General features: G+C 61.4%; 55 protein-coding genes and 1 tRNA gene (2 of these 56 cut by a window edge). 41 read left to right on the top strand and 15 right to left on the bottom strand.

Annotation, left to right across the window (positions count from 1 at the left end; genetic code table 11):
- Nucleotides 1-37, top strand: the 3' portion of a protein-coding gene (locus tag ACT54B_RS12100; RefSeq protein ID WP_476045179.1) for an LpxI family protein. 842 nt of this gene lie to the left of the window's left edge; 37 of the gene's 879 nt are visible here — the last part of the coding sequence; the start codon falls outside the window, past its left edge; its stop codon occupies nt 35-37.
- Complete coding sequence (lpxB, locus tag ACT54B_RS12095; RefSeq protein WP_476045178.1) at nt 34-1,206, top strand: lipid-A-disaccharide synthase; 1,173 nt, start codon at nt 34-36, stop codon at nt 1,204-1,206. Before ACT54B_RS12100 ends, lpxB begins: the two co-directional genes overlap by 4 nt.
- A 31-nt stretch (nt 1,207-1,237) precedes the next feature.
- On the opposite strand, the gene gltA is transcribed toward lpxB, so the two are convergent.
- A complete protein-coding gene (gene gltA, locus ACT54B_RS12090) occupies nt 1,238-2,527 on the bottom strand; it encodes a citrate synthase (RefSeq protein ID WP_476045176.1) in 1,290 nt (429 codons plus the stop codon).
- Nucleotides 2,528-2,884: 357 nt separating this feature from the next.
- Between gltA and ACT54B_RS12085 the strand changes: the two genes are divergently transcribed.
- Nucleotides 2,885-5,443 carry a ComEC/Rec2 family competence protein gene (locus ACT54B_RS12085; protein WP_476045174.1) on the top strand — a complete coding sequence of 853 codons (2,559 nt, stop codon included), beginning with the start codon at nt 2,885-2,887 and terminating at the stop codon, nt 5,441-5,443.
- Here the strand turns inward: ACT54B_RS12085 and lexA are convergent.
- The 7 genes from lexA to ACT54B_RS12050 form a co-directional block, all read right to left on the bottom strand.
- Complete coding sequence (lexA, locus tag ACT54B_RS12080) at nt 5,397-6,119, bottom strand: transcriptional repressor LexA (protein WP_476045172.1); 723 nt, start codon at nt 6,117-6,119, stop codon at nt 5,397-5,399. The genes ACT54B_RS12085 and lexA overlap by 47 nt on opposite strands.
- 211 nt (nt 6,120-6,330) lie before the next feature.
- Nucleotides 6,331-8,346 (bottom strand): beta-galactosidase, encoded by a 2,016-nt coding sequence (locus tag ACT54B_RS12075; RefSeq protein WP_476045171.1) that lies wholly within the window; start codon nt 8,344-8,346, stop codon nt 6,331-6,333.
- A gap of 78 nt (nt 8,347-8,424) precedes the next feature.
- On the bottom strand, nt 8,425-10,122 hold the full coding sequence (locus ACT54B_RS12070) for an amylo-alpha-1,6-glucosidase (protein WP_476045170.1): 1,698 nt from the start codon (nt 10,120-10,122) through the stop codon (nt 8,425-8,427).
- A 3-nt stretch (nt 10,123-10,125) separates the two neighbouring features.
- Entirely contained in the window at nt 10,126-10,938 is an 813-nt protein-coding gene (locus tag ACT54B_RS12065; RefSeq protein WP_476045169.1) for a carbohydrate ABC transporter permease, read from the bottom strand.
- Nucleotides 10,931-11,857, bottom strand: a complete 927-nt coding sequence (locus ACT54B_RS12060; protein ID WP_476045167.1) for a carbohydrate ABC transporter permease — start codon at nt 11,855-11,857, stop codon at nt 10,931-10,933. The genes ACT54B_RS12065 and ACT54B_RS12060 overlap by 8 nt, the downstream gene beginning before the upstream one ends.
- Before the next feature lie 37 nt (nt 11,858-11,894).
- The gene (locus ACT54B_RS12055) at nt 11,895-13,127 is read right to left on the bottom strand and encodes an ABC transporter substrate-binding protein (protein ID WP_476045166.1); all 1,233 of its coding nucleotides are present in this window, start codon (nt 13,125-13,127) and stop codon (nt 11,895-11,897) included.
- Nucleotides 13,120-14,298 (bottom strand): ABC transporter ATP-binding protein, encoded by a 1,179-nt coding sequence (locus ACT54B_RS12050; protein WP_476045164.1) that lies wholly within the window; start codon nt 14,296-14,298, stop codon nt 13,120-13,122. The genes ACT54B_RS12055 and ACT54B_RS12050 overlap by 8 nt, the downstream gene beginning before the upstream one ends.
- A 259-nt stretch (nt 14,299-14,557) precedes the next feature.
- Here ACT54B_RS12050 and kdsA point away from each other — a divergent pair, with 259 nt between their 5' ends.
- Both kdsA and eno read left to right on the top strand, forming a co-directional pair.
- A complete protein-coding gene (kdsA, locus tag ACT54B_RS12045) occupies nt 14,558-15,415 on the top strand; it encodes a 3-deoxy-8-phosphooctulonate synthase (RefSeq protein WP_476045163.1) in 858 nt (285 codons plus the stop codon).
- A gap of 101 nt (nt 15,416-15,516) precedes the next feature.
- Nucleotides 15,517-16,791: a phosphopyruvate hydratase gene (gene eno, locus ACT54B_RS12040; RefSeq protein WP_476045162.1), complete on the top strand. Its 1,275-nt coding sequence runs from the start codon at nt 15,517-15,519 to the stop codon at nt 16,789-16,791.
- A gap of 74 nt (nt 16,792-16,865) precedes the next feature.
- Here eno and ACT54B_RS12035 read toward each other — a convergent pair whose 3' ends face one another.
- Nucleotides 16,866-17,780, bottom strand: a complete 915-nt coding sequence (locus ACT54B_RS12035) for a LysR family transcriptional regulator (RefSeq protein ID WP_476045160.1) — start codon at nt 17,778-17,780, stop codon at nt 16,866-16,868.
- 194 nt (nt 17,781-17,974) lie between these two features.
- Between ACT54B_RS12035 and ACT54B_RS12030 the strand changes: the two genes are divergently transcribed.
- From ACT54B_RS12030 to ACT54B_RS11980, 11 genes are all read left to right on the top strand, one after another.
- Entirely contained in the window at nt 17,975-18,427 is a 453-nt protein-coding gene (locus ACT54B_RS12030) for a cupin domain-containing protein (protein ID WP_476045159.1), read from the top strand.
- Between the two features lie 341 nt (nt 18,428-18,768).
- Nucleotides 18,769-19,089 (top strand): FtsB family cell division protein, encoded by a 321-nt coding sequence (locus ACT54B_RS12025; protein WP_476045158.1) that lies wholly within the window; start codon nt 18,769-18,771, stop codon nt 19,087-19,089.
- Between the two features lie 145 nt (nt 19,090-19,234).
- The gene (gene pdhA, locus ACT54B_RS12020; protein WP_476045157.1) at nt 19,235-20,281 is read left to right on the top strand and encodes a pyruvate dehydrogenase (acetyl-transferring) E1 component subunit alpha; all 1,047 of its coding nucleotides are present in this window, start codon (nt 19,235-19,237) and stop codon (nt 20,279-20,281) included.
- Between the two features lie 21 nt (nt 20,282-20,302).
- Nucleotides 20,303-21,685 carry a pyruvate dehydrogenase complex E1 component subunit beta gene (locus ACT54B_RS12015; RefSeq protein WP_476045156.1) on the top strand — a complete coding sequence of 461 codons (1,383 nt, stop codon included), beginning with the start codon at nt 20,303-20,305 and terminating at the stop codon, nt 21,683-21,685.
- 15 nt (nt 21,686-21,700) lie between these two features.
- Entirely contained in the window at nt 21,701-23,020 is a 1,320-nt protein-coding gene (locus tag ACT54B_RS12010; RefSeq protein ID WP_476045155.1) for a pyruvate dehydrogenase complex dihydrolipoamide acetyltransferase, read from the top strand.
- Nucleotides 23,021-23,023: 3 nt separating this feature from the next.
- Nucleotides 23,024-23,668: an SGNH/GDSL hydrolase family protein gene (locus ACT54B_RS12005; protein ID WP_476045154.1), complete on the top strand. Its 645-nt coding sequence runs from the start codon at nt 23,024-23,026 to the stop codon at nt 23,666-23,668.
- A gap of 92 nt (nt 23,669-23,760) precedes the next feature.
- Nucleotides 23,761-24,003 carry an HP1242/YdcH family protein gene (locus tag ACT54B_RS12000; protein WP_476045153.1) on the top strand — a complete coding sequence of 81 codons (243 nt, stop codon included), beginning with the start codon at nt 23,761-23,763 and terminating at the stop codon, nt 24,001-24,003.
- A gap of 78 nt (nt 24,004-24,081) precedes the next feature.
- A complete protein-coding gene (gene lpdA / locus ACT54B_RS11995; protein WP_476045152.1) occupies nt 24,082-25,527 on the top strand; it encodes a dihydrolipoyl dehydrogenase in 1,446 nt (481 codons plus the stop codon).
- Between the two features lie 97 nt (nt 25,528-25,624).
- A complete protein-coding gene (locus ACT54B_RS11990; RefSeq protein ID WP_476045151.1) occupies nt 25,625-25,870 on the top strand; it encodes a GlsB/YeaQ/YmgE family stress response membrane protein in 246 nt (81 codons plus the stop codon).
- 15 nt (nt 25,871-25,885) lie between these two features.
- The gene (gene lipA / locus ACT54B_RS11985) at nt 25,886-26,860 is read left to right on the top strand and encodes a lipoyl synthase (protein WP_476045150.1); all 975 of its coding nucleotides are present in this window, start codon (nt 25,886-25,888) and stop codon (nt 26,858-26,860) included.
- Between the two features lie 21 nt (nt 26,861-26,881).
- Nucleotides 26,882-27,331, top strand: coding sequence for a type II toxin-antitoxin system RatA family toxin (locus ACT54B_RS11980; RefSeq protein ID WP_476045148.1), 450 nt, complete (start codon nt 26,882-26,884; stop codon nt 27,329-27,331).
- Nucleotides 27,332-27,374: 43 nt separating this feature from the next.
- Here the strand turns inward: ACT54B_RS11980 and ACT54B_RS11975 are convergent, their stop codons facing one another.
- Together ACT54B_RS11975 and ACT54B_RS11970 are read right to left on the bottom strand one after the other, a co-directional pair.
- Nucleotides 27,375-27,872, bottom strand: a complete 498-nt coding sequence (locus ACT54B_RS11975; protein WP_476045147.1) for a CinA family protein — start codon at nt 27,870-27,872, stop codon at nt 27,375-27,377.
- Nucleotides 27,869-29,074 carry a bifunctional 2-C-methyl-D-erythritol 4-phosphate cytidylyltransferase/2-C-methyl-D-erythritol 2,4-cyclodiphosphate synthase gene (locus ACT54B_RS11970; RefSeq protein ID WP_476045146.1) on the bottom strand — a complete coding sequence of 402 codons (1,206 nt, stop codon included), beginning with the start codon at nt 29,072-29,074 and terminating at the stop codon, nt 27,869-27,871. The genes ACT54B_RS11975 and ACT54B_RS11970 overlap by 4 nt, the downstream gene beginning before the upstream one ends.
- A gap of 165 nt (nt 29,075-29,239) precedes the next feature.
- Between ACT54B_RS11970 and dusB the strand changes: the two genes are divergently transcribed.
- The 10 genes from dusB (at nt 29,240) to ACT54B_RS11920 (ending at nt 40,038) form a co-directional block, all read left to right on the top strand.
- Nucleotides 29,240-30,253, top strand: a complete 1,014-nt coding sequence (dusB, locus tag ACT54B_RS11965; RefSeq protein ID WP_476045145.1) for a tRNA dihydrouridine synthase DusB — start codon at nt 29,240-29,242, stop codon at nt 30,251-30,253.
- Nucleotides 30,250-31,413 carry a two-component system sensor histidine kinase NtrB gene (locus ACT54B_RS11960; protein ID WP_476045144.1) on the top strand — a complete coding sequence of 388 codons (1,164 nt, stop codon included), beginning with the start codon at nt 30,250-30,252 and terminating at the stop codon, nt 31,411-31,413. The genes dusB and ACT54B_RS11960 overlap by 4 nt, the downstream gene beginning before the upstream one ends.
- Nucleotides 31,410-32,864, top strand: a complete 1,455-nt coding sequence (gene ntrC, locus ACT54B_RS11955) for a nitrogen regulation protein NR(I) (RefSeq protein ID WP_476045142.1) — start codon at nt 31,410-31,412, stop codon at nt 32,862-32,864. The genes ACT54B_RS11960 and ntrC overlap by 4 nt, the downstream gene beginning before the upstream one ends.
- Nucleotides 32,865-33,031: 167 nt before the next feature.
- Nucleotides 33,032-35,290, top strand: coding sequence for a sensor histidine kinase NtrY-like (locus ACT54B_RS11950; RefSeq protein WP_476045141.1), 2,259 nt, complete (start codon nt 33,032-33,034; stop codon nt 35,288-35,290).
- On the top strand, nt 35,280-36,644 hold the full coding sequence (gene ntrX, locus ACT54B_RS11945) for a nitrogen assimilation response regulator NtrX (protein WP_476045139.1): 1,365 nt from the start codon (nt 35,280-35,282) through the stop codon (nt 36,642-36,644). The genes ACT54B_RS11950 and ntrX overlap by 11 nt, the downstream gene beginning before the upstream one ends.
- Before the next feature lie 47 nt (nt 36,645-36,691).
- Nucleotides 36,692-37,555 (top strand): D-amino-acid transaminase, encoded by an 864-nt coding sequence (locus tag ACT54B_RS11940; RefSeq protein ID WP_476045137.1) that lies wholly within the window; start codon nt 36,692-36,694, stop codon nt 37,553-37,555.
- A gap of 108 nt (nt 37,556-37,663) precedes the next feature.
- The gene (gene hfq, locus ACT54B_RS11935; protein WP_183365959.1) at nt 37,664-37,906 is read left to right on the top strand and encodes an RNA chaperone Hfq; all 243 of its coding nucleotides are present in this window, start codon (nt 37,664-37,666) and stop codon (nt 37,904-37,906) included.
- A 212-nt stretch (nt 37,907-38,118) separates the two neighbouring features.
- The gene (hflX, locus tag ACT54B_RS11930; protein ID WP_476045136.1) at nt 38,119-39,453 is read left to right on the top strand and encodes a GTPase HflX; all 1,335 of its coding nucleotides are present in this window, start codon (nt 38,119-38,121) and stop codon (nt 39,451-39,453) included.
- 52 nt (nt 39,454-39,505) lie between these two features.
- Complete coding sequence (locus tag ACT54B_RS11925; protein WP_476045135.1) at nt 39,506-39,718, top strand: antitoxin PaaA2 family protein; 213 nt, start codon at nt 39,506-39,508, stop codon at nt 39,716-39,718.
- Complete coding sequence (locus tag ACT54B_RS11920; RefSeq protein WP_476045134.1) at nt 39,718-40,038, top strand: type II toxin-antitoxin system RelE/ParE family toxin; 321 nt, start codon at nt 39,718-39,720, stop codon at nt 40,036-40,038. The genes ACT54B_RS11925 and ACT54B_RS11920 overlap by 1 nt, the downstream gene beginning before the upstream one ends.
- Nucleotides 40,039-40,063: 25 nt before the next feature.
- On the opposite strand, the gene mazG is transcribed toward ACT54B_RS11920, so the two are convergent.
- Both mazG and ACT54B_RS11910 read right to left on the bottom strand, forming a co-directional pair.
- Nucleotides 40,064-40,891 carry a nucleoside triphosphate pyrophosphohydrolase gene (mazG, locus tag ACT54B_RS11915; protein ID WP_476045133.1) on the bottom strand — a complete coding sequence of 276 codons (828 nt, stop codon included), beginning with the start codon at nt 40,889-40,891 and terminating at the stop codon, nt 40,064-40,066.
- Nucleotides 40,892-40,904: 13 nt separating this feature from the next.
- Entirely contained in the window at nt 40,905-41,492 is a 588-nt protein-coding gene (locus tag ACT54B_RS11910; RefSeq protein ID WP_476045131.1) for a deaminase, read from the bottom strand.
- Between the two features lie 251 nt (nt 41,493-41,743).
- Here ACT54B_RS11910 and cysG point away from each other — a divergent pair, with 251 nt between their 5' ends.
- The 5 genes from cysG (at nt 41,744) to ACT54B_RS11885 (ending at nt 46,753) form a co-directional block, all read left to right on the top strand.
- Nucleotides 41,744-43,192 (top strand): siroheme synthase CysG, encoded by a 1,449-nt coding sequence (cysG, locus tag ACT54B_RS11905; protein WP_476045130.1) that lies wholly within the window; start codon nt 41,744-41,746, stop codon nt 43,190-43,192.
- Nucleotides 43,185-43,499, top strand: coding sequence for a DUF2849 domain-containing protein (locus tag ACT54B_RS11900; protein ID WP_476045129.1), 315 nt, complete (start codon nt 43,185-43,187; stop codon nt 43,497-43,499). Before cysG ends, ACT54B_RS11900 begins: the two co-directional genes overlap by 8 nt.
- A gap of 8 nt (nt 43,500-43,507) precedes the next feature.
- Nucleotides 43,508-45,181, top strand: coding sequence for a nitrite/sulfite reductase (locus ACT54B_RS11895; protein WP_476045127.1), 1,674 nt, complete (start codon nt 43,508-43,510; stop codon nt 45,179-45,181).
- A 10-nt stretch (nt 45,182-45,191) separates the two neighbouring features.
- The gene (locus ACT54B_RS11890) at nt 45,192-45,704 is read left to right on the top strand and encodes a DUF934 domain-containing protein (RefSeq protein WP_476045126.1); all 513 of its coding nucleotides are present in this window, start codon (nt 45,192-45,194) and stop codon (nt 45,702-45,704) included.
- A gap of 236 nt (nt 45,705-45,940) precedes the next feature.
- Nucleotides 45,941-46,753 (top strand): ferredoxin--NADP reductase, encoded by an 813-nt coding sequence (locus ACT54B_RS11885; protein ID WP_476045125.1) that lies wholly within the window; start codon nt 45,941-45,943, stop codon nt 46,751-46,753.
- 74 nt (nt 46,754-46,827) lie between these two features.
- On the opposite strand, the gene ACT54B_RS11880 is transcribed toward ACT54B_RS11885, so the two are convergent.
- Together ACT54B_RS11880 and ACT54B_RS11875 are read right to left on the bottom strand one after the other, a co-directional pair.
- A complete protein-coding gene (locus ACT54B_RS11880; protein WP_476045124.1) occupies nt 46,828-47,070 on the bottom strand; it encodes a hypothetical protein in 243 nt (80 codons plus the stop codon).
- Nucleotides 47,071-47,372: 302 nt separating this feature from the next.
- Nucleotides 47,373-47,996, bottom strand: a complete 624-nt coding sequence (locus ACT54B_RS11875) for a GntR family transcriptional regulator (protein WP_476045122.1) — start codon at nt 47,994-47,996, stop codon at nt 47,373-47,375.
- Between the two features lie 281 nt (nt 47,997-48,277).
- On the opposite strand from ACT54B_RS11875, the gene bioB reads away from it, so the two are divergent.
- From bioB to ACT54B_RS11825, 10 genes are all read left to right on the top strand, one after another.
- Complete coding sequence (gene bioB, locus ACT54B_RS11870) at nt 48,278-49,285, top strand: biotin synthase BioB (RefSeq protein ID WP_476045120.1); 1,008 nt, start codon at nt 48,278-48,280, stop codon at nt 49,283-49,285.
- A complete protein-coding gene (locus ACT54B_RS11865; RefSeq protein ID WP_476045119.1) occupies nt 49,282-50,430 on the top strand; it encodes an 8-amino-7-oxononanoate synthase in 1,149 nt (382 codons plus the stop codon). Before bioB ends, ACT54B_RS11865 begins: the two co-directional genes overlap by 4 nt.
- Before the next feature lie 2 nt (nt 50,431-50,432).
- A complete protein-coding gene (bioD, locus tag ACT54B_RS11860; RefSeq protein WP_476045117.1) occupies nt 50,433-51,071 on the top strand; it encodes a dethiobiotin synthase in 639 nt (212 codons plus the stop codon).
- Nucleotides 51,068-52,348, top strand: a complete 1,281-nt coding sequence (locus ACT54B_RS11855) for an adenosylmethionine--8-amino-7-oxononanoate transaminase (protein ID WP_476045116.1) — start codon at nt 51,068-51,070, stop codon at nt 52,346-52,348. The genes bioD and ACT54B_RS11855 overlap by 4 nt, the downstream gene beginning before the upstream one ends.
- Nucleotides 52,345-53,334, top strand: a complete 990-nt coding sequence (locus ACT54B_RS11850) for a beta-ketoacyl-ACP synthase III (protein ID WP_476045115.1) — start codon at nt 52,345-52,347, stop codon at nt 53,332-53,334. The genes ACT54B_RS11855 and ACT54B_RS11850 overlap by 4 nt, the downstream gene beginning before the upstream one ends.
- A gap of 164 nt (nt 53,335-53,498) precedes the next feature.
- On the top strand, nt 53,499-53,930 hold the full coding sequence (locus ACT54B_RS11845) for a hypothetical protein (protein WP_476045113.1): 432 nt from the start codon (nt 53,499-53,501) through the stop codon (nt 53,928-53,930).
- A gap of 210 nt (nt 53,931-54,140) precedes the next feature.
- Nucleotides 54,141-54,230, top strand: a tRNA-Ser gene (locus tag ACT54B_RS11840).
- A gap of 224 nt (nt 54,231-54,454) precedes the next feature.
- Entirely contained in the window at nt 54,455-55,201 is a 747-nt protein-coding gene (locus tag ACT54B_RS11835) for an FkbM family methyltransferase (protein WP_476045112.1), read from the top strand.
- A gap of 191 nt (nt 55,202-55,392) precedes the next feature.
- A complete protein-coding gene (locus ACT54B_RS11830; RefSeq protein ID WP_476045110.1) occupies nt 55,393-56,448 on the top strand; it encodes a septal ring lytic transglycosylase RlpA family protein in 1,056 nt (351 codons plus the stop codon).
- Nucleotides 56,449-56,657: 209 nt separating this feature from the next.
- Nucleotides 56,658-56,846 carry the beginning of a D-alanyl-D-alanine carboxypeptidase family protein gene (locus tag ACT54B_RS11825; protein ID WP_476045598.1) on the top strand. Its footprint extends 969 nt past the window's final position, so only the first 189 of its 1,158 coding nucleotides appear in the window; the start codon lies at nt 56,658-56,660; its stop codon lies off the right edge, out of view.

Raw genomic sequence — 56,846 nt, 5'->3', positions numbered from 1 at the left:
CGGGATCGACCGGGAGCAGGAGGGACTGGGATTATGAGCGCCCCCCTCAAGGTTGGCATCGTGGCAGGGGAGGTTTCCGGCGATCTGCTGGGCGCCGATCTGATTGCGGCCCTCAAATCCATCAGCGGGCGGCCCGTGACGCTCGTCGGTGTGGGCGGCGAAGCACTCGGACGCGAAGGTCTGACCTCCCTGTTCGATTATTCCGAATTGTCGATCATGGGCTTCACGCAGGTGCTGGTGCGCTTGCTGCAATTGATGCGTCGCATCCGCCAGACGGCGGATTACCTCGCCGCAGAAAAGCCGGACGTCGTGCTTGTCATCGACAGCCCGGATTTTACCCACCGTGTCGCCAGACGGTTCCGGGAGAAATGCCCGACGATCCCGGTCATCAAATATGTTTGCCCCAGTGTCTGGGCCTGGAAGGAGCATAGGGCGGCCGCCATGCGCCCTTATGTGGACCACGTTCTGGCCCTCCTGCCTTTCGAACCGGACGTGATGGCTCGCCTGGACGGACCCCAAACCAGTTTCGTGGGGCACCGTCTGACCGCCGACGCGGATGTTCTGAGCGTCAGACAGGTTAGGGCGGACAGGACCGTGGCCTCCGCCCTGCCGAAGACCATCGTGCTGCTACCGGGATCCCGCGGGTCGGAAGTACGACGGTTGCTTCCCGTGTTTCGCGACGTAGCCGAGCAGTTTGTTGCCCGAAACGGCGCAACCCGCTTTCTGCTGCCGACGGTTCCGCGGATGGAAGCGCTGGTGAGGGACATGACGGCCGACTGGTCGGTCAAACCCGAAATCAGTGCGGACGGCGCATTCAAGTGGCAGGCCTTTTCCGAGGCGGATGCAGCAATCGCGGCGTCCGGCACCGTGATCCTGGAGCTGGGACTGTGCGGCGTGCCCATGGTTTCGGTGTACAAGACGGATTGGCTGATCAAACTAATCACGGATCGGATCAAGATCTGGAGCGGCGCGTTGCCGAACCTGATCGCTGACTATGTGATCGTCCCGGAATATTTCAATGCACAGATCCGTGCCGGAGCTTTGGTGCGCTGGCTGGAACGGCTCTCCGGTGACACGCCCGAACGGAACGCTATGCAACTCGGTTTCGACGCTGTCTGGCGAGCGATGGCCCGACCTGAGCCACCGGGCATGACCGGTGCAAAAATTCTTCTCGACTGCACATACAAAAAACCCGGCCAGATTTGACCGGGTTCTTTTTTTGCTGCGTCATCGCGTTTCAGCGCTTGGACACCGGCACATAGTCGCGCTGCGGGGCGCCGGTATAAAGCTGGCGCGGACGGCCGATGCGCTGCTGCGGGTCTTCGATCATCTCGTTCCACTGCGCGATCCAGCCGACGGTGCGGGCGAGCGCGAAGAGCACGGTGAACATGGTGGTCGGGAAACCAAGAGCGCGCAACGTGATGCCGGAATAGAAGTCCACGTTGGGGTAGAGCTTCTTGTCCTTGAAGTATTCATCGTTGAGGGCGATCTTTTCCAGCTCCAGGGCAACCTGCATCAGCGGGTCGTCGCCGTGGCCGGTGGCCTCCAGCACTTCATACATGGTCTTCTGCATGATGCGTGCGCGCGGATCGTAGTTCTTGTACACCCGGTGGCCAAAGCCCATCAGACGGAACGGGTCGTTCTTGTCCTTGGCACGGGCGATGTATTCGGGAATACGGTCGACCGTTCCAATCTCCTGAAGCATGTTCAGGGCTGCTTCGTTGGCGCCGCCATGAGCAGGCCCCCAAAGGCAGGCAATGCCCGCTGCAATGCAGGCGAACGGGTTCGCGCCGGAAGAGCCGGCCAGACGGACGGTGGAGGTCGATGCGTTCTGCTCGTGATCGGCGTGAAGAATGAAAATACGGTCCATGGCACGCGCCAGAACCGGGTTCACCACATAATCCTCGCACGGAACGGCAAAGCACATCCGCAGGAAGTTCGCGGCATAATCCAGATCGTTCTTCGGGTAAACGAACGGCTGCCCGACGTGATACTTGTAGGCCATCGCCGCGATCGTCGGCATCTTGGCGATCATGCGCAGCGAAGCGACCATGCGCTGGTGCGGATCGGTGATGTCGGTCGAGTCGTGGTAGAAGGCGGAGAGGGCGCCAACCGTACCGACCATGACGGCCATCGGATGGGCGTCGCGGCGGAAGCCGGTAAAGAAGCGGGACATCTGTTCGTGAACCATGGTGTGGCGGGTTACACGGGTATCGAAGTCCTTCTTCTGCGCAGCGGTCGGAAGGTCGCCGTAAAGCAGCAGGTAGCAGACTTCGAGAAAATCACCCTGCTCGGCCAGCTGGTCGATCGGATAACCGCGGTGAAGCAGGACACCCTCGTCGCCGTCGATATAGGTGATCTTCGACTCGCAGGAGGCGGTGGAGGTAAAGCCCGGGTCGTAAGTGAAAGCACCGGTGTGCTTGTAGAGCGTGCCGATGTCGATGACATCCGGTCCGATCGTTCCCTGCTTCACCGGCAGGTCTATCGACTTGCCACCTAGCGCCAAAGAAGCGTTCTTATCAGTCATGCTGGTCCTCCGAGTGCCCGGGCGCGAACCCGCGCCTTAAGGGTTAAACTGACAAACTTGCATCCAGATCTGCGCCAGGCTTATGGCCAGTCGCAGATCCTGCCTATCCTTTTTGCAGACCAAGCCCGCGGACATCCTGTCCGGGCCACCCACCCTTCATCCGGCGACGAAAGGGGCAAGGTCTCTGCATCGCGAATTGTGCAGCGCATGGTAGACCCTTTTGCGTCGCAAAATCCACTGAAAACATGGCCTTGATTGCTTGTTCATACGAATCTTAAGTCGAATTCTTTCCAATCCCGTTAACTCGATAAAATGCTGATCTGCCTTCATTAGAGAATTGAAGAACACTGAAATACCATGCGATACTCTGCCATGAATTTGAGCAGAGCCGTTCAGAAACTGGTCATTCCGCGCAATCGCCCGGTCAGGCGAGGGCAAGAGCCGGTGCCTGCCAACGAGAACGGGCAAACAGGCTCGCCAAACCCTCGCTGGAGCGCAACGGCGACCCCGCCGCGCAAGCAATCGGCTATTTTCCGGATTTCGGAGCTGGCCCACTTCTGTGTCGCCTGTTTTCGGGAAGAGGTTGCATTTCGGACCCCGTTTCTCTTCGCCCCGTTGGCCGCCGGGGCCGGCGCAAGCCTGTGGTTTCGATCCGACTCGGTTGCTGATTCGGACCTGTCTGCATTAGCAGCCGGCCTTGCCCTCCTTGCCGCATGGTGGCTCCGGCGGAGGCGGCCCGTCGTCGCTGCCATCGCACTGGGCTTCGCTCTGTTTGCTGCGGGTGCACTGCTGGCGGCTTTTGAAACGGCCCGATCCGCGACCATCCTCTTGGACCAGCCGGTGACGACTGTCGTAACAGCCCGCATCCTCGATCGGGAAGCGAGTGGCGAAAGGCAATGGCGTTATCGATTGGCGGTGATCTCGACCCGGTCGCCGCAGTTGCGGAGACCGCCACACGAAATCGCGCTGACCGCCCGTCAACCCGCTCCCTTCGAAGCGGGTGAAATTCTCGTCGGTCGGGCGCGTCTTTCGCCTCCCTCTGGGCCGGCCGCACCCGGTGCCATGGATTTCTCTTTCGCCGCCTATTTCTCGGGAACCGGCGCGAGCGGCTTTTTCTACGGAGCACCAGCGAGGATGCAGGGGCCGCCACCGGCGGCAGCGTCCCCGGCGGACAGGGTCTTCCTCCGCATCGCCCGGGCTCGTTCGTCCATTGGAGAACACATCCGCCGAACCATTGGCGGAGACGAGGGGGCCCTGGCGGCTGCCTTGATAACCAACGAGCAGCGGGCGATTTCCCGCGATACGGTCGAAACGCTCCGGAAATCCGGTCTGGCCCATATCATCGCCATTTCCGGGATGAATATGGTGCTGGCGGCCGCCGTGTTCTTTATCGGGCTCCGCTCGGTCTTCAGTCTTTCCCTCGGCTTCAGTCATGCCTATTCGGGCAAGAAACTGGCGGCGGTGGGCGCCGTGATCGGGACGGGCAGCTACTATCTTCTGTCCGGCTTTGCCGTTTCGGCGGAGCGTGCCTTTCTGATGATGCTGCTCTCTCTCGGCGCGGTCCTGGCGGATCGTCCGGCCATCAGCCAGCGCACCGTTGCCTTGACCGCCTGGATCATCCTGATCCAAAGCCCGTCCGCCGGGTTGTCGGCCAGTTTTCAGCTTTCCTTTTCCGGTACGATCGGATTGATAGCCGTGTACGAAGCCTGGGCGAGGTGGGGGAAGCCCCAGAGGCCGAAGTCCCGCCATCCTGTGCTCAGTGCCGTCGGCCGCGGGGCCCGGCTATTGACCGGGATCGCCGCGACGGCGCTTGTGGGCGGTCTGTCCACGGCCATTTTCTCCATGGCCCATTTCCAGCGTTTCCCGCTGCAAGGCTTCCTCGCCAACATGCTGGCGGCCCCCCTTCTCGATATGCTGGTCATGCCCATGGCGTTGGCAGCCATGCTGCTCATGCCTGTAGGACTGGATGTCGTGCCCCTGAAGCTTATGGGGCTTGGACTGGGCGCTGTAATTGCCGTCGGGAATAAGGTGGCGGCAATCGGCGGCGAACTTACGGTGCTCCCGATTCCCGCTTCGGCATTTTTATGTGCCGGCTCAGGATTTCTGATTTTATGCCTCCTGCGTACCCCGCTGAGGATCTCGGGACTTGTGATTCTGCTCGCAGCCGGATTTCTCTATGCTTTGGAGCCCCGTGAAAAACCGCCTGACCTTGTTCTGCACGAAGGGGGAGAGGTGGCCGCCTTTGTCTCGTCCGGACGCCTCTGGACTGCGGATCCCTCAGGCCAATCCTTTGTTACGGACCAGTGGCAAAGACTATATGGTCTGGGCGACGTCATGCCACCCCTGACGGTCGAACCCGACAGTGCAGGCCGGAAGGACCAACCGGATGACCGCTATCGGCCCTTGACGGATACGGAAGAGATCGTTGAACGCGGTCTGCTGGCAACCACAATCGACCTGCTCTCCGGGCAGCGCTTTGCCTGCAAGGATCGATCCTGGTGCATTGGAAAGGCGGCAGACCATACCGTCGCGCTTGTCGTCAACAGCATCTATACGGGCATTGCCTGTGATCTTGCGGATATCGTTGTGGCCAGAACCGGAAGAGGTTTCACGGAATGCCGCTCGGGCGCGCTGCTGATCAGCCGAGATACTCTCCGCATGACCGGTTCAGAGGAAATCCGCTTCGACGAGGCTACGGGGGCAGTCGTGATCAAACCGTCCTATACGCGTCTCGACCGACCCTGGCTCGCCAACAGAACCTATGACTGGCACACCGGAGGCCCAAGGAATCCCGTCCCCGAGACCCTGCAGCGGCTCCTCACAGGTGCGGAGCCTAACGCAGGCTCGAACCGACCCCTGGCAGTCCTGCCTAGTGATAGCGACGAATCAGGCCGACCAGTTTTCCCTGAACCTTGACCCGATCGGCCGCGAAAATGCGCGTTTCATAGGCGGGATTCGCCGCTTCGAGCGCGATGGACGCGCCTTTGCGCCGAAACCGCTTCAGAGTCGCTTCCTCGTCATCAACCAGCGCCACGACAATATCGCCGGGGGTCGCACTGGCGGTATTGCGAATGATCACCGTGTCTCCATCCAGGATACCGGCATCGATCATCGAGTCGCCCTTGACTTCCAGCGCATAATGGTCGCCGCTCGCCAGCATCTCCACTGGCACGGAAATCTCGTGCGTGTTGTTCTGGATCGCCGAGATCGGGACACCGGCGGCGATACGGCCCATGACCGGCACTGCAACCGTCGTCGCATCATTGGCAGGAGCGGGGGCGGGCTTTGCCGGAGCGGGAGCTGGCTGCGGTTTTCCGAGACTGCCTTCGATCACGCTCGGCGAAAAGCCGCGGCGCGGCTGCAAGCTGGGCGTATAGGCCTCCGGCAGTTTGATGACCTCGAGCGCCCGGGCCCGGTTGGGCAGGCGGCGAATGAAGCCGCGCTCTTCCAGGGCCGTGATCAGCCGATGAATCCCGGACTTCGATGCAAGGTCCAAGGCATCCTTCATCTCATCGAAAGAAGGCGGAATACCCGACTCCTTCATTCGCTCGTGAATGAAGAGCAGCAATTCCTGTTGTTTGCGCGTCAGCATCTCGCCAATCCCCAGAATCGTGAAACAAATCCAGAACGGACCCTATATGTTCCATTTGTGTTCCGCAAGTGGCAAATATTCGATTAAAGCCAGCAAAGGATCGATGAAATTTTTATATGTTTCCCCAAGGGTGAGAAAGCGCCACCGCCCGGGTCCCGATAAGGCCCCGGACGGGTGGAACGAGCGGCTCAAATCCGGCTCATGCGGCGTTTCAGCCTTGTCTCCATATGGTGACACCGCAGGGCGCAATTGCCTTTTCGCCCACGAGAATATCCGCCTTCGCCGGCAGCTCCAGATCCGTGGTCTCGCTCCCGAAATTGAACGCGAAGCTCAGCTCGCCCCGCCGGACAATCCGGATGTCGCCAAGATCCGGCATCCATGCGACACCCGCCCAGTCCAGTGAGTCGCGCATCAGAGCGTGAAGGAAATCGGGCGTGGGGATCGTCGCGAGATAGCGGGCCTTGTCATTTCCGACGATGGCGGGCGCTCCGGTACGATAGGGTCCCTGGAACGTAGCCAAGACCGGCTCGTCCGTTTCGATAGTTTCCCGCCAGGTACCGGCAGCGAACTGTCGATTGCCGAAAAGCACGGGTTCACCGAGAGCCGAGGGCAGGCTTTCCACACGAACCACCTTCAGGGAGAGAAGATCGCGGAGCGGCCCCGGGGGAAGTCCGTCCGGAATGTGCATGTCTCCTGTCTTGCTGCCGGAGCGGGGGCCGAACAGCACCTTCGCCCCGGAAGCCTGGAGGCGAGCGATGAAGCCGGGATCGGCGATCAGCAGATCCGGACACAGCACCAGCCGGTAATCCGAGACATCGCTGGACTGATTGATAATGTCCACATCCACGCCATGGCGGGAAAGGGCTGCATACCAGTCCAGGCAAAGCGCGGACGCGGAATAGGTTCTTCCTTGCGGAAGTGCCCGGCTCGCCCATCGCGATTCGTAATCCATGAGAAGGGCAACAGACGCCTTCGCCTTGGTCTGCGCGGCAGGCAGGCATTTTCGCTCGGCTGCCACGAGGGCGGTTTCATGAAAGGCCTGATCCGGGGTCGAATCCGGCAGCAGCAGGCCGGCATGAAACTGTTCCTGCGCAAAGGGGGCCTGACGCCAGCGGAAATACGCCACCATATCCACCCCATGCGCATAGGCGAGCCATGTCCACAAGCGCACCATTCCATCGTCGGGCGACTGGTTATGCGCGGCCCAGTTCACGGGGCCGGGCTGCTGTTCCATCACCCACACGCGGCCTTTTCCGGTGGCGCGATAAAGATCGTGGTTGAAGGCGACCTGGTCGGGATCGCCGGTGCGCAGCCTCCGTTCCTTTTCCGCATTGGAGAGGCGCCCATTGATCAACCCGCCCATCGGATAAACGTCCCACGAGGCGACATCGAGGTCCGCCGAGAGTTTGAAATGATCGAAGTCGATGTTGTGCGACATGAAATTATGCGTCACTGGCCGACCGGGCGATCCGGCGCGAATAATGTCGACCTGCTGGCGATTGAAGCGCACGACCTGATCGGACGAGAAGCGCACGAAATCCACCAGATGGGTCGGGCTTGGTTCCTCCACGACCTGAAGGGGCACGTCCACCTCCTCGAAGGATCGGTAGCGCATCGACCAGAAACGCGTACCCCAGGCGGTGTTCAGCGCGTCGATCGTGCCATACCGCGCCTCGAGCCACTGCCGGAAGGCGCGATGTGCGCTTTCGGAGTAGCTGTAAATGGTGTCGTGGTCGCCATATTCGTTATCCGTCTGCCAGGCCTTGACGAAAGGATGATGCCCATACCGGTCCACGAAAGCGCGGGTAATCCGGCCCGCCTCGCGGAAATAGGTTTCGCTCGAGAAGCAGTAGTGACGTCGTGCGCCGAAGCGCCGCTGCCGACCGTCCGGACCGACGGCAAGGATATCCGGGTACCGGTCCACCAGCCATTTCGGCGGCGCGGCCGTGGGCGTCCCGAGAATGACCTTCAGCCCGGCTTTGCCGAGGATGTCGATCGCCTCGTCCATCCATCCCCAATCGAACTGGCCGGGCTCGGGCTCGATCAGCGCCCAGCTGAACTCGCCGATCCGAACCCAATCGAGCCCGAGGTCAGCCATTCGGGCGGCATCCTCACCCCATTTTTCCTTGGGCCATTGTTCGGGATAGTAGCAGACCCCAAGCTCGAGCCGGTCGGGAGCGATATAGGGGGAGGGAGGAACGGATTTGCCGGGCTCGGTGACTGACACGGGCGCAAGCTCCTTGCATGGATGTGCACATTCGAAGGCAGGCGTTGCAGCCATGCCGGTTCAGATTTCGGGTGTGGTTCAGCGGTCCGCGCGAACCAGGCTGGCGGAGAGCACGAGATAGGCGGCAGAAGTCCATGCAAACGCGGGATCGCGCAAACCGCGACCCGACAGCGCATCGAAATTCTCTGCAAGACCGTTGAGCGAGGCCAGCCTGCAGAAACGCCGGGCGATCTCGTCGGCGAGCTCGCGTTCGCCCTGCCGGCGCAGGCCGTCCCAGACCAGAAGGGTGGTCGGAGCCCAGATCGGTCCGCGCCAATATCCATCCGCCTCGTAAAGAGGGCTTGTCGGGCATTCCGTCGCCAATCCCCACTCGGTGAGATATCCACCCTCGCGAAGCCGAGCGAGCATCCGGTCTCTCACGTTGTCAGGTAGTCGGCTACCGAGAAGCAGCGGCATGAATTGCACAAGGCTATCCCGCGGCAATGTCCGGTCGGGGTCGGACAGCAGCCGGGTACGGAACATCTCGCCATCCCAAAGCCATTCCTTCAAAAGGGTAAAGAGACGGTCGGCTTCCTGCCGGTAGCGGAGCGCCTCTCCCTTATTGTCAATCAGCACGTCAGCGAGCGTGTCGCACGCAAGAATGAGGAAGACCGGCAGATCCGGCGACATCACCGGGCCGCCTTCGGCAAAGAAGCTCGCATTGTCCCAGCCGCTGTCATTGCCATGGAAATAGGTGGGCAGGCTTTCCGCATCCGGCCGGGTATGGGTCAGCCAATAGTCCACCTGCGCGGCAAGGGCGCGAGAAAGGTAGGCCCGCCGCTCGGCTGTCAGAAAGCCCGGATTGTCCGCATGGATCAGTTGCACCGCCCAGCCATGCACCGGTGGCTTCGTAAAGGCGAACAGCATGTGCCTGTCATTGACGAAATCGGGCAGGCAGCCGCTTTCATGCTGGTGATCGAAAATGGCTGCGAACTGATCGAAGGCGAGCTGCGGGTCGGCCCGGTGTACGCCGAGCGCCGAAAAGGCATTGTCCCAGCTCCAGATATTGATCATCCAGTTCTTGGACATGAAGATGGATGGCCGGGTGAGCAACCCCCGCTCCGGCACGCGGTTCGCCCAAAGCAGATAGGAGGCAAGCCGATGAACCTCCTCCTCACCGGGTCGAGGCCCGTCCTGAAGGGCAAGCCAGCGTTCGAATTCCGCGCGGACGTCCGCCTCAGACTGTGAAAGCTCGGGTGGGGACACGGACGACGCGATCACCTCGAAGAGCTCGAGCGTGCCTTCCCAGTCGCTGGCCGGTTCAAAGGCGATACTGACATCGTCTGCATGATCGCGGCGCCACTGCCCGCTGACGACAAGCCGTGTGCCGGCTGCCAGCGGACGGATCTTGATATTCTCTCCGGAGGCGACGATGCAATCTTCGCCAGAGGGCAGGCGGAAAGCATAATCGTAGCGGGAACCCTTGAGCGCCAGCCGAAGGCCGAGGTCTTTCCCCTTCAGATGCAGTGTTTCGCCCGAACCGATCACGAAAGAAATCTGCCCGTTATCGGTTTCGGCGGTGAGGCGGTGGGGTTCGAGCGTGAAACGCGGTTCCACGGGATGACCGTCCGGCCCGAGGAAAGCAAGCCGGCAAAGCCTTCCGAGCGAGGCGCGTTCATCCCCGCCGGATACATGGCGCAACCAGGTATCCGTGCGGCCGTCCGCGTCTGCCATCCGCGATAGTGTGAGGAACCGGTCCGCGCGGCTGAAGGGAATGCGGTCGAAATCGAACAGCATGGCCTAGCCCTTCACCGCCGAGCCGACCGCGCCTTCCATGATGTAGCGCTGGGCGAAGAAGAACAGCACGAGCGGCGGCAGGCAAAGCAGGGTGGTAATGGCCGCAACAGCCGTGATGTCCACATCATGCGGGTTCTTGAACAGGGCAAGACCGAGCGTCAGCGTGTATTGGGACTGATCGTTCAGGAAGATCAACGGCCCGAGATAGTCATTCCAGGCATTCATGAAATGGATCGTGCCGACAAGGATCAGCGCCGGCAGCATCAGCGGCAGATGGATACGCCAGTAGATGTCGAAGCTCGACGCCCCATCCATACGCGCCGCCTCGTCGATCTCGAGCGGGATCGTCATGATGAACTGCCGAAGCATGAAGACGAAGAAGGCATCGGAAAAATAGGAGGGCACGATCAGCGGCTTCAGCGTGTTGATCCAGCCGAGATAGTTGAACTCCATGTAGAGCGGGATCATCTTCACGTCCCACGGGATCATCATGGTGGCGAGCAGCAGGATGAACAGCGCGTCGCGGCCGGGAAAACGGAACCGTGCGAAGCCGAAGGCGACAAGCGAGGACGAAATCAGCTGGCCGATGGTCGACAGCACGACGACGATCGTCGAGTTCCACAGGAAGGTGTTGAAGGGCAGCTTGTTCCAGGATTCGGCAAAGTTCTCGAAATGCCATTCGGATGGCCAGAAGACGGGCGGGAACTGATAGAGTTCGGCTGTGCTTTTTATCGCGGACAGGAAGGTCCAGTAGAAGGGCAGGATAAAAAGGACCGCGAAGAATGTCAGGGCGGAATGGATGAGGAGCTTACGCATCGTCGCCCTCCTTGGACTTCAGCTCGCCCTCGTAATAGGACCAGGCGGCCGACCAGCGCATGACGACAAGCGAGAGCGCCAGAACGATCAGGAACATGATCCACGAGCCGGCGGCGGCATAGCCCATGTCGTAGAACTTGAAGGCATTGTCATAGATGTACATGGCGAAGAAATAGGTCGCTTTCAGCGGCCCACCCTTGGTCAGCAGCAGCGCGATGGTCAGTTGCTGGAAGGCGGCGATGATCGAAGTGATGAAAGTGAAAACCAGCATCGGGCCGAGCATGGGAAGCGTGATGAAGATCATCTGCGCCCATCCCGGAACGCCGGAGACGGTCGCGGCCTCGTAGAGTTCGCGGGGGATGCCCTTGAGGCCCGTCAGCAGGATCAGCATCGTGCCGCCCAATCCCCAGAGCGAGGCGACGATGATGGCGATCACGGCCAGATTGCGGTCGCCGAGCCAGTTTACCGGGCCGATGCCGGCAAAGGACAGCATATAGTTCAACAGGCCGTATTCGCTGCTGTAGATCCAGTTCCAGATCATGACAAGCGCCACGCCCGAGATGACGCTCGGCAGGTAGAAGGCCGTGCGGAATATGCCGACGCCGAATTTTGCATGGTGGAGCAGAAGCGCCAGCAGAAACGACAGCACAATGTTGAAGGGCACATAGATCAGCGCGAAGCGGGTGGTGATGCCGAGGCTTTCCCAGAATAGGGGATCTTCCGTCAGCATGGATCGGTAGTTGCCAAGCCCGACAAAGGTTCGCTCCCCGACCACCGGCCAGTCATGCAGGCTCATCACCAGCGAGAAGACCAGCGGGCCGAGTGTGAAGAGCATGAAGCCCAGAATCCAGGGAGAAATGAAGAGATAAGGTGTGATCGGAAAACGGTTTCGCCGTCTTTCCGCGCGTGTCGCATCCATCTCGATCGTCCTCCCTGGATTGCTCAAGGCACTGGCTTTACTTCAGGAAGCGCTGCGAGCGCTGGACAGCTTCGTCCAGATGCGCTTGTGCATTGCCCTGCTCGGTGATCGCCGCTTCGATGGCGACTGCGAGGTTTTCCTGGATCTGTGCCCATTTCGGGTTCTTCAGGAAGGCGGGGCGCTCCTTGGTGGAGATGGCCAGCACGTCGAAGAAGGGCTTGTAGACGGGATCCTTCGTCATGCCCTGGTTTTCCGCCACGCTGGTGCGGACCGGCAGGTCGTTCTTGCGCATGGCGATGGCTTCGGGGGACGTGTAGAATTTCACGAATTCCCAGGCGAGATCCTTCTCTTTCGCGTCCTTGGCAATCGACATGGCCGAAATCGAAATAGCCGACTGGACCTCCTTGCCGGGGAAAGCGGGAAGGTGGGCCACGCCATATTTCACGCCCGACTCGTCGATGCCCGACTTGTTCCACATGGCGCCTTCCAGCATGGCGATCTTGCCGCCCTTGAAGAGGGCGCTGGCGCTCGTATTGTCGCCCACATTGACCGTGACGGCTTCCTGCTTCTTGGCCATATCGCCAAACATGTCGAGCACTTCGGCGGCTTCCTTGCTGTTCATGAAGCCATCGATCGTCTTGCCGTCTTCAGAAATGTAGCGGGTGCCGTTCGACCAGAGGAACTGCTCGAAATCATAGGGATCGGGCTTGGCATCCACGGCAAAACCGTAGGTCTTTTCGCCTTCGTTACGGAATTTCGCCGCCTTGGTGCGCAGATCGTCCCAGGTCCAGCCGTCTTTCGGCTCTTCCACGCCCGCCTTGGCGAACATATCCTTGTTGTAGAACACCACATGGGTGGTGAAACCTGCGGGCATGCCATAGATCTTGCCGTCGATCTTCGAGGCATTCAGCAGGCCTTCCGGAATGTCCTTGACGTCAAGGGCAGCCGCATCCTTGGCGATCAGCTCGTCCAGCGGCATCAGCGACGTGTGGTACTGGGGGAAGTTCCACATATACATTACGTCCGGCGGGTTGCCGGCGCCGAAACCGGCGGCGAGCTTCTGGTCGTAGCCGTCCCCGCCATAGGCTTCCACCTGAACCTTCACGCCCGGATGGGATTCCTCGAACTTCTTGGCGATAGCCTGCTCGATCGCCAGGCTTTCGTCGCTGTCCCAGGTGGCGAAGCGCAGCACCTGTTCCGCAAAGGCGGCGGAGCTGGCGAGCGACAGCGCGACAAGGGCGCCGGCGGTTCTCTTGATGGCCTTATGCATGGGTCTCCTCCTTGGTTGAGCTGTTGGACCTGACCTGTTTCTCCCGGTCGATCAGGCTGAGTGTTTCGGGGTCGAGCGCGCGGGGCAGGGCCAGCCCTGCCTCGTCGAAGAGATGGCATTGCGCTGGATCGAGGCGCAGGCCGACCTCCTGTCCGGCCTGAACCGGATGGTTGCCGCGCACGATGGCGGTCATGCGCTGCCCCAGTGCCGGCAACATAAGGTGGACGTGGCTCTCCGTGCCGAGCCGTTCCACCAGATCGACATGGGCGGACAGTTCACCCTCACCCATGGGGCGGATCTCGAGGGCGTCGGGACGGATGCCCAGTGTCAGCCGGGTGCCGGCGGGGCAGTCGATGCTGCGGGCGAGGTTGACCGTCAACGAACGGTCGAAGCCCTCGCCGGAGACAGAAATCTGCTGCCCTGCCGAGCCCCGGGAGGCCGTGGAAAAGAAATTCATCTTTGGAGAGCCGATGAATCCCGCGACGAAAAGGTTGGCGGGGCGGTAAAACAGCTCCAGCGGCGTGCCGAACTGGCTGACGGTTCCCTTGTCCAGCACCACCACTCGGGATGAAAGCGTCATCGCCTCCACCTGGTCGTGGGTGACGTAGATCATGGTGGTCTTCAGCCGCGCGTGCAGGGCCGCAAGCTCCACGCGCATACTGACGCGCAGACCGGCATCGAGGTTCGACAACGGTTCGTCCAGCAGGAAAAGGACGGGTTCCCGCACAATGGCGCGGCCGATGGCAACACGCTGCCGCTGGCCGCCGGAAAGCTGCTTCGGCCTGCGGTCGAGCAGATCGGTAATCTGCAGGATATGCGCAGCCGCAGCCACCCGGCGCTCGATTTCGGCGCGGGGCATGCCGTTCAGGGATAGCCCGAAGGCAATATTCTTGCGCACCGACATATGCGGATAGAGAGCGTAGGACTGGAACACCATCGCGATGTTGCGCTTCGCCGAAGGAACGTCGGTAACATCCTGACCCCCCAGCAGGATTTGCCCGTCAGTGGGTTCCTCCAGCCCGGCGATAAGGCGGAGCAGCGTGCTCTTGCCGCAGCCCGAGGGGCCGAGAAAGGAGACGAATTCCCCATCGTGAATATCGAGATCGATCCCTTTCAGGACCGGATGCGACCCGAAGGATTTCTTCAAGCCCTGAATCTGGATTGGAGCCAATTTGGAAGCGCCTCCCATGCACGCTCGACTCAAGTTCAACCTTTCGCAAATGCGATATGTTAAACGTTTATATCGCGCAATATAAACGTTTAACATGAATTGGCAAGCGGGCTTTTTGTGGGAATGGCGCCGGTGCTGTTGATAATCCTGCCCGGCACCCTTTCCCGCCTCTGCCTTGACAGAGCCAAACCTTTGTCGGACAGGCATTTCAACGGCGACGGATGACCACTTCCGCGCCCAGCCGAAGAAGGAGTGCAGCATGTCCGCCAGCCAGAGCGTCACGAACAATGAAGCGGTCACCATCGGCGAGGGCGCCGGCAAGGTCACCTTTTCCAACCGGGCGCCCATTTCCCTGATTGCCGGACCCTGCCAGATGGAAAGCCGCGACCACGCTTTTGCAGTGGCGGGCCGACTCGCGGAAATCTGCAAGGCCGCCGGGATCGGCCTTGTCTACAAGTCCTCCTTCGACAAGGCGAACCGCACCTCGCTTTCGGCCGAGCGTGGCATTGGACTTGAGAAGGCCATGGAGGTTTTCGCGGATCTGAAAAAGGAATTCGGCTTCCCCGTTATCACGGATATCCACACCGAAGAGCAGTGCGCGCTCGTGTCTCCGACCGTTGACATGCTGCAAATCCCGGCCTTTCTCTGCCGCCAGACCGATCTCCTGATCGCCGCCGCGAAGACCGGCCGTGCGATCAATGTCAAGAAGGGCCAGTTCTTGGCGCCCTGGGACATGAAGAACGTACTGGCCAAGATCAACGGCAGCGGCAATCCGAATGTCCTACTCTGCGAGCGCGGCGCCTCCTTCGGATACAACACGCTCGTCTCCGACATGCGCGCCCTGCCGATCATGGCGGCCATGGGCGCCCCTGTCATCTTCGATGCGACCCACTCCGTGCAGCAGCCAGGCGGGCAGGGCGGCTCCTCGGGCGGCCAGCGCGAGTTCGTGGAAACACTGGCACGGGCCGCCGTGGCTGTCGGCGTTGCCGGGCTGTTCATCGAAACCCATGAAAACCCCGATCACGCACCGTCGGATGGGCCGAACATGGTTCCCCTCGACCAGATGCCACGCCTCATCGAAAAGCTGATGGCCTTCGATGCCATCGCGAAAGCGTAACGGGGCTCTGGTAACCAGGTATTCCGCGACGCGGATTGTATTTTTCGCGTCATGCAGTATGAAAACCCATCTCCCTTCACCCGTGAAAACAGGAAGCTGAAATGACCGCCATTACCGACATTATCGCCCGCGAGATCCTCGATAGCCGCGGCAACCCGACCGTTGAAGTCGATGTCTACCTGGAAGACGGAAGCTTCGGCCGGGCCGCGGTTCCCTCGGGCGCATCGACCGGTGCGCATGAGGCGGTGGAACTGCGCGATGGAGGCAAGCGCTACCATGGCAAGGGCGTCGAAAAGGCGGTCGAAGCCGTCAACACCGAAATCTTCGATGCGGTCGGCGGGCTCGATGCCGAGAACCAGCGCCAGATCGACCGGGTCATGATCGAGCTCGACGGAACGCCGAACAAGTCGCGCCTCGGCGCCAATGCGATCCTCGGCGTCTCGCTCGCCGTCGCCAAGGCTGCGGCCGATTCGGCTGCCCTGCCGCTCTACCGCTATGTGGGCGGCTCGAATGCCCATCTTCTTCCGGTGCCGATGATGAACATCATCAACGGCGGCGCCCATGCCGACAACCCGATCGACTTCCAGGAATTCATGATCATGCCCGTCGGCGCGGAAAACATCCGTGACGCCGTGCGCATGGGCTCGGAAGTCTTCCACGTCCTCAAGAAGGAGCTCGCCGCCCAGGGCCACAACACCAACGTGGGCGACGAAGGCGGCTTTGCTCCCGGTCTCGCTTCGGCTCCCGACGCCCTCGACTTCATCATGAAATCCATCGAGAAGGCCGGCTATCGTCCGGGTGAGGACATGTATCTGGCGCTCGACTGCGCCTCGACCGAATTCTTCAAGGACGGCAAGTACCACCTCGAAGGCGAAGGCCGCGTGCTGGAGCCGGAAGCCATGGCCTCCTACTTGGCCGAACTCGCCGGCAAGTACCCGATCATCTCCATCGAAGACGGCATGGCCGAAGACGACTGGGATGGCTGGAAGGCGCTTACCGACAAGATCGGTTCCAAAGTCCAGCTCGTCGGCGACGACCTGTTCGTCACCAACACCGCCCGCCTGAAGGACGGCATCCGTATGGGCGTCGCCAATTCCATCCTGGTCAAGGTGAACCAGATCGGCTCGCTGACCGAGACGCTGGAAGCGGTCGAAACCGCCCACAAGGCCCGCTACACCTCGGTCATGTCGCACCGCTCCGGCGAAACGGAAGATTCGACGATCGCCGACCTCGCGGTTGCCCTGAACTGCGGCCAGATCAAGACTGGCTCGCTCGCCCGTTCCGACCGGACCGCCAAGTACAACCAGCTGATCCGTATCGAGGAAGGTCTTGGACCCCAGGCTTCCTTCGCCGGCCGGTCGATCCTGAAGGGCTGAAACGCAGCGCCTCCACGTGAATGAGAAAAGCCCCTCCCGCCTGCGCTGGAGGGGCTTTTTTGATCGGCATCCGATCAGCGGTCTTCTCTGTTCTCGATACTGTCTCGAATGACCGTTTCCGCCCATCCCAGGAACGAGCGAAGCTTTGCGGAAAGATGGCGTCGTGTCGGATAGATGGCATAGATCGGCCGCGTAACGCCTCTCCATTGCGGAAGCACCGGTTCCAGGCGTCTTTCTTTCACATGCGGGCGAGCGGCAAAATCCGGAGCCAGGACGATGCCACATCCATGCAGGGCTGCATCCAGTGCGGCCTTGTCATCATCGACTTCGAGGACACCTCGACCATCGATCCTTGTCGCCCCTGCCGGGCCCGTGAGATCCCATGCACGAACGCTGCCGTCCCGTTGGTCCACCATCTTGATGAGGCTTGCGCCCTGCAATGCGTCCGGGCTCTCGATGGGGTCGGCGTTGCGAAGCCAGGCCGGCGCGGCATAAAGGCCAAAAGTCACATCGCAGAGATGTTTGGAAATCAGCGAGGAACTCTGGAGGCTGCCGCCCCGGATGGCGCAATCCCATCCGGCTTCGTTCAGGTTCTCGATCCGGTCCGATAGGGAAAGTGTCAGCGAGACATTGGGGAAGGCCGAGCGGAACGCGGAAAGCTGTGGAAGCAGCAGGGTGCCTCCGATCAGGCTCATCGTGGAGACGCGTAGCCGGCCTGTCGGCATTTCTCCTGCTTGCCGGAGACTTTGTTCGACAGCGTCAATCTCCTCGAGGATATGAAGACATTTCTCATAATAGAGCCGGCCTTCTTCCGTCAGCGACACCGTACGGGTCGTCCTGTAGAGAAGCCGCGTCGAAAGTTGCGCCTCCAGCTCCTGAATACGCTGGGAAACCCGAGTTTTCGGCACAGACATTGTCTGCGCGGCGCGTGAAAAGCTCCCTCGGCTGACGACGGTAACGAAGGTTCTGATGGCCGTCAGCTTGTCCATGCGATCGGGTTTTCCATTGTGCAGCAATCCTGCACAATCAAATCAGATTTCCGGGCATTGTCCATCAATTCCAGCGCGACAATACTGATCTCCGTAACGGTGAGCTTGCTTCGAAGGAATGTTTCCGCGTCCGGGAGGGACAAGGATGGAGCGTAGCCACCGGATAGGACGTCCATGAAAGGGAGGACATTTGCATGGCAGGTGAACTGGAAGGCGGCATTACCAGGGACGGGGAAGGTCTGGACGCCGTGGAGTGGAACATTCTGGGGCAAAAATATTTCCCGAAGGCCGACTGTGAAGCTGCCTTTGCTTTCGAAACCAATTCAGAGCCCGGCCAGTTCGTGCCGGTTCATGTCCATCCGACCCAGGACGAATTCATTCTGGTGCAGGAAGGTCAGCTTGAGCTCAAGCTGAATGGACAATGGTCCACTGCGAGAGCGGGTGATCTCGTCCGCATGCCGCGTGGCGTGCCGCATGGTTACTTCAACAAATCCGACAAGCCGGCGCGAGCCCTGTTCTGGGTATCCCCGGCGAGGAAGCTTCACGACCTCTTCAAGGTTTTGCACAACATGACGGATGTAGAGGCCGTCGTGCGGGCATCCGCCGAACACGAGGTGGATTTCCTGCCACCCGAGGCCAATGATTGAGGGTGCCGGCCTATGATGGGAACACCACCTGTCATAGGCCAAAAAGACCAAACTCTTGGCTGCTGGCACATGAATCCCGAACCGCCTTTTTCACGGAAGGGGAGGGCTTCATCGAAGGGATGGTCCGCGTGGCCATTATTCGCCAATTCCTCGATCACGACACAGTGTGAGGTTGCTGCTCGGAGGGCCTGCGTGGCAGGCCCTTCTCGTCCTCTCCTGTTTTGTTGCTCGGGCCGGAGATCATGATGCCGTAATGTTCCCCTGCATGGTCAACGGTCGGTTAAGAACTCCCGGGTAATTTGATGGTCAGGTTCTGTCGCGTTCGGGTTAGTGGTTTGAGTATGTGGACCAAACATCACAAGAAGCGGAGATTGGGGCGTTTTGTCATGCCTCTCATCACCGTCGCCTTCCTCTCCTATTTCGGTTATCATTCCATCCATGGCGACTACGGTCTGATCGCCACGGAGGAGTTCGAACGCCAGCGCGTAACCCGCATGGCCGAGCTGGAGGAGTTGACCGAAAAGCGCAAGGCCCTGGAGCTTCAGGTCAGCCTGTTGAGCGGCGGCTCCATGGAAAAGGATATTCTGGACGAGAAGGCGCGTTACGAACTCAACGTCTCGCGGGCGGACGAAATCGTGATTTTCAACTCCTATTTCGATTAACCGGAATTTGGTTAATTCAAAATTCTGCTTGTTTTACAGTGCGTTAATTAGAATAGAAGGCATGCATTATAGGCATTGCTGAGAACAGGATTCTCCCATAAGCTTGCACCACTTTTGGTCCGAGGAAACCCGAGGAGGATCCTGCATGGCGACGCGTAAATCCGCGCCCGCAACCGCTCGCAAGACGGCGGTGAAATCCGGAAAGAAAGACTTTAACGGCGGTAACTTCCTGGAGTTCGACCGGGATACCGAGCTGAAGGCCTATCGCGAAATGATGCTGATTCGCCGCTTCGAGGAGAAGGCCGGCCAGCTTTACGGCATGGGCTTCATCGGCGGCTTCTGTCATCTCTACATCGGCCAGGAAGCGGTCGTTGTCGGCATGCAGATGATGCTGAAGGATGGCGACCAGGTCATCACCGGCTATCGTGACCACGGCCACATGCTGGCTTGCGGCATGAGCGCCCGGGGCGTCATGGCCGAACTGACCGGACGCCGCGGCGGCCTTTCCAAGGGGAAGGGCGGCTCCATGCACATGTTCTCCAAGGAAAAGAATTTCTACGGCGGCCATGGCATCGTCGGTGCGCAGGTGTCGCTCGGCACCGGGCTTGCCTTCGCCAACCGCTATCGTGGCAATGACAATGTCTCGCTCGCCTATTTCGGCGACGGCGCGGCCAACCAGGGCCAGGTCTACGAGAGCTTCAACATGGCGGCGCTCTGGAAGCTGCCGGTCATCTACATCATCGAGAACAACCGCTACGCCATGGGCACCGCCGTATCGCGCGCCTCGGCGCAGACCGACTTCTCCATGCGCGGCGCCTCCTTCGGCATTCCGGGCTATCAGGTGGATGGCATGGATGTGCGCGCGGTGGCTGCTGCTGCGGAAGAAGCCGTTGCCCATTGCCGCGCCGGCAAGGGCCCGCTGATCCTCGAAATGCTCACCTATCGTTACCGGGGCCACTCCATGTCGGACCCGGCCAAGTACCGCTCCAAGGATGAAGTGCAGAAGATGCGCTCCGAGCACGACCCGATCGAACAGGTGCGTGCGCGCCTGCTGGAAAAGGGCTGGGCGACGGAAGACGAGCTGCGCGCCATCGACAAGGATGTCCGCGACATCGTCGCCGACAGTGCCGATTTTGCCCAGTCCGATCCGGAACCGGATGTCTCCGAACTCTACACCGACATTCTGCTCTGATCCCCGGGGAGGTTTTAAGACATGCCGATTGATATCCTGATGCCTGCACTCTCCCCGACGATGGAAGAGGGCAAACTGTCCAAATGGCTGAAGAACGAAGGCGACGCCGTGAAGGCGGGCGACGTGATCGCCGAAATCGAAACCGACAAGGCGACCATGGAAGTGGAAGCCGTCGATGAAGGCACCATCGGCAAGCTGCTGGTGGCCGCCGGAACCGAAGGCGTGAAGGTGAATACGCCGATTGCCGTCCTGCTGCAGGAAGGCGAAAGCGCCGATGCGGCTGCCAAGGCACCCGCGCCGGCGGCCCCGCAGCAGCCTGCCGCTGCCGAGACTGTCTCCGCCCAGCCGCAGATCGCCAAGCCGGTTCCGGCCGCACCGAAGAGCGAGCCCGCCGCCGATCCGGACATTCCGGCCGGCACGGAAATGGTGACGATGACCGTACGCGAAGCGCTCCGCGACGCCATGGCCGAAGAAATGCGCGCCAATGACGACGTCTTCATCATGGGTGAGGAAGTCGCCGAATATCAGGGCGCCTACAAGATCACCCAGGGCCTCCTGCAGGAATTCGGTGCCCGCCGCGTGGTGGATACCCCGATCACCGAGCACGGTTTTGCTGGTATCGGCGTCGGCGCGGCCATGGCCGGCCTGCGGCCGATCGTCGAGTTCATGACCTTCAACTTCGCCATGCAGGCGATCGACCAGATCATCAACTCGGCAGCAAAGACCCTCTACATGTCCGGCGGCCAGATGGGCGCGCCGATCGTGTTCCGCGGTCCGAACGGTGCGGCCGCCCGCGTGGCGGCCCAGCACAGCCAGGATTATGCGGCCTGGTACAGCCACATTCCCGGCCTCAAGGTCGTGCAGCCCTATACGGCGGCCGATGCGAAAGGCTTGCTGAAGGCGGCGATCCGCGATCCGAACCCCGTGATCTTCCTTGAAAACGAAATCCTCTACGGCCAGTCCTTCGAAGTGCCGAAGATGGATAATTTCGTTTTGCCGATTGGCAAGGCGCGCATCCACCGCAAGGGCAATGATGCGACCATCGTTTCCTTCGGCATCGGCATGACTTATGCGGTCAAGGCCGCCGACGAGCTGGCAAAGGAAGGCATCGACGTCGAGCTGATCGATCTGCGCACCATCCGCCCGATGGACCTGCCGACCGTCATCGAATCGGTGAAGAAGACCGGCCGTCTGGTGACGGTCGAGGAAGGCTATCCGCAGTCTTCCGTCGGCACGGAAATTGCCACCCGCGTGATGCAGCAGGCCTTCGACTATCTCGATGCGCCGATCCTGACCATTGCCGGCAAGGATGTGCCCATGCCCTATGCGGCGAACCTCGAGAAGCTGGCTCTGCCGAATGTCGGCGAAGTCGTCCAGGCGGTGAAGACCGTCTGCTACCGCTAAGGGGAGGGAAGGCTCATGCCCGTCAACATCACCATGCCGGCCCTTTCTCCCACCATGGAAGAGGGCAAGCTCTCCAAGTGGCTGAAGAAGGAAGGCGATGCCATCCGCTCCGGCGACGTGATCGCCGAGATCGAAACCGACAAGGCAACCATGGAAGTGGAAGCCGTGGATGAAGGCACGCTCGCGAAGATCCTCGTTCCTGCCGGAACCGAGGGTGTGAAGGTCAACACCGTGATTGCGGTTCTCGCCGGCGAAGGCGAGGATGCGAGCGCGGTGAGCGCGCCTGCGGCATCGACGGCACCAGCCGCCGCAACGCCTGCTCCTGCCGCCCCAGCTCCTGCCCCGGCACAGGCTGCTCCCGCAGCCCCTGCACCGCCGGCGGCAGCCCCTGAGGCCGCCAAGGGTAACCGCGTGTTCTCCTCGCCGCTCGCGCGGCGTCTCGCCAAGGAAGCCGGGATCGACCTTTCCGCCGTCTCCGGCACCGGCCCGCATGGCCGCGTGGTGAAGTCGGACATCGAGAAGGCCGTTGCCGGCGGAACCGCGAAGGCGGCTCCGGCCAATGCTGCCGCCGCACCGGCCGCGCCGCTTGCTACCGGCATGTCGTCCGATCAGGTGCTCAAGCTCTTTGCCGAAGGCTCCTACGAGCTCGTGCCGCATGATGGCATGCGCAAGACGATTGCCAAGCGCCTGCAGGAATCCAAGCAGACGATCCCGCATTTCTACGTCTCCGTGGATTGCGAGCTCGATACGCTTCTGGCGCTGCGCACGCAGATCAACGATGCCGCTCCCGTGCGCGACGGCAAACCGGCCTACAAGCTGTCCGTTAATGACATGGTCATCAAGGCCATGGCGCTGGCGCTGCGCGACGTGCCCGACGCCAACGTCTCCTGGACCGATCAGGCCATGGTGAAGCACAAGCACGCCGATGTGGGCGTGGCCGTGTCGATCCCCGGCGGCCTGATCACGCCGATCATCCGCAAGGCGGAGGAGAAGAGCCTGTCGGCCATCTCCAACGAGATGAAGGATCTCGGCAAGCGCGCCAAGGACCGCAAGCTGAAGCCCGAGGAATATCAGGGCGGCACCACCGCCGTGTCCAACATGGGCATGATGGGCGTGAAGAACTTCGCCGCCGTCGTCAACCCGCCGCATGCGACCATTCTGGCCGTCGGCGCGGGCGAACAGCGTCCGGTGGTCAAGAATGGCCAGCTGGCGATCGCCACCGTCATGACGGTGACGCTCTCCACCGACCATCGCGCCGTCGATGGCGCGCTGGGGGCCGAGCTGCTCGCCGCCTTCAAGGGCTATATCGAAAACCCGATGGGCATGCTGGTATAAGCCATGGCAAAAACCGTGCTCTGCTACGGCGACAGCCTGACCTGGGGTTATGACGCCGAAACCATGGGGCGGCACCGGTTCGAGGACCGGTGGCCCTCCGTGCTGCAAAAGGCGCTGGGCTCCGAAGTGCAGGTGATCGCGGAAGGTCTGAACGGCCGCACGACGGCTTATGACGATCATCTCTCCGATTCCGACCGGAACGGGGCACGGGTACTGCCGACAGTGTTGCAGACGCATGCGCCGCTCGATCTCGTCATCATCCTGCTTGGCACCAATGACATGAAGCGCGGCATTGCCGGCAATGCCTTTCTTGCCCGCCAGGGTATGGAAAGGCTGGTCAGCCTGATCCGCCATCATGACTGGCCGATGGATGGTATGGAAACGCCGGAAATCCTGCTGGTTTCGCCGCCGCCCTGCCGGGAGACGGCGAACCCGATCTTCGCAGCCATGTTCAAGGGTGCGGTGGAAGAATCGGCGATGCTCGCCACCTTCTACCGGGATCTGGCGGGCGATCTGGATTGCAGCTTTTTCGATGCGGGCTCGGTCGCTGAAACGACACCGCTCGACGGCATCCATCTCGATGCGGAAAACACCCGCGCCATCGGGCGCGGGCTGGAGCCGCTGGTGCGCATGTTGCTTGGCATTTGACAGGTGCTTTCGAAGGGGCTTGATCAAGATCAAGGCCCTTCAGGATCAGGGGCTTAGGCTGAACCTATCGAACCCATACAAGGAGATAGGGAATGTCGAACACCCCCCATGAACTCGCCGAGGAGTTTCCGGAATTCGTCGCGAAGATGCATGATCTGAAGGTCAGCGACGCGCATTTCGCCAAGCTCTTCGAGGAGTATCACGAGGTCAATCGCGCCATTCACCGCGCGGAGACAAACATCGAGCCGGTGGGTGATGTGCATATGGAAACCATGCGCAAAACCCGGATGGCTCTGAAGGACAAGATTTACGGGATGCTGGCCAAGGCCGCCTGAGGGCGCTGACCTTCATCCCGAACCGGACCGGGTGGGTGGACCACCCGGCCTCCGGCACCCAAGAGGAGATGAAGGCCCGTGGCGAATTCCTATGACGTGATCATCATCGGCTCCGGCCCCGGCGGCTATGTGGCGGCCATCCGCGCGGCGCAGCTGGGCCTCAAGACGGCCATCGTCGAGCGCGAGCACCTGGGCGGCATCTGCCTGAACTGGGGCTGCATCCCGACCAAGGCGCTGCTGCGATCCGCCGACGTTCTCGACAACACCAACCATGCCAAGGCCTATGGGCTGGTGCTGAACGGCTCGATCAGCGCCGATGTCACGGCTGTCGTCAATCGTTCGCGCGGCGTCTCGCAGCGCCTGAACGGCGGCGTCGGCTTTCTGATGAAGAAGAACAAGATCGACGTGATCTGGGGCGAGGCGAAGCTTGCCAAGGCCAACGAGATCGTCGTTTCCAAGCCGTCCAAGCCGGCCGTGCAGCCGCAGAACCCGGTTCCGAAGAACGTACTCGGCGAGGGCACCTATACGGCCAAGCACATCATCGTCGCGACCGGCGCGCGTCCGCGGGCACTCCCCGGCATCGAGCCCGACGGCAAGCTGATCTGGACCTATTTCGAGGCCATGGTGCCGAAGGAACTGCCCAAAAGCCTGCTCGTCATGGGCTCCGGCGCGATCGGCATCGAGTTCGCGAGCTTCTATCGCTCCATGGGCTGCGACGTCACCGTCGTCGAAGTCATGGACCGCATCATGCCGGTCGAAGATGCGGAAATCTCCGGCATCGCCCGCAAGGCACTGGAAAAGCGCGGCCTGAAGATCATCACCTCCGCCAAGGTGACGAAGGTCGAGAAGGGCGCGAACAGCATCAGCGCGACCGTCGAGACGGCCGATGGCAAGAGCCAGCAGATTACCGCCGATCGGATGATCTCCGCCGTCGGTGTGCAGGGCAATATCGAAAATCTCGGTCTGGAGGCGCTGGGCGTCAAGACCGACCGCGGCTGCATCGTCATCGACGGTTATGGCAAGACGAATGTGCCGGGCCTCTACGCCATCGGCGATGTGGCCGGTCCGCCGATGCTCGCCCACAAGGCCGAGCATGAGGGCGTCGTGTGTGTCGAAAAGATCGCGGGTCTTCCGAATGTCCATGCAACGGACAAGGGCAAGATCCCCGGCTGCACCTATTGCAACCCGCAGGTCGCCTCCGTTGGCCTGACGGAGGCAAAGGCGAAGGAACTCGGCCGCGACATCCGTGTCGGTCGTTTCTCCTTCGGCGCGAACGGCAAGGCGATTGCGCTTGGCGAAGACAACGGCCTCGTGAAGGTCATCTTCGACAAGAAGACCGGAGAGCTTCTCGGCGCCCACATGGTGGGCACGGAAGTGACCGAACTCATCCAGGGCTTCGTCGTCGCCATGAACCTCGAAACGACCGAGGAAGAGCTGATGCACACGATCTTCCCGCATCCGACGCTGTCGGAAATGATGAAGGAAGCGGTATTGGATGCCTATGGCCGCGTACTGAACGCGTAAGGACATGGGCGCGGCCTGCTGCGCCCGAAAGAGACATTGCTCTTGCTGCGCTCAGCCCTTATCTAGAGCGCAAAGGGACTGACGGGGAAACGGGACGATGGCAATCGGCTGGTTCATGGCAATCATCATCGGCGGCTTGGCAGGCTGGCTCGCCGGCAAATTCATGGATATGCGTTATGGCATCTTCATGAACATCGTCATCGGCATCGTGGGCTCGGCGGTGGCGACCGCCGTTCTCCAGCGCTTCGGCATTTTCGTTGCGGAAGACAAGCTCGGCTATCTCATCACCAGCTTCATCGGCGCCTGCATATTGCTCTTCGTCGTCAAGCTCGTACGGCGCTAGACAAGGTCAAAAGACATGGTCACCATCCTCGATACTATCGGCACGGACGCAACGGAAAAGCGTGTGCGCCATCCGGAAAAGGCCCACCGGCCCGACACGGAGGTGATGCGCAAGCCGGAGTGGATCCGCGTCAAGGCGCCGACTTCCAAGGGCTATGCTGAAACCCGCTCCATCGTGAAGGACAACAAGCTCGTCACGGTGTGCGAAGAGGCTGGCTGCCCCAATATCGGTGAATGCTGGGACAAGAAGCACGCCACCTTCATGATCATGGGTGAAATTTGCACCCGCGCCTGTGCCTTCTGCAACGTGGCAACCGGCAAGCCAAATCCTCTCGATCTGGACGAACCGGAGAATGTCGCCAAGGCCGTAAAGCAGATGGGGCTTTCCCATGTGGTCATCACCTCGGTCGACCGGGACGACCTGGAAGACGGCGGCGCCGAGCATTTTGAAAAGGTGATCTTTGCGATCCGCGCGGCCTCGCCGACGACGACCATCGAAATCCTCACGCCGGATTTCCTGAAGAAGCCCGGCGCGCTGGAGCGTGTCGTTGCCGCCAAGCCCGACGTGTTCAACCACAATCTGGAAACCGTTCCCGGCAATTACCTGACAGTTCGCCCCGGCGCCCGCTATTTCCACTCGATTCGCCTGCTCCAGCGGGTGAAGGAACTGGATCCGACCATGTTCACCAAGTCGGGCATCATGGTGGGCCTCGGCGAGGAGCGCAACGAAGTGCTTCAGCTCATGGATGACCTGCGCACGGCGGATGTGGACTTCCTCACCATCGGCCAGTATCTGCAGCCGACCCGCAAGCACCACCGGGTCGTGTCGTTCGTGACGCCGGACGAGTTCAAGTCTTATGAAACAGTGGCCTATACCAAGGGCTTCCTCATGGTTTCTGCCAGCCCGCTGACCCGGTCTTCGCATCATGCGGGGGACGATTTTGCCCGGCTCAAGGCCGCACGGGAAAGGAAGCTTGCCGGCGCCGCCTGAGCGGCCCGGCCGGATGACGCAATGCCCAAGTTCGAAAGCCAGAGAAAGGTGCCTCACAGCCCGGACCAGATGTTCGATCTGGTCGCGGATGTCGAGCGCTATCCGGAATTTCTGCCGCTTTGCGAAGCTCTGACTGTCCGCTCCCGCAAGGAGCGCGATGGCAAGCAGCTGTTGATCGCGGACATGACCGTTGGCTACAAGGCCATTCGCGAGACCTTCACCACGCAGGTGCTGTTAAACCGCGAAAGCCACACGATCGACGTGCAGTATATCGACGGCCCGTTCCGTTACCTGAACAACCGGTGGACCTTCCTGCCGGACGGGCAGGGCGGCTGTACCGTGAACTTCTTCATCGACTACGAATTCAAGAGCCGCATCCTCGGTGCCCTGATGGGCTCCATGTTCGACCGCGCCTTCCGCATGTTCGCCGAAGCCTTCGAGACACGTGCGGCGAACGTGTACCGTCCTTAACGGCGTTTGGTGAGCCGTACGAATTGCGCTGCGCCCGATCCTGTCATGATGCGAGTTCAATCAGCATTTCGAGTGCGGTTCGAACCGTCGCGAGTCGGATGCCGTCGCGGCCGAGATCGCCGTAGCGCATCTCCCGATGGAGGATACGCCCGTCGCGGCATTTGGCGGCGAGGTGGACGAGGCCGACCGGTTTTTCCTCCGAGCCACCGCCCGGTCCGGCAATGCCGGTCACGGCGACCGATACATGGGCGCGGGAGCGGGTGAGGGCGCCTGCCGCCATCTGCAGCGCCGTCTGGCGGGATACCGCGCCATAGGCCGCAAGGACTGCCGGCTGGACCCCGATAAGGTCCATCTTGGCCTCATTGGTGTAGGTCACGAAGCCGCGATCCACCACGGCTGATGAACCGGGCACATCGGTCAGTGCCCCCGCAATCAAGCCCCCGGTGCAGCTTTCGGCTGTCGTGATCATATGACCCGCAGTAGAATAGCGGGCAATAATGTTGTGCGCATCCGCGGCGATATCGGAGGGAAACAGGCTCACGATCCGGTCCTCCCGAAGACGACCGTTGCCGTGGCAATCGCGGCGATGCCTTCGCGCCGGCCCACGAAGCCGATCTTCTCGTTGGTCGTCGCCTTCACCGAACAACGGTCGAGCGAAATACCCAGGATTTCGGAGAGCTTTTCCCGCATCGCCTGCCGGTGCGGACCGACTTTCGGCGCTTCAGCGATCAGCGAAACATCCGCATTCATGATCGTACCGCCATGCTCGCGCACCACTTTGGTGGCATGTTCGAGAAAGATCCGGGACGGTGCGCCCTTCCACTGCATGTCGGACGGCGGGAAATGGTCGCCGATATCGCCCGCGCCGCAGGTGGCGAGAAGCGCATCGGTCAGGGCATGCAGCGCCACATCCGCATCGGAATGGCCCTTCAGCCGCTGATCGTGGGGGATAAAGATGCCGCAGAGCGTGACGCCATCTCCCGGTTCCAACTGGTGGACATCATAGCCATTTCCGGTGCGAACATCGGGAAGGGCGGACCGGGTAAGCTTTTCATCAGCCATGGCAATGTCCCGCTTGACGGTGAGTTTGACATTATCGGGCGTACCTTCGACCAACCGGACGGGGATACCGGCCCATTCCGCGATGGAAGCATCGTCTGTGAAGTCGCTGCGACCGCTGGCGGCGGCCTGTCGATGGGCATCCAGGATGGCGGCAAATTCGAAGACCTGAGGTGTCTGGGCCGCGTAAAGGCCGGCGCGGGGTACGGTATCGATCACCAGACCGTCCGGCGATCCCCGTTTCAGCGTATCGGCGACGGCCATAACCGGCAAAATGCCGCTGGCGCCCTGTTCGATGGCGGTCTCGATGCGAGCGAGAAGCTTCCCGTCGAGGAACGGGCGAACCGCATCCTGAATCCAGGCATGCGTGATTCCCAGCCCGGAAAGTGCTTCCAATCCCCTCAAGACGCTCTGCTGGCGGGTTGCCCCGCCATGCACCACCTTAAGCGACGATTTGCCGGAAAGGAGGCTGGTCGCACGCTCGAACAACGCCTCGTCATCGGGATGGATGACCACGACGACAGCGGCTGCCCGGTTCCACCGCAGAAACGCATCCAGCGTGTGCGCGATGACGGCGCGTCCTCCGATCGGCCTGTACTGTTTCGGGCCTTCCGCCGGGTCGCCCGCTCGTTCGCCTCGCCCCGCCGCGACGATAACGATGCCATGGGAATGCTTCTGGGACATGGGAGCCTTGTGCAGCGATTGTCTTGTTCTTGTCGTGGGGCGGGTTTAACGGCTCGCGAGGCATTTGACCAGCAGTGCGCCTGTCATCCCTTTTTCACTTGGCAGCGCGACCGTTCGGTGATTAAAAATAATGCACGAATTTCTCATGCCTCAAGAATATGCAGGATGATGCCCTTGACTGCCTTCGCCCTTGACGATCCGTTTCGGATCGGGCCTGTCGAAATCCGCAACCGGGTTATTCTCGCGCCCATGTCGGGCGTGACGGATCTGCCGTTCCGGTCGCTCGCCTGGCAATGGGGAGCGGGCCTTGTGGTCACGGAAATGGTGGCCAGTCGCGAGCTTGCTCACGATCACGGCGAGTCCTGGGCTCGGTTGAAGGGGACCGGCATTCGCCCCCACATGGTGCAGCTTGCCGGGCGCGAGGCGCACTGGATGGCGGAAGCGGCGCGGATCGCCGAGGCGAACGGGGCCGATATCATCGACATCAACATGGGGTGCCCGGCGAAGAAGGTAACCGGCGGCTATTCCGGCTCGGCGCTGATGCGCGATCCCGATCACGCGCTGTCTCTCATCGAGGCGACCGTGAGGGCGGTAAAGGTTCCTGTCACCGTAAAGATGCGGCTGGGCTGGGATGAAAACTCGCTAAACGCCCCGCTGATCGCCGCTCGCGCGGAGCAGGCCGGGGTCCGGCTCGTCACCGTGCACGGCCGCACCCGCATGCAGTTTTACGAGGGCCGGGCGGACTGGGCGGCGATTCGCGCTGTCCGGGAGGCGATTTCCATTCCCCTCGTGGCCAATGGCGATGTGGAAACGCCCGACGATGCGCGGATGATCCTGCAGCTGTCGGGAGCCGATGCGGTCATGATCGGTCGTGCCTGTCAGGGGCGGCCCTGGCATGCGGGCTGGCTTGCCGGAGGGAAGGCCCCGGAACCGGAGCGAATTCCCGCATTGGCCGCGGACCACTATCGGTCCATGCTCGACTTCTATGGAAGCCATGTCGCCGTTCGCCATGCCCGCAAGCACGTGGGCTGGTATCTGGATCGACATGCGCCGGGCGTGCCCGGCGAAATCCGCGCCCGGTTGATGACGGAACGGGATCCGGAAGCGGCCGCCGCCCAATTCCGCGACACGCTCGAAACCTATCGGCAACAACGTATCGACGCCTCGGAGGCTGCATGAGCGACCAGCAGAAGTCCACCGAGATGATGGCCGCAACCGTGCTGAATGCCATCCGCAATCCGGTGATCATGGTGGATGAGAAGGGCATCGTCCGATTCGCCAATGGTGAAGCGGAGCATTTTTTCGCGGCCAGCGCGGCCCATCTGGCCAGGCACCATATCGGCGCCTTCGTGCCGTTCGGAAGCCCGCTGCTCTCCCTTCTGGATCAGGTGCGGGAGCGGCGCTCGCCGGTGAACGAATATCGGGTCGATCTCAGTTCGCCGAGGATCGGGCCGGACAAGCTCGTTGATATCTATGCGGCACCGGTGCCCGGCGAGCCGGGCTGTGTCGTCGTGGTCGTGCAGGAGCGCACCATGGCCGACAAGATCGACCGCCAGCTCACCCATCGCGGCGCAGCGCGCTCGGTATCGGGTCTTGCCTCGATGCTCGCCCATGAAATCAAGAATCCGCTCTCCGGCATCCGTGGAGCGGCCCAGCTCCTCGAAATGTCCGTGGGAACGGAGGATCGGGCGCTGACCCGCCTGATCTGCGACGAAACGGACCGGATCGTCTCTTTGGTTGATCGCATGGAGGTCTTTTCCGATGAACGGCCGGTGGATCGGGTGCCGGTGAACATTCATTCCGTGCTGGAACACGTGAAAGTACTGGCACAGGCGGGCTTTGCGCGTCATATCAAGATCGCGGAGATCTACGATCCTTCCCTGCCGCCGGTCTTTGCCAATCGGGATCAGTTGATCCAGGTTTTCCTCAACCTGATCAAGAATGCGGCCGAATCCATCGGAAGCCGTCCGAATGGCGAAATCCTGCTCACCACTGCCTATAAACCGGGCATCCGCCTCTCGGTGGCCGGTAGCCAGGAAAAAGTATCGCTGCCTCTGGAGTTTTGCGTTCAGGATAACGGCCCAGGCGTGCCGGCAGACCTGTTGCCGCATCTGTTCGATCCCTTCATCACCACGAAGACAAACGGTTCTGGCCTGGGTCTTGCATTGGTGGCGAAGATCATCGGTGACCATGGCGGGATCATCGAATGCGACAGCCACGCAAACAAGACCGTATTCCGTGTGCTGATGCCCGTTTCCCGCGGTGGCCTCGCCGATGACCAGACACCGCAAACAGTTGAAGACATGAGGGCCTCCGGGTCCGGGGGAGTTTCCCGATGAATGCCACGATTCTGGTCGCCGACGACGACGCCGCTATCCGCACGGTTCTTAATCAGGCGCTTTCGCGCGCCGGATACGAGGTCCGCGTCACCTCCAATGCGTCTACGCTGTGGCGCTGGGTCGCGGCCGGCGAGGGCAACCTCGTGGTCACAGATGTGGTGATGCCGGACGAGAACGCCTTCGATCTGCTGCCCCGGATCAAGAAGGCGCGACCCGACTTGCCCGTGGTGGTGATGAGTGCGCAGAACACCTTTATGACGGCGATCAAGGCCTCGGAAAAAGGGGCCTATGATTATCTGCCGAAGCCGTTCGATCTTACCGAGCTCATTGCCATCATCGGTCGGGCGCTTGCAGAGCCCAAGAAGGTCCAGGTTCGGGGCGAGGAAGACAATCAGGACGGCATGCCGTTGGTCGGCCGTTCGGCGGCCATGCAGGAGGTTTATCGGGTCCTGGCCCGGATGATGCAGACGGACCTGACTTTGATGATCACCGGCGAGTCCGGGACCGGCAAGGAACTGGTGGCGCGGGCGCTGCATGATTACGGCAAGCGCCGCAAGGGCCCGTTCGTCGCGATCAACATGGCGGCCATTCCGCGCGATCTGATCGAATCGGAGCTGTTCGGCCACGAAAAGGGTGCCTTTACGGGCGCGCAATCCCGTTCCAGCGGCCGCTTCGAGCAGGCCGAAGGCGGCACCCTGTTCCTCGATGAAATCGGCGACATGCCCATGGATGCCCAGACCCGGCTTTTGCGCGTTCTCCAGCAGGGAGAATACATGACGGTCGGTGGGCGGACGCCGATCCGCACCAATGTGCGCATCGTCGCCGCGACCAACAAGGATCTGAAGCAGTCGATCCAGCAGGGTCTTTTCCGCGAAGATCTCTATTACCGGCTGAATGTGGTGCCCTTGCGGCTTCCGCCGCTCCGCGACCGACGGGAAGACGTGCCGGATCTCGTGCGCCATTTTGCACTCATCGCCGAAAAGGAAGGGCTGGGCGCGAAGCGGTTCGATGTTTCGGCGCTGGAAGCAATGAAATCCTACGACTGGCCCGGCAATGTTCGCGAGCTGGAAAACCTGGTCCGCCGCCTCGTCGCGCTCTATCCGCAGGATGTCATCACCCGCGAGATCGTGGAGGCTGAACTCAACCCACCGCAGAGCTCGCCGGTGCAGCAGGACCGTCCTGCCGAGAAGACCGGACAATTGACCTTGCGACAATCGGTGGAACAGGCTGTCGGGCGGTATTTCGCTGGCTTCGGCCAGGAGCTGCCGCCACCCGGCCTCTATGACCGGGTCTTGGTGGAAGTCGAACATCCGCTGATCATGGCGGCGCTTGCCGCGACCGGCGGCAACCAGATCCGTGCGGCGGACCTGCTCGGCATGAACCGGAACACGCTGCGCAAGAAGATCCGCGACCTCGGCATTTCCGTCTACCGCGATGCCCGTAATGCTTGACAGAGCGGAGAGAAGCGTTGCATTTTCGCCACAATGCGTTGCTTGAAAGTCACGATTACAGGTCGAGTCGCTTGAAGTCGTGATCTTCCCGCTGGGTGAAGTTCATTCCCTTACGGCAGGCTCGTGCGCGTTCAGGAGAAAAGCCGCATGAGCGGTTGGGGATTGGCATGGTAACGCCACTGGTCGAGGAAGAAGCGGGAGGCGCGGCGCAGGACCGGCGGGCGCGTTTTGCCGTGCCCGGGCTGGGATTGGCGGCCGGTGCTCTCGTTTCCGCCGTGCTCACGCTCTTCGTGCTGCTGGGTCTCACGCCGCTTGCGCCGACGCGACCGGTGGTCATCGCATCGGCCGGCCTGAATTCACTCTTCATTCTGGGACTTATATTCCTGATCGTCCGCGAGATCGGACGGCTCTGGAAAGCCCGTCTCAAGGGGCGCGCTGCGGCACGTCTGCATGTGCGCATCGTGGCGCTGTTTTCGATCGTTGCGATCACGCCTGCGATTCTGGTCGCGATCTTTGCCAGCATTTTTCTGAACGTCGGTCTGGATCGATGGTTCTCCATCCGCACCCAGTCCATCGTGCGCAATTCCATGAATGTCGCGCAGGCCTACGTTATGGAAAATGCCGCCTATCTCCAGGGGCAAACCCTGTCGATGGCAAACGACCTGGAACGCAACCGCGTTCTTTTCAATCTGGACCGCAACGGTTTTGTCGAGCTTTTGACCCGGCAGGCAAGGGGCCGCGGCATGCTCGGTGCATTCCTGTTGCGATCGGATGGGTCGGTGATCGTGCAGGCGAACATCAAGACGGAAAATCCGCTGCCGCCGGTTCCGAAGGATGCGCTCGCCTCGTCTGTCGCGGGTCAGCCCACCCTGATCCCGCCGGGCGGAACCAATCTCGTGGGCGCCATCCTGCAGCTGAAGGACATCACCGGGGCCCACCTTTATACGATACGTGCCGTCGATCCGAAGGTCATGCGCGCCATGCGCGAGGTGGAGGACAATTCCGCCGAATACAAGTCGATGGAGGCGGGCCGCACCTCGCTTCAGGTTGCCTTTGCCGTGGTCTATCTGGGTTTTGCCCTCATCGTGCTGCTTGCGGCGATCTGGACTGCCATTGCCATTGCAGACCGCATCGTAAGGCCGATCCGCCTTCTGATCAGTGCCGCCGACAGCGTGGCCAGCGGCAATCTGAATGTCATCGTACCGGTTCGCGCCGCCGATGGCGACGTGGGCAGCCTGTCGCGCACCTTCAACAAGATGATCAGCGAAATCCGCTCCCAGCGCGACGAAATTCTGGTGGCCAAGGACGAAGTGGATGACCGGCGCCGCTTTATCGAGGCGGTGCTGTCTGGCGTGACTGCGGCCGTTATCGGCGTCGAGGAAGATCGACGCATCACCATCGCCAATCCGTCTGCGGAGATCCTGCTCGGCCGCAAGGCAGAAGACCTGATCGGTCGCCGGCTGCCCGATCTCGTACCGGAAGTGGATGCCGTTCTGTCCGAGGCGGCGTCGCGCGCCCGCTCCGATTATCGCAAGCAGATCGATCTCATCCGGTCCGGCAAGGAGCGCACGCTCTCGGTGCAGGTGACGCGAGAGGAAGCCAACGACAAGACAGACTCCTACGTCATCACGCTTGATGACATCACGGACCTGGTGATCGCCCAGCGTTCCACGGCCTGGTCGGACGTGGCGCGGCGCATCGCGCACGAAATCAAGAACCCTTTGACACCGATCCAGCTTTCGGCCGAACGCATCAAGCGCCGGTTCGGCAAGCTGATCAGCGAGGAAGACCGGCCCGTCTTCGACCAGTGCACGGACACGATCGTCCGGCAGGTCGGCGACATCGGACGGATGGTGGATGAATTTTCCGCCTTTGCCCGCATGCCGAAACCCACCAAGCAGGAAACGGATCTGCGCGATATTCTGCGCGACAGCGTGTTCCTGCGTGAAGTCGGGTCTAGTGACATCGCCTTCGAGCAGGAGTTCGGCGATGAACGCCAGATGGGCCTTTTCGACGGCCGCATGCTGGGGCAGGCCTTCGGCAATCTCATCAAGAATGCGGTGGAGTCGATCGAGTCCGTCCTGGGTTCCGGCGACAGAACAGAGGGCAAGATCCTCGTCCGCTCGCGCTTCGATGCCGAACACGATCTCTTCACGGTTGATATTGTCGACAACGGGCGGGGCCTGCCGGTGGAAAACCGGCATCGAATTCTGGAACCCTATATGACGATGCGGGAAAAAGGCACCGGCCTCGGACTCGCCATCGTGAAGAAGATCATCGAGGAACATGGCGGGCAGCTTGAGCTGCATGATGCACCGCCGGAATTCGATCATGGCCATGGTGCCATGATCCGGGTTCTCCTGCCGCGCCGGGAAACGGCTGCTGCCGGAGACGCAAGACACAAGGAAATGGCCGATGGCGTCTGATATTCTGGTCGTGGACGACGAAGAAGACATCCGTGAAATCGTGTCGGGCATTCTGTCCGACGAAGGGCATGAAACCCGCATCGCCCATGACAGCGACAGCGCGCTCGCCGCCATCTCCGACCGCGTGCCGCGGCTGGTGTTCCTGGATATCTGGATGCAGGGCTCGAAGCTCGACGGTCTGGCCCTGTTGGACGAGATCAAGGCCCGCCATCCGGAATTGCCTGTGGTGATGATATCAGGTCATGGCAATATCGAGACTGCCGTTTCCGCCATTCGTCGTGGCGCGTTCGATTTCATCGAGAAGCCCTTCAAGGCAGACCGCCTCATTCTTGTGGCAGAACGGGCGCTCGAAACCTCCAAGTTGCGCAAGGAAGTCACGGAACTGAAGCGGCGGACGGGCGATCATGGCGACCTGATCGGCACCTCCGTTGCCGTGTCGCAACTGCGCCAGACCATCGAGAAGGTCTCTCCGACCAACAGCCGCATCATGATCCTCGGACCTTCCGGGTCCGGCAAGGAGCTGGTCGCGCGCATCATCCACCGCAAGTCGTCACGCGCCGGCGGCCCCTTCGTCGCGCTCAATGCGGCCGCGATCACTCCGGAACGCATGGAGATTGCGCTGTTCGGCACGGAGGGCGGCCCCGGCCAACCGCGCAAGATCGGCGCTCTGGAAGAGGCCCATCGAGGCATTCTCTATCTGGATGAAGTGGGCGAGATGCCACGCGAAACCCAGAACAAGATCCTTCGTGTTCTGGTCGACCAGCAATTCGAGCGGGTGGGCGGATCGAAGCGGGTGAAGGTGGACGTGCGCATCATCTCTTCCACCGCCTACAATCTGGAAAGCAAGATTGCCGAAGGCACTTTCCGCGAAGACCTCTACCACCGCCTGGCGGTCGTTCCTGTGAAGGTCCCGCCGCTGGCAGAGCGGCGAGAGGATATTCCGTTTCTCGTCGACCAGTTCATGCGACAGATTTCCGAACAGGCCGGCATTCGGGCCCGCAAGATCGGCGACGATGCGATGGCCGTGCTGCAAGCCCATGACTGGCCGGGTAACATCCGGCAGCTGCGCAACAATATCGAGCGCCTGATGATCCTCGCCCAGACCGATGGCCCGGACACGCCGATCACTGCCGACATGCTTCCGACCGATCTGGGAGACATGCTGCCCAAGGTTTCCGGCAACAGTGATTATCACATCATGACCCTGCCGCTCCGCGAGGCGCGCGAAATGTTCGAACGGGATTATCTGGTCGCGCAGATCAACCGTTTCGGCGGCAATATCTCGCGCACTGCCGAGTTCGTCGGCATGGAGCGCTCGGCGCTGCATCGCAAACTGAAATCGCTCGGCGTCTGACCGGACGCCGGATCTTCCCCTGTCTAGAACCAGCCAAGAGGCCGATTATGCCCAGGATTGCCTATGTGAACGGACGCTATCAGCCGCATGACGATGCGGCCGTCCATATCGAGGACCGGGGATTCCAGTTCGCCGATGGCGTTTACGAGGTATGTGAGGTTCGCCACGGCGTTATTGTCGATCTGACGCGTCATCTCAATCGTCTGGAGCGCTCTCTGGGCGAGCTGGACATGCGGATGCCGATGAGCCGTGCAGCGCTTACACAGGTCATCCGGGAAGTGCTGCGGCGCAACCGGGTCAAGAACGGTCTCTATTACCTTCAGGTGACCCGCGGACGGGCGAAAAGAGACCATGTCTATCCCGCGGCCGATACGCCCATGACCGTGGTGGTCACGGCCAAGAGCACCGATCCGGCGATCATCGCGAATAAGAACGCGCGGGGAATCGCTGCCATTACCGTGCCTGACAACCGCTGGGAGCGGGTCGATATCAAGACGGTGGGTCTTCTGCCCAACTGCATGGCGCGTCAGAAGGCCAAGGAAGCGGGAGCGCAGGAAGCGATTTATGTGGATGAACAGGGTCGCGTCACAGAAGGTGCCGCCACCAATGTCTGGATCGTGGACGGCGAGGGCCGTCTCGTCACCCGACCCGCCGAACAGGGCATTTTGCGCGGGATTACACGCACAACGCTGATGGATGTGACGAAAACTCTCGGAATCGAGGTGAAGGAAGCCTATTTTTCCGTTGAAGACATGCTGAATGCCCGCGAGGTCTTCATAACGGCCGCCACCAGCATTTGCTTTCCCATCGTTTCGATCGATGGAAAAACCGTCGCAAACGGCCATCCGGGCAGCGTGTCACAGAAAATTCGTGAGGCCTTTTTCGACATTGCGGAAAAGACGCCGATTTGATACTCAATTCGCGGGGGCCAGACGGCGGGTAATCCACGTTGGCCAAGGGACGGACGTGATTAGTAACCGGTCGTAAGACCGGCAAGAACGAAAGAAAGAATCGGCGCTATGGCGGAACGTTCTCAGAACTTGCAGGACCTTTTTCTCAATACGGTTCGCAAGCAGAAGATTTCCCTTACAATATTCTTGATCAACGGCGTCAAACTGACGGGCGTTGTCACTTCATTTGATAATTTCTGCGTTCTGCTTCGCCGCGATGGGCATTCTCAGCTTGTCTACAAGCATGCCATTTCGACCATCATGCCCGGCCAGCCGATGCAGATGTTCGAGTCGGAAGAACAATCGGCCTGATTTTCCCGGGATCCTGAACGGGCGAAACGGCGTTGCCTTAGCGGCGGCGCCGTCATAGTCTGTTGGATCAAGAGCAGCGAACCGCCTTCACCACCGTCGCCGATCCGTGAGAACACAGGAAGCGGCCGCCATTTGCCAGGACAAGTCCCATAAGCATTCGCGACACGAACAACGAATCGATCATTCCCGAGAAGGAAAAGCACCGCGACGACATGCGCGCAGTGGTGATCGTTCCCGTACTCAAACAGCCTGCCAAGCCCCAACGGGGCCAGCCGGGCGCGGACGTGCCGCCGCAGGCCGCCCCTCGCTCCAACGAGGCGCGGCTGGAGGAGGCGATCGGTCTTGCCCGTGCGATTGAGCTGGTCATTGCGGAGGGGCTGATCGTGACCATCGCGGCGCCGCGCCCGGCGACCCTGCTCGGAACGGGAAAGATTGAAGAAGTCAAGGATCTGCTCGATGCGCACGATGCCGGGCTCGTCATCCTCGACCACCCGCTCACGCCCGTGCAGCAGCGCAATCTGGAAAAGGAATGGAATGCGAAGGTGATCGACCGCACCGGTCTGATCCTGGAGATCTTCGGCCGCCGCGCCTCCACCAAGGAAGGCACGCTGCAGGTCGATCTCGCCCATCTCAATTATCAGAAGGGCCGGCTCGTTCGGTCCTGGACCCACCTTGAGCGCCAGCGCGGCGGTGCGGGTTTCATGGGCGGTCCCGGCGAAACGCAGATCGAGGCCGACCGCCGCCTGTTGCAGGACCGGATCGTCCGACTGGAGCGCGAGCTGGAACAGGTGGTGCGCACCCGCCAGCTGCATCGCGCCAAGCGCCGAAAGGTGCCACATCCCATCGTGGCGCTGGTCGGCTATACCAATGCCGGTAAGTCCACCCTGTTCAACCGGATCACCGGGGCAGGGGTGCTGGCCGAAGACATGCTTTTCGCAACGCTTGATCCCACGCTTCGGCGCATGAAACTGCCACATGGCCGGACCGTCATTCTCTCCGATACGGTGGGCTTCATTTCCGACCTGCCGACCCATCTGGTTGCGGCCTTCCGCGCGACGCTGGAAGAGGTGCTGGAGGCCAACATCATCCTGCATGTGCGGGATATGTCCGACCCCGACAATGGCGCGCAGGCGGCCGACGTCTATCGCATCCTCGGCGATCTCGGCATTGACGAGAAAGATCGATCCGAGCGACTGATCGAAGTCTGGAACAAGATCGACAAGCTGGAGCTCGAAGCGGCGGATGCCTTGACCCAGAAGGCGGCAGCGACGCAGAACACCATGGCGGTCTCCGCCATCGCCGGCACGGGTATCGACCATCTTCTGGAAGAGGTGCAGGAACGGCTCTCGGGGGTGATGACCGAGACATCGGTCGTTCTGCCACCGGAAAAGATGAAGCTTCTGCCCTGGATCTATTCCAACGCGATTGTCGACGAGCGCGAGGATCTGGAGGACGGCTCCGTCCGCCTCGACCTCCGCCTGACCGAAAGCCAGGCCGAGGAACTCGACGGCCGCCTCGGCAACGCCCGCCCCAAACCGGAATGGTGAGGCTTGCGGCATTTCCACGTCGTGCTAATATGCGCGAAATGGAGACTGTACGATGACGAAACCGAATTCGACCGGGACCGATGTGGACTTCCTGGAATTCGTCGGTGACGACGACGAGGACGTGGTTTTGACGGCTGAAGACGAGACCTGGCTTCGGGCGGAAATCCAAAAGTCACTGGATGATCCGCGGCCGAGCGTGTCCATCGAGGAGGTGGAGCGCAGGTTGGATGCCATGTTCCGCAAGCACCGGCAGATGGCGGGCTGATGACCGGGTTTCCGGTCATTCTGAGACCGGAGGCATTTCGTGATATACGCGCAATATATTTTTATATTTTAGATATTACAAAAGATGCTGCCTTTGCCGAGGCCTATGTCATGCGCTTGCGTGGCAGGATAAGGGCATTGAGCGGATTTCCCCATGTCGGTAAGCGCCGTGACACGCTGTCACCAGGACTGCGGTCCATCCGGTTCGAGCGCACATACACGATCTTTTACGTGATTACCGAGAGCCACGTGGAAATCACGCGTATTCTCGGCTCGCGACAGGATCACGAGCGGATCCTCCAGAGGCGTAAGGAAACCTGAGCCGCCGCGAGGGTGGGCGGCCGTCCTACTCCCGCTCACCCTTCTTGGCGTCCTGCCAGAATTCCTCCATGCGGTCGAGGCTGGCGGCTTCGAGTGTTTCGCCGGCTTCGGTGAGCTTCTTCTCGATATGGGCGAAGCGACGGCGGAACTTGGTGTTGGTGCCGCGCAGCGCCATTTCCGGATCGGCTTTCACATGCCGGCCGATATTGACGGTGGCGAAGATGAGGTCGCCGAGTTCGTCCGCGACCTTGTCCTTACGGCCTTCGGCCAGCGCCTGGCGCAGCTCGCCGATTTCCTCCTCGATCTTGTCGAGGATAGGGGCGGGGTCGGACCAGTCGAAGCCAACTTTTGCCGCCTGCTCCTGCAGCTTGAGCGCTTCCATCAGGGCGGGGAAGGCGCGGGGGACGGAGCCGAGATGGCCCGCCTTGAAGTCCTCGGTGATGCCGCGTTTCGCCCGACGCTCGGCCCGTTCTGCCTTCTCGGCCTTCTTGATTGCATCCCACTGGAGCTTCACCGCACCCGGTGTATCTGCGTCAGAGCGGGCAAAGACATGCGGATGGCGGCGGATCATCTTGGACGTCACGGCCTTCACCACGTCTTCGAAGGTGAATTCACCGGCCTCCTCGGCCATGCGCGCATGGAAGACCACCTGTAGCAGCAAGTCGCCCAGTTCCTCGCAGAGATCGTCCATGTCGCCGCGCTCGATGGCATCGGCGACCTCATAGGCTTCCTCGATCGTATAGGGCTTGATCGTCTCGAAATCCTGTTCGAGATCCCAGGGACAGCCGGTCACGGGCGTGCGAAGCGCCGCCATGATCTCGAGCAGGCGTTTGATGTCGCCAGACGGTTCCATGATGTCGGTCCGATCAGTTCAGCGGAATGGAGTTGCCGGATTTCGAGGCCTGATAGGTCTCGGAAAGACGGGCGTATTCGGCGTTGATCCGTGCCCATTGGTCTTGCATGCGCGCCTTCTCGGCGTCGGGTGCGGCAGCGACCATTTCGCGGAGCGAGCCGGAATGCCAGAAGGCATTCGTCTTGCGATAGCCACCGGGCTCAAGCCCGAAGACCTCTTTCAGGATCTTCAGGTCGTGGGGGATGGCGAAGGCGTCGCGACTGTCCTCGTAAGAGAAGAAGTAGTAGAAATTGTCGAAACCGGCCCAGGTGATTGCCGACATGCACATGGTGCAGGGTTCATGGGTAGAGAGGAAGATCAGGTCCTTCGTGTCCGGCCGTTCGCCCATTTCGTAGAAGCGCTTCAGCGTGTGCACCTCACCGTGCCAGAGCGGATTTTCCAGCTCGTTATTGGTTTCGGCCAGCACCAGCGAGAGATCGGATTTGCGCAGAATGGCGGCGCCAAAAACCTTGTTTCCGGCGGCTACCCCCTTTTGCGTCAGCGGAATGATGTCTTTTTCGATGACATCGAGGAGGCGGGCGGAAAGGGCGGCGTCGGACACGGTCTTTGTTTCCTGTCGGGATTGAGATTGGAGGGTCACCTCAAAACAAATCATCGACCGAGTCAATTGCAGGTGCGCGGCAATCCCCGGCGCTGTCAGGACTGGGCAAATACAGCATCCGGTGATATTTGCTCCAAAACGCCATACACCGAGCAAAGAAATACCAGAGGCCTATCTCCTCGGGATTTCTGTTTCTTCAATAAAATGGCGCTAGAGGCGATAGTCAGGCCTTCTTGAAACAGGATCACCCCATGCGCGAGGCGGCAGATCAGCTCACCGTTTTCCCTGCGTTTTTCCGCGTTGCCGGAAAGACCGTGGCGGTGTTCGGCAATGGCGACGAGGCCTTTGCGAAGGCCCGCCTGCTGCGCAACACACAAGCCGTGATCATCGCCTTCGGCGCCGATCCCGAACCCGACTATGCCGCCTTCCTGAAAGCCGAAGGCATCGCCCATGTGGCTGCGGAGTTCGCACACGCGCAGGTAAAGGGCATGGTGCTGGTCTTTGCGGCGACGGGTGACGAACACCTCGATCAGCAGATCGTGGCGGCTGCCCGGGCGGAAAAGATTCCGGCAAATGCCGTCGACCAGCCCGAATTCTGCGATTTCATCACGCCCGCTCTGGTCAACCGTGCGCCTGTGGCCGTTGCGATCGGCACGGAAGGGGCGGGTCCGGTGCTTGCCCAGATGATCAGGGCGCAGGTGGACCAGATCCTTGCGCCTTCGCTTGGCCGGCTTGCGCAGATGGCCAATCTCTATCGCCGCGCCGCTGACCATCTCCTTCCGAAGGGAGCAGCCCGCCGGATTTTCTGGCGCCGCTTCTTCACCGGCGAAGTGGCCGATGCGGTCAATCGCGGCGATCTCTCCGAAGCGCGCCGCAAGGCGACCCGCCTCATCCGTTCCATCGACCGCCCCGAAGGCCATGTCTGGCTGGTGGGCGCCGGCCCCGGCGCGGAAGACCTTCTGACGCTCCGCGCCCAGCGCGTGATGATGGAAGCGGACGTGATCGTCTTCGACGCCCTCGTCCCGCAGGAGATCGTTGACATGGGTCGCCGCGATGCGGAGCGCATTTCGGTCGGCAAGCGCAAGGGCTGCCATTCCAAGAAGCAGGACGAGATCAGCGATCTGCTGGTGGAGCTGGGTCAGGCCGGTAAGCGCGTGGTGCGCCTCAAGTCGGGCGATCCGCTGGTCTATGGCCGTGCGATGGAGGAAATGCAGGCGCTGCGCGATGCGGGAATTTCCTACGAGATCGTGCCCGGTATCACCTCCGCTTTTGCCGCGGCTGCGGATTTCGAGCTGCCGCTGACGCTGCGCGGCGTCGCCTCCTCGCTGATCTTCACGACAGGTCATGATCTGGCTGGCGACGTGCTGCCCGACTGGGCGAGCCTTGCCATCTCCGGCGCAACGGTCGCCGTCTACATGGGCCGCACGGTGGCGGCCTCGGTGGCCGAAAGGCTGATGCAGGTTGGCCTGTCGCCGGATACGACGGTTGCCGTCATTGAAAATGCCAGCCGCCGCAATCGCCGGCTGCTGCACGGAACGCTGAAGGATCTGCCCGATCTCGAGCATCGCGACGAGCTGACGGGACCCGTCATGGTCATCATCGGCGATGCGGTGGCGGGCGCAAACTTCGCACAGTCTCAATCGCTGGTCGGCGAAAAAGCCGAAGCCCGCGAACTGGTAGGGAATGGAAGCCATGGCTGACAAGGTATTGACGGGAAACAGGCTGACGGACGGTATCGCCGTGTGGCTGGATGCATCGGGCCATTGGACCGAGAGCCTTCAGGATGCGCTGGTGGCGCGCCATGCGGAGGCCGTCGCCTCGCTGGAGGAGATCGGCAAGCGCGACTTTGCCGCCAATCTGGTGCTTGACGTCAATGTCATCGATGTGGTCGAGGTGAACGGCAGGATCCGTCCTCTGCGCCTGCGCGAGCGCATCCGCGCCGAAGGCCCGACCATGGAATATGCCGCCGGCTACAAGGCCGCCGATCCCGACTTCATTGCCGCCTGAGAGAACCCATGTACCGTTACGATGAATTCGACCACGCCTTTGTGAATGCGCGCGTCGCCCAGTTCCGCGATCAGGTAGAGCGCCGCCTCTCCGGCGAGCTGTCCGAGGATGCCTTCCGCCCGCTGCGCCTGATGAATGGCGTCTATCTGCAGCTGCATGCTTACATGCTGCGCGTGGCCATTCCCTATGGCACGCTGAATTCGAAGCAGATGCGGATGCTCGCACACATCGCCCGGAAATATGACCGCGGCTATGGCCATTTCACCACCCGCCAGAACATCCAGTACAACTGGCCGAAGCTGTCGGACACGCCGGATATTCTGGCCGAACTCGCGACCGTGGAAATGCACGCGCTGCAGACCTCGGGCAACTGCATCCGCAACGTGACGGCGGATCATTTCGCCGGAGCCGCGCAGGACGAGGTCGCCGATCCCCGGCCTTATGCAGAAATTCTGCGCCAGTGGTCGTCGGTCCACCCGGAATTCTCGTTCCTGCCGCGTAAGTTCAAGATTGCCGTAACGGGTGCCGAGCGTGACCGCGCCGCGATCCAGGTGCACGATATCGGCCTGCATCTGAAGAAGAACGATACGGGCGAGCTGGGCTTTGCCGTCTATGTCGGGGGCGGGCAGGGCCGTACGCCGATGATCGCCAAGAAGCTCAAGGACTTCCTTCCGGAGGAAGACCTGCTCTCCTACATCACCGCCATCATGCGCGTGTACAACCTGCATGGCCGGCGCGACAACAAGTACAAGGCGCGCATCAAGATCCTCGTGCACGAAACGGGCACCGAAGAACTGGCCCGCCAGGTGGATGCGGAATTCGCCGAGCTGAAGAACACCGAGCTGAAGCTTCCGGAAGCCGACGTGAAGGCGATTGCCGCCTATTTCGCGCCGCCGGATCTGCCGGCCCGTGCCGAAGGCTGGGCAAGCCTTGCCGAGTGGAAGAAGCGCGATGAGGAATTCGCCCGCTGGGTGAACAACAACGTCAAGCCGCACAAGCATCCCGACTACGGCATGGTGACGATTTCCCTGAAGCCCATCGGCGGCATTCCGGGCGATGCGACCGATGCGCAGATGGACGTGGTGGCAAACATCGCCGCTGAATATGCACAGGACGAGATCCGCATCAGCCACGAGCAGAACATCGTGCTGCCGCATGTGGCGCTGGCCGATCTCGAGCCGGTCTACCGGGCACTGGTGGTAAGCGGTCTTGCGACCGCCAATTCCAACCTGATCACCGATATCATCGCCTGCCCGGGGCTGGATTATTGCGCGCTTGCCAATGCCCGCTCGATCCCCGTCGCGCAGGAAATCTCCTCCCGTTTCGGCGCACCCGAGCGGCAGGAGGAAATCGGCGAACTGAAGATCAAGATCTCCGGCTGCATCAATGCCTGCGGCCATCACCATGTCGGCCATATCGGCCTTCTGGGCGTGGAGAAGAAGGGCGCCGAGCTCTACCAGATCACGCTCGGTGGTTCGGGTGATGAAAACACCTCCATCGGCGAAATCATCGGCCGTGGCTTCGAGCCGGAAAAGGTGACGGATGCGGTGGCAACCATTGTCGACACCTATCTCGGCCTGCGGCTTTCGAAGGAAGAGACCTTCCTCGACGCCTATCGCCGTGTCGGGCCGCAGCCCTTCAAGGTGGCGCTCTACGGCGCCGTGACCGAAGCCGCGGAATAAGGATCTATCAATGACCAGACTCTGGACCGAAGCAGGTTTCGTCACGAACGATCCCTTTGTCATCGAAACCGAAGACCGCAAGGCGGGCGAGGGCGAGCAGCCCGTTCGGCCGTTGGCGGATTTCCTGGCCTATGCCGAAGCCAGCAACGAGAGCGGCCTGGCCGTGCTGATCAAGCCCGCCGACGATGTGCGGGCGCTTGCGCCCTATCTCGACCGCATTGCCCTTGTGGCCGTGGAATTTCCCGCCTTCAACGATGGCCGGGCCTTCAGCCATGCCTCGCTGCTGCGCGACCGCCTGAACTATCAGGGTGACGTGCGGGCTGTGGGAGACGTGCTGATCGACCCGATCCCGCTCATGCTCCGCTGCGGCATCACCAGCTTTGCGGTGAAGAATGCGACGGCTCTGAAGCGGCTTGCGGAAGGCCGCCTGCCGGGCATCGACCAGCATTACCAGCCGGCCGCACGCGAAAGCGCCAATCCCGGCTCCTATAGCTGGCGTCGCAACGCCAAGCCGGCGGCCTGATCGCCGAACCCGGCCCTACCATGCGGCGCGATGACGTGCCGCATGGCTTCTTGATCAAAATCAAGGTAGACGCCCCCGGCATAGGGCATACAGAATGCCATCGGCTTGGGGCCGGAATATTCTCCATCGGCTGAAGACCGTGGCACGCTTTACCTTTATCTGCAGCGCAACATGTAATATCAGCCTAGCCGTGCCCAAAAGGCAGTGAACCGGAAGACCACAGGACTCGACCGCTGATGAACGCTCCCGCCAAGACCGAAGATTTCGCTGAATCCATTCCCGCCGGCGTCTATGCCGAGAAGGTGCTGAGCGTCACTCACTACACGGATCGCCTGTTCCGTTTCCGCATGACGCGCCCGGAAGGCTTCCGCTTCCGCTCCGGCGAGTTCGCCATGATTGGCTTGATGGTCGAGGGCAAGCCGATTTATCGCGCCTATTCGATTGCCAGCCCTTCCTGGGATGAGGAGTTGGAATTCTTCTCGATCAAGGTTCCGGATGGCCCGCTGACCCAGCACCTCCAGAAGATCCAGCCGGGCGACACCGTGCTGATGCGCAAGAAGCCGACCGGCACGCTGGTGCTCGATGCGCTCACCCCCGGCAAGCGCCTCTACATGTTCTCGACCGGTACCGGCATCGCGCCCTTCGCCAGTCTGATCCGCGACCCCGAGACCTATGAAAAGTTCGAGGAAGTCATCCTCACCCATACCTGCCGCGAAGTGGCAGAGCTGAAATATGGTTTCGACCTGATCGAGGAAATTCGCTCCAACGAGCTGCTCTCCGAAATCGTTGGCGACAAGTTGAAGCACTATGCGACCGTCACCCGCGAAGACTACCCCTTCCAGGGTCGCATCACCGACCTGATGGCCAATGGCAAGCTGTTTGCGGATCTCGGCGTGCCCGCGCTCGACCCGGCGGTCGACCGTGGCATGATCTGCGGTTCCGCCGCCATGTTGAAGGACACCAAGGAATTGCTGGAAAAGGCCGGACTGACCGAAGGTGCCAACAACAAGCCGGCCGAATTCGTTATCGAGCGCGCCTTCGTCGGCTGATCTCTCGAAACCGCGTGCCTGTTTCGACGCCGCTCTCCCTCCGGAGGGCGGCGTTTTTCATGGCCTTGGCACCGTCATTTTTCCTGCGCCAGGCGATCCATGTCCCGCAGCTCCGCCATGGCCAGATCGAGCCGCACCGGCGCAGGTGGCAGCACTTCGACCACGGAAGGGGAGGAAGACTTCGGGGCAGGGGGCGATGACGCACCCGGGCGCCTGAAGATCAGCCATGCCACGCCATAGATCGTCGCATGGGGCAAAACCACCATCAGGGCTTTGATCCAATCCGGTGAGGATGTGTAGAGCTCGTTGATATCCATGCTGACTCCCGCGTCAAGAGGAGCCACCGGCGGCCATGGATTAGCCACCGGTGACCGGGGAGTAGAAAAACCGTACATCAACGGCCGCCCCGGCTTTTAAACCGAAGTTCTGGACATGACCGGGGCCTCCCGGCCGCTTGGCAGGAAAGCTAATGGGTTCGGGAGGCGCTGATCAAGGCGCCGCCGATTGATGTAAGGGGTTTTCTAAGCCCCGGGACACAGGAATTCTCCCGCATCCTGAAGGGAAGGTTAGCAGTGCCGCATATTTAGTCAACGCTTTTTTAGGCCGACCTCAATATGTATCACCGCTTCACCAGATAATCCATCAGCGCCGTCATGGCGCGGGAGGCGCCGGACACATCGCCCTGCTGGATTGCGCGGATGACGGCGACGTGGAGGGAGATGGAGCGGTCCATCCGCTCGTGACTGGCCGTCGAGAACCACAGCCGCCGCGCATGGGTCTGCAGAGGCGCCAGCGCCGACGTCAGAAAGCGGTTCGGGCAGGCATCTTCCATGATTTCGTCGAAGAGCTTGTCGGCCGCAAGAAAGGCGGCCATGTCGCCCGTCACGGCGCAGGTGGTCATCGTCTGCGCGCAGGCGAGCAGGCGGGCGCGCTGCTCCGCATTGGCATGCCGGGCGACGAGACCGGCGGCAACCGGCTCCAGTTCTGCCCGCACCTGCAGGATCTGTGCATAGTCGTCGGGGCCGATCTCGGTCACCTGGAGCCCGACCCGGGGCCGCACTTCGATCAGGCCCTGCCAGGCGAGCTTCTGTATCGCTTCCCGCACCGGCGTGCGGCCCTGACCGGCAAGGTCGATCAGCTGTTTTTCCGTCACCAGCGAGCCGGGCTTGAGCTTCAGCGTGACGATCAGGCTCTCCAGCGCGAGATAGGCCTGATGGCTGAGGGAATCGGCTGCTGCGGCCATGACAATAGTCCTAACTGATATATCAGGATGGTGGCAGAGCAGGGCGGCAAGATCAAGGTGGGTGATATATCAGTCTGATCTTTTGCGCTGCGTCCGAATACGACGTCTTTCCATCTTTTCTTTGCCCCTATGGCATGCGAACGTCATCAGAATGAATGCCTTCGCCCCTGATAAGAGGGGTCGGGGAAAATTATAGATAATTCTTGAAACTATCTACGAAAGCGGGCAAGGGTGAGTGCCCTAGCGCTTTCGACATGCCAACAGAAGGACTGCGACACGCGATGCTCGACAAGATTTCCGCCGACCAGACGCCCTCTGCCGTATCCGGTGCCTCCACCGGCCGCGTGACAGCCGAAGAGGCCCGGCGCATCTATAACCAGCCCTTCAACGATCTGATGTTCGAGGCGCAGACGGTCCATCGCCGCCATTTCGATGCCAATGCGGTCCAGATGAGCCGCCTTCTGTCCATCAAGACCGGCGGTTGCCCGGAGGATTGCGGCTATTGCAGCCAGTCTGCCCACGCCCCGACCGGCCTCAAGGCCTCCAAGCTGATGGAGGTGGAGCGCGTGCTGGCCGAGGCCCGCAAAGCCAAGGAGCAGGGCTCGACCCGCTATTGCATGGGCGCCGCCTGGCGCAGCCCGAAAGAGCGCGACATGGACATGGTCATCGCCATGGTCTCCGGCGTGAAGGCCATGGGCATGGAAACCTGCATGACGCTTGGCATGCTTTCGCCCGAGCAGGCCTTGCGCCTGAAGGATGCCGGCCTCGATTACTATAACCACAATGTCGATACGTCCGAGCGTTACTATAACGAGATCATCACCAGCCGCACCTTCGCAGACCGCCTGGAAACGCTGGACAATGTTCGCAATGCGGGCATGAAGGTCTGCTCCGGCGGCATTCTCGGCATGGGCGAGACGACCGAAGACCGCATCGACATGCTTGTCACGCTCGCCAACCTGCCCGAGCCGCCCGAGAGCGTTCCGATCAACATGCTGATCCCGATCCCCGGCACGAAGCTCGAGAATGCCGATCCCGTCGATCCGATCGATTTCGTCCGCGCCATCGCGCTTGCCCGCATCCTGATGCCGACCAGTCATGTGCGGCTCTCGGCGGGGCGCACCGAAATGAGCGACGAACTGCAGGCGCTCTGCTTCATGGCCGGTGCCAACTCGATCTTTACGGGCGATGTTCTGCTGACGGCCGACAATCCCGGCGAAAGCCATGACGAGGCGCTGTTCCGCAAGCTCGGCCTGAAGCCGGAACCGCTGGGGTGCGATGCGGAATGAGCGACCGGCTTGCCCGGTACAGCCGCACACTCGCCGGCCTTGAGAGAAAAGGCCGGCGCCGCGCGCTGCTTCCGGAGGCGGGACGCGATTTCACCTCCAACGACTTTCTCGGCCTTGCCAATTCTCCACGCCTGAAGGGCGCGATAGAAGATGCTCTTTCTCGCGGCGTGCCCGTCGGCTCCGGCGGCTCTCGGCTGCTGCGCGGCAACCATCCGGAACACGAAGCGCTGGAGGCGGAAGCCGCCGCCTTTTTCGGCGTGGGTGCCTGCCTCTATTTCGGCAACGGCTTCACGGCAAACCTGGCGCTCTTCTCGGCCCTGCCACAGCGCGAGGACTGCATCTTTCACGATGACCTCGTGCATGCGAGCGCGCTCGACGGAATCAGCCAGAGCAAGGCATCGGCTGTCGCCTTTCCCCACAATGACCTCGATGCCCTGGAAGACGCCATCGCCGCATGGCGGCGCGGTGGGGGCAGGGGCCATGCCTGGATCGCGGTCGAAAGCCTGTATTCCATGGATGGCGATTTCGCGCCGCTTGCCGATCTGGCCGCACTCGCGGACCGCCACGATGCCTTTCTGGTGATCGATGAGGCCCACGCGACCGGTGTCCATGGAGAGGGCGGCCGGGGCGCCGGGCATTTCCTCGAAGGCCGGGAAAACGTGATCTCGCTGCACACCTGCGGCAAGGGACTTGGCGCATCCGGTGCCCTCCTGGGCGCGGATCGCGTGCTGGTCGACTATCTCGTCAACAGGGCCCGGCCCTTCATCTATTCCACCTCGCCTTCGCCGCTGATGGCGGCTTGCGTGCGCGAGGCCCTGAAGATCGTGGCGGATGAGCCCGAGCGGCGGGAGAACCTCGCCGCTCGGATGTCACGGGCCGGTGACCTGCTGCGCCAGCGGCTGGGGATCGATCCCGGCCCCTCGCAGATCATCCCCGTCCCGATCGGCGACAATGCCCGCTCCGTGCGCATTGCCGCCCGGATGCGCGAGGCGGGTTTCGACATCCGCGCCATCCGTCCTCCGACGGTGCCGGAGGGCACAGCCCGGCTCAGGCTCTCCTTGACGTTGAATGTAACGATGGACGACATCTCTGCCATGGTGGACCGCCTGGCAGAAATCATGCAGTCCGAAATGCCCGGAGAATGATCATGACGACCCCCATCATCGTGACCGGAACCGATACCGGCATTGGCAAGACCGTGTTTTCCGCTGCCCTGTCGGGCGCACTTCAGGCGCGGTACTGGAAGCCGGTGCAATCGGGTCTCGAGGAAGAAACCGATAGCGAGCTGGTGGCTCGTCTTGGCGGCTTGCCTGCGGAAAAGGTGCTGCCGGAACTCTATCGCCTGAAGACGCCGGCATCGCCCCACTATGCCGCCCGCCTCGATGCGGTGGAAATCGCGCTCGACCGGCTGGTGCCGCCGGGAGGCGAGGGGCCGCTCGTGATCGAGGGGGCCGGCGGGCTGATGGTTCCGCTGAACGAGACCGCGACCTATATCGATGTTTTTGCCCGCTGGAAGCACCCGGTCGTGCTCTGTGCCCGCACCATGCTGGGCACGATCAACCACACGCTTCTCTCGCTGGAGGCCCTGCGCGCGCGAAACGTGCCGGTGCTGGGTGTCGCCTTCATCGGCGACGAGATGGAGGAGACACAGCGCATCATCGGCGTGATGGGCAAGGTGAAGATCCTCGGGCGCTTGCCGATGCTGCCGCATCTGGACCGCGATGCGCTCGCCGCGGTCTTTGCCGCAAACTTCCGTCTTGCGGATTTCGAAGAGGTGCTGAAATGAACCATTCGTCGCCCGTCTGGCATCCCTTCACCCAGCATGCGCTGGAACCCGAGATGCGCAAGGCCGTCCGCACGGAGGGAGCCACGATCTTCGACGCGGAAGGCCATGCCATCCTCGATGGCATTTCTTCCTGGTGGGTGATTACCCACGGGCACCGCTATCCCCCCATCATGGAGGCGATCCGCAAGGCGTCGGAAAGCCTCGATCAGGTGATCTTTGCCGAATTCACCCACGAACCGGCTGAAGCCCTGGCCCGCGCGCTTGTGGAGATCGCACCCGAGGGCCTGACCCGGGTTTTCTACTCCGACAGCGGCTCCACCTGTGTGGAGGTGGCGCTGAAGATGGCGCTCGGTCATTTCCACAATCAGGGCATCGACCGCCGCCGGATTGCCGTGCTTGAAGACGGCTATCACGGCGACACGATCGGCACCATGTCGACGGGCGAGCGCGGCGTCTTCAACGCGCCCTATGATCCGCTGCTGTTTTCGGTCGAGCGGCTGCCCTTTCCGGGCCCCTCCCGCGAGAAGGAGCAGGAAACGCTCGATGCCTTCGAGCGCCTGTGCCGCGAAGGTGGCATGGCGGCGCTGCTGGTCGAGCCGCTTGTGCTGGGTGCCGGCGGCATGCGCTTCTACCGGCCAGAGGTGTTGAAGGAGCTGCACCGTATCGCCCGCACCCATGGCGTGCTGGTCATCTTCGACGAGGTCATGACCGGCTGGGGACGAACCGGCACCCGCTTCGCCTGCGAGCAGGCAGGTGTTGCGCCCGACATTCTCTGCACCTCCAAAGGCCTGACCGGCGGTGCCATCCCGCTCGCGGTCACGCTATCGACCGAGGAAATTTTCGCCTCCCACCTTTCCACCGACCGCCGGAAGACCTTCTTCCACTCCAGCTCCTTCACCGCCAATCCCATCGCCTGCGCCGCCGGGCTTGCCAATATGGAGGTCTGGGCGAACGAACCGGTGCAGGCGCGCATCGATGCGCTCGGCGAAGCCCATGATCGTCATCTGAAGCGTTTTGCGGGCGACCCGCGCTTCGAGAATATCCGCCGCATGGGCACCATTGCCGCGCTCGACCTCGTGTTTCCGGGGGGTGGTTACCTTGCCGAATGCGGCCCGAAGCTGCGTGCTTTTTTCCGGGAAAAACAATTGCTGATCCGCCCACTCGGCAATGTACTCTATCTCATGACACCCTATTGCGTGACGGAGGCCGAGCTCGACCGCTTCTATGATGGCATCAACGAGGCGGTCAGCCATGTGCTTGGGGAGTTTGGCCGGTGACCGCGGCGCGGACGAGCCGGATGGCTGGCTTCGGCCATGCTGTTCCTGCCCGGATTGTCTCCAATGGCGAGATCGAGACGCAACTTGGCCTTGAAGCCGGCTGGATCGAGCGCCGCACCGGCATTCGGACCCGTCGCTGGGCTGAGCCGGGCGAAACGCTGAGCGATCTGGCGGCCGAAGCGGCCCGCAAGGCGCTTGCCGACAGCGGACTTGCCGCGAACGACATCGGTCTCCTGCTTCTTGCCACCTCCACCCCGGATCATCTTTTGCCGCCCAGCGCCCCCCTTGTCGCCCGTAAGGCCGGTTTGGCGCGGGCAGGGGGCATCGATCTCGCCGGGGCCTGCGCGGGCTTCATCTATGCCCTCACCCTTGCCGATGGTTTCGTGCGGAGCCAGAACAGGCCTGTTCTGATCGTGGCGGCGAATATCCTTTCCCGCCGCATCAATCCGCAGGAACGGGCGAGCGCCGTGCTGTTTGCCGATGCGGCCGGCGCCGTCGTGCTGTCACCGCATGGGGACGCAGGAACCGGCCTGCTGGGCGCCGATCTCCAGGCGGACGGTTCAGCCTATGATCTGATCACCATTCCCGCTGGCGGCTCGGCCAATCCCTTCGCACCCGCCATGGACGCGGACGCGGCGCTGATGACCATGCGCGACGGCCGCGCTGTCTACGAAAAGGCGGTGCGGATGATGGAGGAAACCGGACGGAACGCGCTTGCCGCGGCCGAATTGCCCGCATCTGCGATCACCCGCTTCATTCCGCATCAGGCCAATACGCGCATTTTCGATACGGTCGCGGATCACCTGAAGATCGGCCGTGATCGCACAGAGCGATCCGTGGTGGACTACGGGAACTCTTCCGCGGCCACCATCCCGCTCACGCTTTCCCTTGCCCGGCAAGCCGGCCGTATCGGCCGCCACGACGTGGCGCTGATGACGGCCGCCGGCGCCGGAATGACAGGGGGCGCAGCGGTGTGGCGCTTCTGAAGGCCGTGTGCCCGTAGCGGTCCCTCCGGCCCGAATTTGGACTTGTTCGCCGCTTTCCGAGGCCACAAAATTCAAGGCAGAATCATGCACCGCAGAAATTGTCGCCACAGTGTCCTCGGGAGGGACCGATGCCTCTATTAATTCGTAGAAACGCCTCTCGCCTGATGGCGTTCTTGGCCATCGGCGGCACCTTCCTGGCTGGCAACACGGCATTTGCCGAGGCGCGATTCGAGGATTTCCCCGCGAAAATCTACACCGGCAAAAACGCCAGGCTGAAGCTGGATAGCCCGGAGGTTCGGGCGTTTCGGACCCGGCTGAAGGCGGCCGCAAACGACAAGCCCAATTTCGCGGGACATTACGTGCTTGTGACCTGGGGCTGCGGTGCCCAGTGCGAGCATGGCGCGGCCATCGACGTCACGAATGGTGCGGTCACCTTCCTGCCTGCCACCGTCTGTTGTTGGGAAGACAAGGAGCCCTTGTCCTATCGCCCGGACAGTAACCTCATCGTCGTCGGTGGTGTGCTGGATGAGAGCAGCGAGGATGGCTATCACCCCTTCGTCATGGAAAACGGCACGTTCCGAAAGCTCGGTCCCTGATCGGGCGGAACGGTCCTGCGCCAAAGCTGGTCAAGCCGACGCCGCTCCATCGGCCCCGAAACGCCTCGCCTCGAAGAAACGGGAGCAGGTTGACCCACATGGGAAAGCTGTTAAAAAGCCGGACATTGGTTGATCGACCGTCCCGCCTGTCTTAAAGGGCGGCCTGCTTCCAGCAGAGCCGAGAGGCACAGACGGAGCGATCAAACCGTGGGAAGAGTGTCCGAGTGGTTTAAGGAACCGGTCTTGAAAACCGGCGTGCGGGAAACCGTACCGTGGGTTCGAATCCCACCTCTTCCGCCAATCTTCAGCCTTTTATACGCCGCAGACCAAGCCCGCATGCGGAAGCGCCGTGCAGCGTTTGCCGAGCCTTCACGGTCTTTTTTGTTTCCACGATTGGCCTGAGGCCCTAAGCTCGCTTCGGTCGACTTGCGGGGGCAATCGGGATGACGGGGATTATGGAATGGACGTGCGAGCGGCTGCTGAGGCGGCTCGCGCGGAGAAACCTGCGGTTGGCAGGGGATCACATGGCCATCTACGCTTGGGATTATATCGGTCTCCAGGTGATGATACATGGGGTCTACGAAGGGGACTTCCTGGAGAAAGCCATGCGGTTTCTCCGTGAGCGGGGAACCGACACGGCCGGGATTTTCCTGGATATCGGAGCCAATATCGGAAACCACGCGGTCTATTTTTCCAGATCAGCCAGTCGCGTTCTGGCTTTCGAACCAAATCCGAAAGTTTTCCGGATTCTCGAAATCAACGCCGACGGAAAAGCCATCGAGCCGTGGAATTGCGGCCTGAGCGATCGGGACGCGATGCTCACCTTCCAGCTATCACCGGACAATCTTGGAGAATCGCAGATCGTGGCGAGCCCGGAGGGAGCAGATGGCGAAACCACCCAGATCCTCGTGCGAAAATATGATGGCATTGCAGAGCTGACCGATCTCACCATCGACGTGATGAAGATCGATGTGGAGTTCCACGAATATGAAGTCCTGTCCGGCTGCCGCGAGATGATCGCTCGCTCGAGGCCAGCCATTCTTTTCGAGCAGATGGCAGGCGAGGTGAAGAACGGGACCAGCCGCAGCGTGGAATTCCTGAGAGACCTTGGCTACACGGTCTTTTATTTCGGCCCTGCGTTCGATCTGCCCAAGGGAATTCGGGGCGTTGGCGGTCTGGTTCTCCGCCTCTTCGGTAGTTCGGAAACGTTCCGGCCGCTCACGACCATGCGCAGCAAATCCTACAATCTCGTCGCAATTGCGAACGGGTGAGGGGCTATTCGCTTTGGAACGGTAAGACTGGGTTAACCATATCAATAAGTTAAAAACCGTTCTCCACAATTTAATTCGCATTTTTGCCATCTTCCGCGCATGTTCTGGCAGCCGGTCGACACTGCTCCGGGGGCTATGGATTCCGGGCCGGGCAGTGAACCTGTAAGAGTTATGCGTTGAGGGTAATGATCATGAGCCGTGATGGACGGGGGGTACTTTCCATGGCCTCCAGCATGCGATGGTTCGCGCTGGGCGCTTTATGCGTTGGGCTCGCTTCCTGCGGCACCACCCAAGGTCCGCGGTCCTCCGGAAAGCATGGCAAGGAATATTTCGCGGAGTCCGAATATGGTGTGAAGGCCAGTCCGCGCGTCGTTTTTGGCAAGAATGTCCCGAAGGGCGGCGGCCGCTACATGGTCGGCAAGCCCTATGTCGTCAAGGGCAAGACCTATTACCCCAAGGAAGACAAGAGCTATAACAAGGTCGGAGTCGCGTCCTGGTACGGGTCCGCGTTCCACGGTCGCCTGACGGCCAATGGTGAAGTCTACGATCTTCAGGGGCTGACTGCAGCGCATCCGACGTTTCCCTTGCCTTCCTACGCCCGGGTAACCAACGTCGAGAACGGTTCGTCGATCATCGTGCGTGTCAACGATCGCGGTCCCTACCATTCGAACCGCATTATCGATCTCTCGGGCAAGACGGCCGAAATGCTCGATCTGAAGCACAGCGGAACGGGCAAGGTGCGGGTCCAGTATGTGGGCCGTGCACGGATGGATGGTCACGATATGCCGATGCTCATGGCATCCTATCGGCCGGCTGGCAGCCGTGCACCGTCGGTCATGCCGGAAGGTCAGATTGCGACGGGTGTGATGGTCGCTTCGGCCGAACCGCTGCGCAAGCAGGTTCAGACGCTGGATGCGCAGGCATCGGCTATTGGATATGAAGGCAGCACGCCGAGCGGCGGTGCACCCCGTGCGGATGCTGGCGCGGCCTTTGCCGCCATGCCGGCGGTTGCCGCCGCACCCGCCACCCTGGATGCGCAAGCCGAACTGGCAAGCTTCCCGTCACTTCCTGACGTGGGCCCGTTCCCCTATGAACGCCCCATGTTCTCGTTGGGCGGCGCATCGACGGCTTCCGCCTATATCGAAGTGCCCGATCATGCCGAAGGTCCTTTCGACGCCGTTTTGATCTTCAAGGGTGAGCTGACCGCAGACTCCATCCTCGCCTCCTATCGCCGATCCCATTCCTGACCGGCCTTCGGCGCCAATCGTTGCAAGGATGCCGCGCATTGGCGCGGCCATAGGCACAACTGGCCCATTTCGCACCGTCGCGCTTGGCAATGGCGGGTGCCTGTCGCTAGATGGCACAGGACCAGTGGACGGGAATCATGACGACAATTCAGCAGGATTCGCTTTTCGCAACCCGGACGGCTCGGCGCACGCAAGGGCTTTACGCGGTCATGCGCCGGTGTGTGACCGGCTTGCTGGCGACAGTGCTGATCGGTGGCTCCGTGTTTGCCGCAGAGCAACCGGCGAGCGGCTTCGACACAAAGGCAAAGCAGGCCTATATGATCGAAGCGAAGACCGGAACCGTGCTTCTCGCCAAGGGCGAGAACGAGCCTGTGTCGCCGGCATCTCTGGCCAAGATC

The organism is Gellertiella sp. DMC107, assembly GCF_056313605.1.
This window is presented reverse-complemented; position numbering and strand designations above follow the sequence as displayed.

Coding starts and splice junctions, on each gene's coding strand:
- lpxB (WP_476045178.1), top strand. CDS start 34: ATGAGCGCCCCCCTCAAGGTTGGCATCGTGGCAGGGGAGGTTTCCGGC.
- gltA (WP_476045176.1), bottom strand. CDS start 2,527: ATGACTGATAAGAACGCTTCTTTGGCGCTAGGTGGCAAGTCGATAGAC.
- ACT54B_RS12085 (WP_476045174.1), top strand. CDS start 2,885: ATGCGATACTCTGCCATGAATTTGAGCAGAGCCGTTCAGAAACTGGTC.
- lexA (WP_476045172.1), bottom strand. CDS start 6,119: ATGCTGACGCGCAAACAACAGGAATTGCTGCTCTTCATTCACGAGCGA.
- ACT54B_RS12070 (WP_476045170.1), bottom strand. CDS start 10,122: ATGCTGTTCGATTTCGACCGCATTCCCTTCAGCCGCGCGGACCGGTTC.
- ACT54B_RS12065 (WP_476045169.1), bottom strand. CDS start 10,938: ATGCGTAAGCTCCTCATCCATTCCGCCCTGACATTCTTCGCGGTCCTT.
- ACT54B_RS12060 (WP_476045167.1), bottom strand. CDS start 11,857: ATGGATGCGACACGCGCGGAAAGACGGCGAAACCGTTTTCCGATCACA.
- ACT54B_RS12055 (WP_476045166.1), bottom strand. CDS start 13,127: ATGCATAAGGCCATCAAGAGAACCGCCGGCGCCCTTGTCGCGCTGTCG.
- kdsA (WP_476045163.1), top strand. CDS start 14,558: ATGTCCGCCAGCCAGAGCGTCACGAACAATGAAGCGGTCACCATCGGC.
- eno (WP_476045162.1), top strand. CDS start 15,517: ATGACCGCCATTACCGACATTATCGCCCGCGAGATCCTCGATAGCCGC.
- ACT54B_RS12035 (WP_476045160.1), bottom strand. CDS start 17,780: ATGGACAAGCTGACGGCCATCAGAACCTTCGTTACCGTCGTCAGCCGA.
- ACT54B_RS12030 (WP_476045159.1), top strand. CDS start 17,975: ATGGCAGGTGAACTGGAAGGCGGCATTACCAGGGACGGGGAAGGTCTG.
- ACT54B_RS12025 (WP_476045158.1), top strand. CDS start 18,769: ATGTGGACCAAACATCACAAGAAGCGGAGATTGGGGCGTTTTGTCATG.
- pdhA (WP_476045157.1), top strand. CDS start 19,235: ATGGCGACGCGTAAATCCGCGCCCGCAACCGCTCGCAAGACGGCGGTG.
- ACT54B_RS12015 (WP_476045156.1), top strand. CDS start 20,303: ATGCCGATTGATATCCTGATGCCTGCACTCTCCCCGACGATGGAAGAG.
- ACT54B_RS12010 (WP_476045155.1), top strand. CDS start 21,701: ATGCCCGTCAACATCACCATGCCGGCCCTTTCTCCCACCATGGAAGAG.
- ACT54B_RS12005 (WP_476045154.1), top strand. CDS start 23,024: ATGGCAAAAACCGTGCTCTGCTACGGCGACAGCCTGACCTGGGGTTAT.
- ACT54B_RS12000 (WP_476045153.1), top strand. CDS start 23,761: ATGTCGAACACCCCCCATGAACTCGCCGAGGAGTTTCCGGAATTCGTC.
- ACT54B_RS11990 (WP_476045151.1), top strand. CDS start 25,625: ATGGCAATCGGCTGGTTCATGGCAATCATCATCGGCGGCTTGGCAGGC.
- lipA (WP_476045150.1), top strand. CDS start 25,886: ATGGTCACCATCCTCGATACTATCGGCACGGACGCAACGGAAAAGCGT.
- ACT54B_RS11980 (WP_476045148.1), top strand. CDS start 26,882: ATGCCCAAGTTCGAAAGCCAGAGAAAGGTGCCTCACAGCCCGGACCAG.
- ACT54B_RS11970 (WP_476045146.1), bottom strand. CDS start 29,074: ATGTCCCAGAAGCATTCCCATGGCATCGTTATCGTCGCGGCGGGGCGA.
- dusB (WP_476045145.1), top strand. CDS start 29,240: ATGATGCCCTTGACTGCCTTCGCCCTTGACGATCCGTTTCGGATCGGG.
- ACT54B_RS11960 (WP_476045144.1), top strand. CDS start 30,250: ATGAGCGACCAGCAGAAGTCCACCGAGATGATGGCCGCAACCGTGCTG.
- ntrC (WP_476045142.1), top strand. CDS start 31,410: ATGAATGCCACGATTCTGGTCGCCGACGACGACGCCGCTATCCGCACG.
- ACT54B_RS11950 (WP_476045141.1), top strand. CDS start 33,032: ATGGTAACGCCACTGGTCGAGGAAGAAGCGGGAGGCGCGGCGCAGGAC.
- ntrX (WP_476045139.1), top strand. CDS start 35,280: ATGGCGTCTGATATTCTGGTCGTGGACGACGAAGAAGACATCCGTGAA.
- ACT54B_RS11940 (WP_476045137.1), top strand. CDS start 36,692: ATGCCCAGGATTGCCTATGTGAACGGACGCTATCAGCCGCATGACGAT.
- hfq (WP_183365959.1), top strand. CDS start 37,664: ATGGCGGAACGTTCTCAGAACTTGCAGGACCTTTTTCTCAATACGGTT.
- hflX (WP_476045136.1), top strand. CDS start 38,119: ATGCGCGCAGTGGTGATCGTTCCCGTACTCAAACAGCCTGCCAAGCCC.
- ACT54B_RS11925 (WP_476045135.1), top strand. CDS start 39,506: ATGACGAAACCGAATTCGACCGGGACCGATGTGGACTTCCTGGAATTC.
- ACT54B_RS11920 (WP_476045134.1), top strand. CDS start 39,718: ATGACCGGGTTTCCGGTCATTCTGAGACCGGAGGCATTTCGTGATATA.
- mazG (WP_476045133.1), bottom strand. CDS start 40,891: ATGGAACCGTCTGGCGACATCAAACGCCTGCTCGAGATCATGGCGGCG.
- cysG (WP_476045130.1), top strand. CDS start 41,744: ATGCGCGAGGCGGCAGATCAGCTCACCGTTTTCCCTGCGTTTTTCCGC.
- ACT54B_RS11900 (WP_476045129.1), top strand. CDS start 43,185: ATGGCTGACAAGGTATTGACGGGAAACAGGCTGACGGACGGTATCGCC.
- ACT54B_RS11895 (WP_476045127.1), top strand. CDS start 43,508: ATGTACCGTTACGATGAATTCGACCACGCCTTTGTGAATGCGCGCGTC.
- ACT54B_RS11890 (WP_476045126.1), top strand. CDS start 45,192: ATGACCAGACTCTGGACCGAAGCAGGTTTCGTCACGAACGATCCCTTT.
- ACT54B_RS11885 (WP_476045125.1), top strand. CDS start 45,941: ATGAACGCTCCCGCCAAGACCGAAGATTTCGCTGAATCCATTCCCGCC.
- ACT54B_RS11880 (WP_476045124.1), bottom strand. CDS start 47,070: ATGGATATCAACGAGCTCTACACATCCTCACCGGATTGGATCAAAGCC.
- ACT54B_RS11875 (WP_476045122.1), bottom strand. CDS start 47,996: ATGGCCGCAGCAGCCGATTCCCTCAGCCATCAGGCCTATCTCGCGCTG.
- bioB (WP_476045120.1), top strand. CDS start 48,278: ATGCTCGACAAGATTTCCGCCGACCAGACGCCCTCTGCCGTATCCGGT.
- ACT54B_RS11865 (WP_476045119.1), top strand. CDS start 49,282: ATGAGCGACCGGCTTGCCCGGTACAGCCGCACACTCGCCGGCCTTGAG.
- bioD (WP_476045117.1), top strand. CDS start 50,433: ATGACGACCCCCATCATCGTGACCGGAACCGATACCGGCATTGGCAAG.
- ACT54B_RS11855 (WP_476045116.1), top strand. CDS start 51,068: ATGAACCATTCGTCGCCCGTCTGGCATCCCTTCACCCAGCATGCGCTG.
- ACT54B_RS11845 (WP_476045113.1), top strand. CDS start 53,499: ATGGCGTTCTTGGCCATCGGCGGCACCTTCCTGGCTGGCAACACGGCA.
- ACT54B_RS11835 (WP_476045112.1), top strand. CDS start 54,455: ATGGCCATCTACGCTTGGGATTATATCGGTCTCCAGGTGATGATACAT.
- ACT54B_RS11830 (WP_476045110.1), top strand. CDS start 55,393: ATGAGCCGTGATGGACGGGGGGTACTTTCCATGGCCTCCAGCATGCGA.